Here is a 57,671-nt window from a genome sequence, read left to right as displayed (position 1 = left end):
AGTAACTTTGAACTCTCTTCGGTGTCTTTGGTATGTTCGTCTAGTTTTTGTATGCTTTGAAAGCCTAAACCTTTAGCTAATTCATTACTCAACTTTTGCGCTTCAACAGCCTGTGCTTTATCAAGTTTGAGAGTGCTTAATTTTAACTTTTTCCGTTTTTCAGCTAAATCAGAGAATATTGCATATAGTTTTTTATATGTTTGAGCTACGGCCAGAGGAGCTCCCAAATATATACCTAAAACCTTTGCAAACTGTAATGCCACATCAACATTCAATGCTAAGTCTAGCCAACCGGGTGATGCGTAATGAATTGATTTAATTTGTGGGAAGTCATCTTTGGCTATATTGCTTCTGAAAACATCATAAATATTTACGTAACTAAGGCCGTGCCTTAATTCATACTGCCTTAAAACATTTTCGACATGGTCATTTGCAACTGGAACTGCGTCAGACTCTAAGCAATACAAAAACGAATAATTTTGAAAATAGATCCTTGAGAAGTTCATTAAATCCTCTAATGACCATTTACCATCAAGTAAAATTCTATATGTTTGATTGCTCATTGATACTCCATGTGAAAGCTAACAGCGTAATTAAAAGGCCTAAGTCTCTCTATCACCAGACTTAAGTCTTCAAACATTTGTTTTAATACTATCCCTGAAACTTATAACTTTCAATGACTTATTTCTGTTGAGTCTCGCTTTCTAAGGGGATAGCGAGATCAAGTCTCTATTTCTTGTAGAAAGCGAGAACAAATTCGAACAATAGCTATAGACAATTATTATTGGGGGGGGCAAGTCGAACTTTGGGCTTGGAGAAATCGTTTACCAGATTTGTTTAATAGGAGTATCTTCTGACATCAATTTTAATTGGGGTACAGCTTTGCACTGTACCCTTTTTGCTTAACTTACGTCGGTGATGGACGATATTTTATCTTTACCAAATTTAAAAATGGAACGGCCTTTTAGCTTTAGCTCTTCACCCGCTTTTAAGCCATTGGGTAAATCGGTACCAACAATGGCATAGTAGTCGAGTTCAATAATAGATTTATCATCAAAATGTTCAATATCTGTAATGATCTGCTGGCGCTGAGTAAAATACTGCGCGCCTTGTTCTGCTAATATTTTAAATTCGTCTTTTCCTTTAGTTGCAAACGTTTGCTCATCACCAGAAAAGTTTTTAAACAATACTTCTTGTGTTAGCACATCTAACATGCCTTGAATATCGAAATCGTTATAGGCATTAAGGTATTGGTTTATTAATCGCTCTTTGGTGGTGATGTCCATATATACTCCTGTTTTATATTGATGGTGTTTATTTAAGTGGTAACGATTTTTTTAAGGTTAACAGCGCCCTGTCGTCAGCTTTATCACTGCCTTGCCGTCTAGTTTTAGTGCTGGCGTTATTAGGAGTAGATAAACTAACTAAATTTATTTGAAAATCAACAAGTAAAACATATTAATTTATGTTCAATATGTAAGAAGATGATGCTATTTGTAATTCAGCACTTAACTTAAATGAGTTACTACTTTTTTAACGGTAACACCCAAACGTTTTAATAAGCGGTTTAAGTTTGCTCGGTCAAGCTGTAAACGTTTTGCAGCAGCGCTAATATTCCCTTGTTCTTCTTCTAACGTTGCAAGCAATATTTGTTTTTGAAAGTGTTCAACTTGCTCTTTTAAACTGGCATTTAATAGAGGTTCAACCTCTGGAGCATCCTGATTAACTTTAACTTGTGTCGCGTTATCGAGGGAGTCGCAATCGTTTATCTCGATTGACACAATATTTAACTTTCCTTGTGTTTTAGCTCGATGGCTCGCTTTTAATGCGGCACGGCTAATACTGTGTTCCAATTCTCTAACGTTGCCAGGCCATTGATATTGATTAAAATACTTAAGCGCCGCTTTGCTTATGGTTAACTGCGGTATTCCCAATTTACGTTTAAGTTTCTCAACAAAATAACCACACAATAGCGAAACGTCGTCTACTCTGTCTCTTAAAGGTGGAATGGTAATTTGCATCACATGTAGGCGGTGATATAAATCGGATCGAAAAGTGCCTTGTTCTACTTCTGTTGCAAGTTCTCGGTTAGTAGCAGCAATCACTCTAACATCAACCGTTAGTGTTTGATCGCTACCCAATACTTGTATTTCATTGCTTTGTATTACGCGTAATAGTTTACTTTGAACAGCTAGGGGTAATTCACCTATTTCGTCTAAAAATATCGTACCTTTGTCAGCCAGCAAAAACTTACCTGAACGGCTTTTATCAGCGCCAGTAAACGCGCCTTTTACGTGGCCAAACAGCTCACTTTCAATTAAGTTATCTGGTAAAGCAGCACAATTAACATAAACTAATGCGTTATGACTGCGTTGTGAGGCCAAATGTAGTTGATGTGCAACAAGCTCTTTCCCTACGCCACTTTCACCTTGGATCAACACGTTAAAATTTGCTGGTGCAATTAAGCTAATTTCTTGTTTAAGCTTTTTAATTGCCGGACTTTCACCAATAATTTCAAAACGTCCAGACTCTGCCTGCTGATGACTTAAAGCAAATACAACTTGTTGATTGTGAGAAATATCCGATTCTAGTTGCCGCATTAGCAACATGTTATGAAAAACAGGTCCAATAATGCTATTAACCAACTGTAAACTTCTATCATCGTAATGATCAAACGCATCAGGCTCTAAACTATCAAAGGTAACAACCCCAAGAAGTATTCCCTCGCTAATTATTGGCATTCCCATACAGGCGTGTACCGGTAGGTTTTCATTGCTATTAATTAAAAGGCCATCGTAAGGATCAGGTAAGGTGCAATCTTTACTGAATTTAACTACTTTCTCAGTGCCACATATTTTTAGCAGCCTTGGGTGCTCTTTGATAACAAACCGTCGCCCTAACGTATCTTTGCTGAGCCCTTGCAGCGCTAGTGGAACTAATGTGCCCTGCTGATGAACAAGTAAGGCAACAGATTCACAGTTAATTGCAGTTCTAATTGCACTGACCATAGCATCAAAGCGCGTATTACTATTTGTTGCATTCGCAAGGTTTATGGCTAATTCTATTAAAGAAGTGTTAGATATCGACATACCAGTAAGACTCACACGTGTCATTATGACTACATTCGATTGTGTGTCATATTGACTCAATACTCAAGCGAATTTTTCCATTTTATTGATATTTATCATTTTATTCTATTGGCACTAAATTTGATTAGTCATTGTATCCTTTATTGATAGTAATCAAATTATGTACACGCAGTTATTTTTAAAGAACTCACCCTTTGTTAATGATAGCCAGCTAAATTTTCAACTTTGTATTATTGCGGGGAATTGGCTATTGATCACTTGTGGCCTTATAACCGCGGCCCTTATTACGATGAATTTTGCGCTAGACCAATATGTTAGCCTTTCAACTCAGATAGCTGGCCATGTTGGTACTATTTTATCAGCCAGCTTGTTTAAAATAGGCTATGTTATTCGCTGTGTTGGCGTACACGGATTAGGTTATAAGGTGTTTTAGCATGTTAACAATTAATGAACCGCAACAATCTGCCAGCCAGAACAAACATCAATACGTTTGGCAACATCCAGTTTTTGATTTACTTTTTCGCAGCCATTTTATACTTGCTTCTTTGGCTAGCATCATTAGTTTAACTATTTGGCTTAGTTACATGACTCACGGCTTAGCACTTTCCCATGGCGGATTGTCACCGTTAGTTTGGCATATCCATGAAATGATATTTACTTTTGCTTCAACTGTTGCGGTCGGTTTTATTTTAACTGCCGTACAAACCTGGACGGGCAAATCGAGTATTAAAGGCTTAAAGGCGTTTCTACTTGTTGTTATGTGGGTGTTTAGCCACACGTTATTTTGGGCAAATACCCAAATGACAGTTACCATAGCGCTAGTATTAAAAGCATTTTGGTGGTTAGCTGTCATCGGCTTTTATGCAGAAATTGTCATTAGCACGAACAATAGACGAAACTTTATATTTATTCCGCTGTTGACCGTTATGGCGACATTAAACTTATCAATAGTAATTTTAGATTTAGCTGACAGTTCATCACTAGCGCTGCATTTAGCAAAAACTATGGTGTTAGTTTTTGTGGTTTTAATTACCATTTTAGGCGGCCGTGTTATTCCGTTTTTTACCGTCAATGGCGCAAAAACCCCTCCTATTCCACCCATTAGCTGGCTTGAAAACTTAGTTTTTGTTTTAGCCATAGGTAGTGCCATTTTATACTTTTTAAATGCTTGGTTTAACTTAAACACTGTTTTGTCAGCGACTTTGTTGATCTCTGGAGCTTGTCAATTGTTAAGAGTGTCGAAATGGCGAAGCCTAAACACATTTCATGTGCCTCTTCTATGGTCGTTACATCTTGCCTACTTGTTTATGGCCGCTGGCTTAATTGGTATGGGGTTAAGTTTTATATCTGTATTTAATGAATTGCCAACAACTTACGGGTTTCATTTAATAACCATTGGTTCCATAGGTTTTATGATCTTGTCAATGATGAGCCGAGTATCATTGGGCCACACAGGAAGAATGTTAAAAATTCCACGTATTGTTGTTATCGCTTTTATCTTGATGATTGCCGCAACATTAACGCGCGTTGTTTTGCCTGCTTTGGGTATGGTGACTTGGGGATGGACAATCAGTGCTTTATGTTGGGTAATCGCTTTTACAATATTTCTTTTCTACTACACGCCAATCTTAACAAAAACGAGGTTGTAGACTTTACTTTTATCGAGTAACTCGCGTTGCACGAGTTACTCATCTTTAAGATCTAGTTGTACTCTGCAAAGTCTCCAATGTCTTTATCTAACTTTGCTTTATCCATAAATCTTTCTATTTTTTGTCTTGCTGTTAAAGGCTTACGACGTTTTGATTTCATCGGCGCAGGTTTTCCTGAGGTATAAGCCACTTGATAACCCATTTCCCATTCTTCAGCATAGTTATCGTCAAATGTTTCAATGTTCATTTTCAATGTCCACATCTATATACGTCACCAGTCATTTTGGTGGTGACAACATGTTCTACATTGGTTTGACTGTCCAACGTAGAACTTACTTTTACCTTTGAACTCGGTATTCAACGGTGTTTATTAGTTAAACACCATCAATTTACTTAAGTTCTAACTGGCAAATTCTATATCGTCTTCTAACACGTCGTCTTCGTCATCATTAGCGGCACTAGGAATATAGTCTTGAATAAACCTACTGCTCATAGAAAACCCATGAAACGTGCGTCGTTTATTTACCGCGTATAGGAACTTTTTCCACAATTTTACGCTGTAAAGTGTACTTTCTTCTTCACTATTGAGCTGGTCGATAAACATCTGCTCTTCTTCGTTTTCTGGCGAAATAATGCCATTTTGAAGTTGAAGGAAAGTATGACCATATTTAGTTAGCTCTTCAGATTCTCGTTTATTAAAATAACTACTTCTTGAAAGCCCATATGGAAATATGTCAATTGCATGAAAAGGCACTTTACCTTGTCTGATTGCAGTTTCCATTACTCGTCTCCTGTTTTAATATGAGCGATAATATCTCGATATGTTTTAAACAAATCGAAACCTGATTCTTTTAACTGAGTATTTACGCAGCCTAAAATATGCGGCTCTAGTTCGTCTTCTTCAGCTTTAATTTCAATACAGTATTCATAGTAATTCTTAACAACTTCTGGTTCTGCCATTCCTAACTTTTCACTTTCATCTGCGTACAAGTACCCAGAAGTAAACAAAGTAACGAACAACAAACTAACCTTTTTCATCCCATTACCTTAACTTGGTGTAATTGGTGCAAATTTAGGATGAAGTTTTAAAAAAGAAAAACTAATAATTATTATCTTTAAGATAAAAAAACTTTGATGATAGAAATTGGAATTTTCACGACAAAATAGTTGTCCTATCAACAATAAATTTTAGTTATATTATTGATATCAGCATGATTAAAATATCACAGTATTTCAGTGTATTACGCAAAGAGAGAAATGTGTCGAAATGACTAAGGCAACAAAACATCGTGGTGTTGATCCCACGTTACAACAAATTGATGAACAATTGTATGTTAGCGTACAACACATTGATATTTTAACGGCAATTGCACCTACTAATTACTTAGACCAAAAAAAACAGTTTTTTGAAAGTAACTTTAGTAAAGCGCCCCAATTTACTTATAACCAAAACAATATTGCTTTGTTTGAAAAGAAACGTCAGTTATTTAACTTGCCTATTGAGCAGTTAAACAATAAAGCGCTTTATACACTATACAGTGAAGTCATTCAGTCTTATGTTGATAAACTCGACCAGTTTCAACACATCGGCAGCCCTGAGTTTTTGTATGACTCTCTCCGTTACTACGGTGAGCCTGCCAATAGTGAACTTAAAAACGCTCATTATTTATTGCATGTAACGTCAGATTTAGAAAAGACGGAAACTGACACCGTTTCTATTGAAGAAATACAGCACTTTTTTGAGAACTTTGCACAAGCAAACCACTACCCTTTAAAACTTGAAATAGTTGATAGCATGATTGCTAACGCGCTTGTTTCAGGTGACGTAGTTAAAATCAATCGCAAAGCAAAAATTAACCGTCAGCAGCTAAAAGCATTAGCTCACCATGAACTTGGTGTGCATTTAGCGACTTCGTTGAACGCAAAAGCACAACCATTAAAAATATTGGCTTTAGGCTCGCCAGTAAACACAACCAGTCAAGAAGGTTTAGCTATGTTATGTGAATACTTAGCAGGCTTTATGTCGTTAGATCGATTACGCATGTTGGCGCTTCGAGTCGTGTCGGTTGATTCTATGATAAAAGAAAAAGATTTTCGCCGGACTTTTTCAATGTTAGTTGAAGAATTTAAACTCTCAGAAGAAAAAGCATTTGCCATGTGCTCTAGAGTCTATCGTGGTGGTGGCTTTACTAAAGACTACTTGTACCTTAAAGGGTTTAAACAAATTATTACCGCATACAACAGCAAAACCAATATCAATAACTTATTGTGCGGAAAAATATCAATGGAGCAATTGCCATTGATTAACAAGCTTGTTGATCAAGGCGTGTTTATAGCGCCTAACTTTATTAGCCCTGCCATTAGACGCCCAATGGAAACCGACCCAGTATTGAAGTTTGTGGTCGATAGTTTGAAATAAGTGTTTTATAGCGGATCGTTATTGATCCGCTTTTTGTTCACTTTGCTGTTTAAGTGGGTTAGTTAACTTGGCTGGTTCGTTAGGCTTGTTAATTTTCACACTGGGCAGTTGCAGTACCACCCAATAACCGATACTTAACGCAACGATTAAAATACCTAGGCCGTAAATCTGTTCTGCTGTTACCACTTTTAAATCTAAAATAATCACTTTACGCGATACTGCCATAAGCGCAGTTGCAATCACTATTTTTACGTGAATGATCTCCTCTTTTAAATAAATAGTGATATTCACAAATATCTCGATGGCGATCAATACTGCCATAAACGAGCCAAAAGTGGCCAACATATCATTTACCGTTAAGATAAATAGCGGCTTATTGCCTAACTTTTGATAAATAGTCCAAGCTACATCAACCACCCCCATAAAAATAACAAAGGTCATCAATACGGCAAGAACCTTAACCGATACATAAATAGTTGATTGTAGTCTAGCTATTAATTTATTGTCAGAATCGTACATTAAAAATCCACTTTACAAAAATTTAAGTCGTCTAAACAAGACAACCTCAAATACTCCAATACCCGTTAAGATGCCACAAAACCAATAAAACGCATCACTGTTTTCTACACCAGGCATACCACCAATATTTATACCAAAAAGCCCTGTTAAAAAGCCTAAAGGTAAAAAGATACCTGCAATAATTGATAATAAATACGTATTACGATTAATCACTTCATTATGGATTTGCACAATGCGACTGTTAATAACGTCAATTTGTGCGATGTCAAAATCTATGGTGTCAACAATACGCTGAAGGTTGTCCAACTGGTTTGCTAGCCCGACTAAATGTTGTTCAAAAACTGGCATTTCGATCTTAGACAACGCGGTCAATGCATGCGTTTGTGGTTTAAGAAAACGATTTAAACGTAATAGCTTTTTGTGCATCGCGTTAATTTCATTCACTTGGTTAACATCGTAAGATTCAACATCCTGCGCATCTATAAACTCTTCAATTGGCTCAAGAACAGATTCAATTTTTAGATTAACTTGAGTCAATATTGCGACAATTAGCATTTCAATGCTTTTAGGACCTTGTCCGTTTTTAAAATCACTTATAACCGATTGAATCGCTCGAGAACGTTGTAAATTACAAGAGATCAACCTATTGGGTGTATACAACAAGCGAATCGTTAACATGTCATCAGGTTGTTTACCTGAGTTTAAGTTCACACCGCGCAGTATTAGGAAAAAGCTTTCTTCGTCTATTTGCTGGAATCTAGGGCGTGTATCCGTCGCCAACAACGATTTAACAATCGCTTCTGAAAAGCCTTCGTTACCCAGCCATTGTTCAAATTCAGCCGACGAGCGATTACAGTGCATCCACACACCGTCGTAGTTGTCTAATTCGGCGGGATTGACCTGAGTTCCTTGGCCTTGTTCGTTAATTTGCCAAGCATCAATTAAAAATTCATAGTTCATGTCTTTATTCCTAACGCATAATTACCCAAGAGGTAACTATTCATCCTCTGCCATACTTTTAATTAACAGCATATCTGATGGTGGATTTTGCAATAATGCAACGGTTGTACTGCCAACCAAATGAGAAATCCAATTATTTCTTGCCACAATACCCATGACAGTAATATCAACCTCATTGGTTTTTACCCATTTATTGATTGCATCTTCAGGCAAACCATTTAAAAAAACAACACGCCTTCTATTAACACCAATACTGTCGACAAAAGCATTAACTCCGTCATGGTGAACTTTATCAAACTCTTTTTTATATTTTAAAAATGCTGCTTGTACATAGCTTGCGTGGCCCAAATACCACTGAGCTTCCAAGTGTTTTGCTAATGCTCGAACATGATTAACAATTAAATGGTCGAGATCAAAAGGTCTGGCATTCTCATGTAGTGGGTCAATTGCCCCCATCACTTTAGGTTGCTCGTTCCACTTATCTTTTTTAGCAATGTAAACATGGCAAGGAATACTGGCTAGCTGTTGAAAAATAGGATGGCGCTGCTCGGTAGTTTCATCTTGTAAAATCAACAGGCTATCTTCATTTAGTATTTTAAATAGCTCGCGATAATTGCCTTTATCCAAACATTTTGTTTGATAGTCAATATTACTTTTTGCTAACAGCTTAACAATGTTGTTTTTGCTTTTCTCAACGCTATTATGCCATTCTTTTTCTAGGGCTTCTGATTCTGCAAAATTAAACCAATACTTTTTTTCAATCGCTCTTAGTCTTTGATCAAACACTATGGTTAAATCACTCTGATAGGTTTTTACAAACCGAACGACTTTTTGCAGTACCAGCTTGTTAGTTTCATGTTTACAGTCAACTAACCATATTGCATTTTTTACTGTTAAAGATTCCATGTTTACCCCTTTTGCTAGTTAGCTATTGCGTTTAATCTTCGCGCTTTGCTCTAACGATTTTCACTTCACCATCAATATGAACATCTCGCTGTGGGAATGCGACAACGATGCCGGCTCTATTAAACTCAGCGTCTAAATCAAAACGTATATTACTAGCAACCAAACGTAAGCCACCTTCTACCTGCGAATTGATCCAAAAATACAACTCAAATACCAGTGCGTTATCACCAAAGTCTTGAAAAAACACTATAGGATCGCGCAGACCGTCTACTAGTACTTCGCTTTGTTCCTTAGCCACTTTAAGCATAATGTCTCTCACTTTTTGGCAATCACTGCCATAAGCAACACCTACACCAACAACACCACGAATTAACTTGTCACGTAACGTCCAGTTAATAACAGTATTTTCTAAAAGCTTGCTGTTTGGGATCAACATATGAACGCCATCAACACGCCTAACACGAGTCGATCGGGTGTTAATTTCTTCTACTACGCCTTTAACCCCTTCAACTTCAAGGAAGTCACCAATTCGAATAGGTTTTTCACCCATTAAAATCCAGCCACTGATAAAGTTGTTAATAATATTTTGAGCACCAAAACCAAAACCAATCGCTATGGCACCCGATAAAAACGCAAATGCAGTAATAGGAACATTCAATAACGACAACGTTGTTAAAAAGATTATCGCCAGTGCAATAACATATAAAATACGTTGCACTAAATGAATGATATTAGGATCTTTGTTTCTAGCTTTTAGCTTTTTACCGATAAATTTAATCAGCAAATGTGCGATATAAAAACTCAACAGGATCCAAGCGGGTACCGTGAGTACTTCTAAAAGTGTGATTTTTGTATCATTTACGGTAAACAGCGTGTAGTTCAGCCAATAAGTGATTTTTTCTAACATTATTTTACCTTTAAGTTACTGACTTAATGATGCGACAAAGGCATTCGCGGCATCGATGTAAAAACGATCTGACATCGCTTGACGTCCTAGTAGCATTAGATATGTCATATCAGAACGATCGGTTAACGTTATCTCAATATCCCAAGCGTGATCGCCTAACAGCGCTGCGGTTTTTATGACATAACGTTGCTCAGTTTGTCCGTTTGAAGACTTTATGTTTCTAACGTCATGCAACATAGCTTGGCAGCGTACCGTTTTATCCACGTTGTGAATTTCTGGGTGTATATCAAACGAAACTGCTGGTTTCCCTTTAACGGCAATACGTTGAATATTATCAACATGCAACGAAGACGTTTGTGCGCCAGTATCTACCCTCACGGTTAACTGAAATATACCTAATTCAGGTAAATCAATATTTTCTACGTGACCTATGATCGTTCTATCGTTCATAACAATTCCTCATTAGTTTTAGTCTCGTGGACTAATGCGGTCTCGACACTTTCAATGTGTTCTGCTATTTGCTCATCATCTTCTTTAAAATACGCAATGTGATACATGGCTTCACCTTCCTGCACTAGCGGAATGTTTTGTTTACCAATAATCACGCCGCCTTTATTAGCTACAACCGTTCCTAAAGATTCGCCATACGGACTGCCAATATCAGCTAATACTTCGCCCTTTTTAACTTGGTCACCCAATTTAAAATGATGTGTCACAATACCACTGCTGGTTGCCCTAACCCAGCCACTATTATTGGCAATAAAATAATTCACTTGGCTTTTTGCCGTTCGTCCTTTTGGCATCATTTTTAAATAACGCAATACGTTGATAATGCCCTTGATGCCAGCACGAATCGAAAACTCATCAAAGCGTAATGCTTCTCCCGCTTCGTAAAGTAATACCTTGGTATTACCCTCTACTGCGGCATCTCTTAATGATCCTTCGATAATACTAGAGTTCAAAATTACAGGAACACCAAATGCTTTGGCCAACTCAAGTGTGCCTTCATCAGACAGTTGCGCTCTAATTTGCGGTAAGTTTGAGCGATGAATAGCACCTGTGTGTAAATCAATACCATAATCACAATGGCTGACAATTTCTTTTAAAAAGATATTGGCAACACGCGCAGCTAGTGAACCTTTGGCTGAACCTGGAAAACTTCGGTTCAAATCTCTTCGGTCTGGCATATAACGCGTTTGGTTGACAACACCATAAACATTTACCATAGGCACCGCGATAAGTGTACCAGAAGAAATGCGCATTTTTTTTAAGTTTATCAGTCTTCTAATAATCTCAATGCCATTTAATTCATCACCATGCACTGCCGCACTAACAAAGATAGTTGGGCCTGGTTTTTTACCTCTAATGATATAAACCGGTAAATTGACCTCTGAATCTGTGTATAGCCTTGCAACTGGGAGATCAACCTTTCGTGTTTCTCCCGGGTAAATAGCATGTTCGCCAATTTTTAGAGCATCCATTGAATTACTTTTCTTCATTCACCTGTTCCCTGAACTAATAGTTAACCTTTACCACGAGTTTTGTTCGCGTTTTCTTTTGCATTTTTTTCGATAAATTCGATTAATTTACCTGCTACATCCAAACCAGTTGCCTTTTCGATACCTTCTAAACCTGGTGAAGAGTTAACTTCCATTACCATAGGGCCGTTATGCGAACGCAATAAATCAACACCACAACAATTTAAGCCCATTGCTTTTGCCGCAGCGATTGCCGTTGCTCGTTCTTCTTTGCTTAGTCTAACAACTTCAGCACTGCCACCACGGTGTAAGTTAGAACGAAATTCACCTTCAGCACCTTGACGTTTCATCGCAGCAACTACTCGTCCACCGATCACTAAACATCTAATGTCAGCACCACCAGCTTCTTTGATAAACTCTTGTACTAAAATATTAGCCTTTAAACCCATAAAAGCTTCAATAATACTTTCAGCGGCTTTTGCTGTATCAGCTAATACCACACCTATGCCTTGCGTGCCTTCAAGTAACTTAATTACCACTGGCGCACCACCAACGTTTTTAATCAAATCTTTAATGTTGTCTGGCTTACTGGCAAAACCAGTGCGTGGCAAACCTATGCCTTTGCGAGATAACAACTGCAACGAACGTAATTTATCGCGTGAACGGCTGATCGCAACCGACTCGTTTACGTTAAAGGTTCCCATCATTTCAAATTGACGTGCTACCGCTGTGCCATAAAAAGTTACAGATGCTCCAATTCTTGGAATGATTGCATCATATTTAGGTAATTCTTTACCGTGATATCGTACGGCTGGACGCGCACTAGTGATGTCCATGTAACAATGTAAGGTATCAATAATATCAACCTCATGTCCGCGCAATAAACACGCTTCCTTTAATCGTTTTGTTGAATATAAATTTTCGTTTCTAGATAAAATAGCAATTTTCATTTTTGGCTCCTGTTTAACAATTGCAAATTTAGTTGAAAATTTTAAAAAACAAAATCAAAATAAATGCCACTAGTTAATAGATTTTATTTATTAAAATGAAGATAGAACTACTCTCTACTTTTATCGAAGTAAGTCAAACACTACATGTAAGAATAGCAGCTGACAACCTGTACCTGACACAAGCAGCCGTAAGTAGCAGAATAAAACAATTAGAAGACGAATTAGGTGTTTTACTTTTTGATCGTTCACAAAAACGATTAAAACTAACCGCTGAGGGGTATAAGTTGGTAAAACATGCCAATGAAATGTTGATGATGTGGCAAAAAGTAAAACAGGATGTTGGTATTGCACAAGGTAGTTCACATCAGTTGTTTGTTGGTGCCATGATGTCTATTTGGGATATTGTTTTACAAGAGTGGCTGCAAAAAATTCACCGTAACCTTGATGACGTACACTTATTTACCCACACATTCTCGCCGTTAGAATTGAGAAAACAGTTACTTACTCGCCTTATCGATATCGCGTTTTTATTTGAACCGCCGCATGTGGAGGACATAGTTGCCGAAAAAGTGGCGTCTGTTCCCTTACAATTAGTGAGTACAGATGCAGAAGCTTCATTAGATACCATAGAAAACATGGTCATGGTGGATTATGGTGAGTCGGTGAATAGCCAGTTTATGCGTGATTTTGGAGACAATACTGCTATTAGGCATAACATGAGCCAACCTAGGATAGCACTTAATTTTATTATGGAAGCGACGGGTTGCGCATATTTACCTAAGCAAATGTGTTTTCAGCATGTGCGCAAGAAAAAACTTTATTTAGTTGAAAACGCACCTGAATATCATCGAGATATATACGCAATATATTTAAATAAAAGTGATAAAACATCTTTGATAAAAGATGCATTAATGTTGTTCCCGTTTATTCGGGGCTGATCAGTAAAAAATTTTATTAAGTTGATAAATTATTTTTTTCAAACAGCATATATCGATTAATTTTCATTCTACTAGCTATTGTTTTTTATCAACTTAATTTTTATTTTATTTTATTTTCGTGCTGGCGATTACGCTCTTTACTTGAAGAAATTTTGAATAACAACAAACGTTTTTATTCAACACAATAATGCCATAGCTTTATTTATTGATTACTACTTATTGGTTTTTAAAAAATAGTTAGTTGTGTTCCAAAACGCCTGCTAGGTTAACTAAACACAACTTCAACATCAGATAAAAGCGCTATTACTCAGACAAAATTAAAGTCAATTATCACGTAAACAGATCAAACACGTTTCCTAGAGTACTTGTTGATCCTCGGTAAAATTCTGTATAAGTACAGTTTTTGCAGATAACAGCTGTAAATTTTCTATTTTGCATATCAAATATCTTCGACCAGCCACTACCTGTAGTTGCAATAGTGTCAGTATCAAATTTTGTGGATTCGCATTTTGGGCACTTCCATTTTGAAGTCATATTTTTTCCTCAACGTTAGGACGTAAAACACAACCAATTGGAGTTTTAATCCATTATTGGTTAGTCGTAATAAGTATTGATAATAGGCTAATAAACACGGTAAATAGACATAAATACTGATCGCGTTTTTGTTTATTTAGACGTGCATTATAGTGTGCAGATATTTGGGTAATGTCACCTTTACCGTCACCATGACGGTTAATAGTGTATAACTGACTATTAGGAATTTTCACAAAATAGTTTTGGTGTTTATTTAAATATTTTCTTAATGTCGCTGGTTCAAGGTCAGTTTGCTCAGCAAGAGTAAAAACGCCTAAACCTCTGCGTTTGTTTGGGGCCAAGACTGTTAAAATAGATTTCAACTCGTGTACTTTCATTGTAGTTAGCTACTTTCCAACATTTAATGCACACCAAGTCTCAATAGCGTTTAAAAAATTACACTCAAAAGAAAAAATAACTAACTTGGTGGTTCACACAGATAAAAGCCACCAGTTAAATCTTAAGATAAAGTTATATTGCTGTCTTATCTAATAGTACCGATCTAATAGTACCGAGTGCTATACCCGATACTATTAGGTGCAGTCATTTTTTAAGGTAAAAGGGATAAAGCACTATTGGTTTAAGCACCAAACAAGGTTTCTTTAGTGATCAACTCTATTGAGTTTAAAATATCCGCCACACGGCTGTCTAAAGACTTGTTTAGCAGCAATGACTTACGATGTTTTTCGAACATTTTGTTGTACTTTTCAATTTTTTTACCAAGTACTTGCCACGCTTGTTGTTTAGCGCTTAGCGGCCATGACTCTAACTCAATTTTGCTGGTAGCGAGTTTATCAAAAAACATCTGCATGCCTGTAGCAGCCATATCTTTATACTGTTGGTTAGAATTTGACATAGAAATGGTTGCCAAACCACTAGCCATCTCATTTACACTTTTAAGTGAGCGATAATAATCATTCATTGCATCTTCATCATACTCATCGACCTCAAACTCATAGCTTCGATTTCTAACCACATTGTTGGTTTTGATACTGGTTTTATGTACGACAACTGGCACTGGTTTTGGAGCTGCAACAATGTGTGCGGTATTCGTTGCAATTGGAGTTTGATCAGAAGCACCGCCTACAGTAAGTTGCCCTCCTTTACCAAGTCCTCCTTCAACTTCCTGAGCTTTGTATTGGCGTAATGCTTTCACCATTTGATTGTAAGAATCTGCAAAAGCTGCAGTAATAATTTTTCCTTCTGGTGAATTACTAAAACCACTTGCTCCAGCAAAACCACCTGAAAATAAACCGCCAAATAAGCTAAAGTCATAATTGCCCGCACTACCAATCGCTGCTGACACTTGTACGCCAGAGCGGTTATCAATTAGCAACAAGGTAGTAGATGCTTCATTTTTGCTTAGACCACCACCAATAATGGAACCAAAAGATCCTAATAATGATGCCCCGACTGCTTTTAATCCTTGAGTTCCTTTTGCTGCAAACTGAATTTCAGGACTAATGGTGTAATCTGCTGCCACCATTTGAGCACCTCCTAAATTACTGCCTTGGCGAAGCTGACCTGACTGCATCAGCTGTCTTTCCCTATTCATTGCATTCATTGCCTGACCCCTTTCTACCACAACAAAACAGTTAGATTGCTGCAACATTAAGCGGATCACTGGAATTGTACTGCCTAAGTTAGGATAGCGTTTGCGATAGTCGACCCACCAAGTGAGCGATGTATCTTCAAAAACAGATAAAGTGCCAAGCGGTGTAGTACATTTTTCTAGACCACTGTTATGGTTAGCGGTATTGCTGCCACCCGCTCCACCAGTAACAACATTACCGCTTGAACCGCCCATTGTAGGACTAGTAGACATGCACGCGGTTAACATCGTGAGAATAGCTGGAAACAGTGTGATCTTTCCCCACTTTGCATAGTTAGTTTTTTTAGCTTTCTGATTAAGTAACATGACACTTCTCCATTCCGTTAATTGGTCAATTAATAAACTTCTGTTCACTGGAGCAACAAAGTAAAACGGTAAATTCTTTGCTTTTATTCCAGGTCGCTAAGTCGCCTGCACAACCTAGCACTGGCTTTAAAAACTTACATCTTTAGTTAGCGTAGTTTATCGACAATTAACGCTATTTAAGGTAAATTGCCCCAACACCAATCGATCATTATTTAACCACTCGGTTATAGCTGTTTTTGATTCTGTAAACTTCTTATGCATTGAACTTTGGATACAATTTAAGATTTGGATGATCGGCATATGGATAAAAAAGCACAACGCAAAAGAGGCGTTAGGGCTGACAGAAAAAAACTTGAACACGCACTTTTTGAAGCTGGCTTTAGAACTCAAGCTGCGTTAGCTGAAGAAATTGCAACTGCTGAAAATCTAGAAAGCGCGCCCAAGGATATGGTCAATCGAGTTTTTCGAGAGATCGCTGTATCACCTTCATCAATTGAGCGCATCGCTGCCGTGTTGGGCGTTGAAGCTTACACCCTATATCTTACCAGCGATACACGCCCCAATATTCAACCGCAACCTGCTGAATTTTCCCCGCCAAATAACAACAAAAAGCTAAAATATTTGTTATTACTCAGTCTCATTGTCATTTTATTGGTTTTAGCCTTAACAACCGCCGATACAATCGATTCAACTAATATTCGTAATACGCCTAATACAGCATTATCCAGCGATGAACTATTGAATCAGCAATATCAAAATGTAATATCAAAAGGAATTAAACCTGCCATTGCATTGTATGGAGCTAAAGATCAGCGACATATACTAGCTGAAGTACGAGAGAGCTTAAAAAACCAATTTAATGTAGTACCCAACACGCTAACCAATACACCTGAAAGTATTTTATTTTCACAAGAAATTGCCCGAAAACAGATAGATTTTATCTATGTATTAAATTCTAGAGGATACGGCAGGCATACTTTGCAACATGGCCATGTCTATGGAAAAAAATTAAGTTTATTAGTCACCCAAGATATTTATCTTACCAAAGAGCTAAAAAATAACGTAAATGAAATATCGGCAGTTATCACCAATGATATAAAAAGCATTTTTGTTGCCAACCTACCATCTCGTCGTCATAACTTTATTGGTTTAACAGCGGCAAAGTTTTATGTTGAAGGGTTGGATTTATTAGAGAAATCATACAATTTAGAATACGTAAAAACAGCACAAAGCCGCTTTTTAAATGCTCTGCAAATAGCACCCAAGTTTGCGGATGCGCATGCTGGTTTGTGTCAGGCTTATATTTATGAGAGTTGGTCATCAGATGAACGTTATTTACTAGAACAAGCCACAAAACACTGTTTAGCAGCGAAACAACTTGCGCCATCAAAACCCTTTGTGGTGGCCTCAAATGCTTTATTAATGCGCCGAACCGGTAATACAGAACAAGCGATTAGCCTACTTGACTCTTTCGCCAATAAAAATGCTGCTATTTATTATCAGTTATCTTATGCACAATTAGAGGGTTATCAAAAAAACGTCCCACAATTAACCTCTTTGAACGTTGCCAAAGAGAATATAAAAAAAGCGATAGCGTTAGACACATCAAACTGGAAATATCACTTTTTCTTGGGCGTTATCGAATGGAATGATGGCAAGAGAGACTTAGCCATTGCAGCAACTGAAAAGGCAAACACCTTGGATGTAAATGATATTGTTTTAACAAATTTGGGCACCCTTCATTATTGTGCAGGTAACATTGAACAAGCAAAGCAACATTATCAAACGATAATTAACTACAATCCAAATTCATATTTGCCCGTTGAGCAATTAAGCACACTTTATTACTTCTCTGAAAACTACAACAAAGCGATCGAATTGCGGGAAAAAGCCATTGAGCTCGCTGGTGATGCTGGTATTCACCAAATGTGGGGCGTTTTAGCAGATATGTACGCTACCAATGAGCAGCAACAACAAGCAATTAATACCTACCAACAAGCATTGGCAGTGTTAGACCGTGATTATGCTCGAGGTAATCAATCGGAAATAGATCATGCGTTTCGGTTTTACTACACATCAAGGATTGAGCTATTAACGGCATCAGAACAAATCAAGCCCGCGAATAAACTTAAAACAATTGAACAGCTGTCTCAAAGTGAGCGATTAGATTTAGCTGCGACAGTTCGGTTAGGCTTACTTTTTCAATATTTTTCACCGAGTTCAGATTCAGATAACAAGTATTTAAACCGAGCGATAGCTAAATGCCCTATTTATAAATACACTCCCGCCATTACGGCTAAAAATACAAATATCTGATTTATAGCGATTTCAGTTAAAACAGCTCACGTTTTTAAAGTTGATCTGGTTTAGCGGCATTTATTTTGACTAAGCTATTGGTTGCAATGATCCCGCCTGAATAGCCTGATTCAGTTAACAAAAGATCAAATTCAAAAAAGGTACTAGGAATGGCTAAAATAAGGGCTATTTCCGCTCTCAGTTCAGCATATTCACTATTAACATCTGCAAATTGATGTATTTCGTTAAATTCGGTTTCTGAACAGTACATGGCATAAGCGTATACAACAGCATTTATTGCTTTAGGTGTTGAGCTGCTAAGGCGCATTCTTTCAATGCCTGCATCAACTTGCTCTTTAGAATAGTATTGGTGTAAACCGTAATTGGCTTTTAAGTCTTGAGGTAACTTTCTAGCGTACTTTTTTATTAATCGTTTTTTTAGATATTGCTCAAACATGTTCAATCCTTGACCTATAAACAACAACATTCTTTATAGTTAAGGCTAGTTGGTTGAGCAATAAAATCAATTTTTAAATTGTAATCTTTCGTCATTGTTATCGGCCAACACCGAGTTACTTATTGTTTTAGTTTTTAATCAACTTCTTTAGGATTATGCATTGCCGTTAAAACATGATCTCGCCATTGGCCATTTATTTTCAAATAACGTTTTGCATACCCTTCTTCTTCAAAGCCAAGAGATGTTAACAACTTCTTAGAACGAGTATTTTCCGGCATATAATTTGCCATCACACGATTTAAACATAAGTTGTTAAACGCTATGTCTACTACATAACGGCATAAACTTGTCATTACGCCTTGCCCTTCATGATCTTCGTCTACTCCAAATCCGAGATAGCAAGCTTTAAATGGCCCTTGAATGACGTTAGTTAATGAACAACATGCAATAATATTGTGATCGGTCGCATTAAAAGCGGCAAAATGTGCACTTGTTTTAAGTTGATGTTCTTTATCATATTCGACAAGGCGTTTTTGCCAAGCTGCAATAGTATGATAATCATCACTTCGGCTAGGTTCCCAAGGTTTAAAGTGCGTTTGATTTTTAAAATAAAATTGCGAGAGTTTTGTTGCATCATCAATGACAATTCTTCTCACAATAACGTTAGGTGAATTTGTTTGGTTCATAACGATATTAATGCCCAGCAAATCATATTGCTGAGCACTGTAAGAATTTTGGTGTTAATAAATACGCGTATTGTAATACCAACTTATGTTATGCCAAGTTAAATCGACGCTAAGTTATTTGCCAATTCCTTTACTTGAGTTAGCGCGGACAATTTTGACGCTCTATGACGATCATCTGAAAATTCCTGATATTCAGACGCTATTTCAAAAAATTGTTCAGCCCCTAGATAAGGCGCAAGTTGTTCGATATGACTCGACAAATGATTTAAGTGGTATTTGTTTTCACCTTTTCTAAAGTTAAACTCTCCCCAAGAAGCCAGTAAAACTAAAGACTTTCCAGATAATATCGGCTCTAGTGGCTCGTCACCACGGGCTAAGTCAAAACTGAAAGTTTTATTAACTCGGATCACTTTATCAAACCATGCTTTTAGAACAGCTGGCATACCATAGTTGTACATAGGGCTGGCAATCACAATGATGTTAGCTTGTTTAATTTCTTCGATGTATTGGTCTGACATTTTTAGTACTGCTTTTTGTTCAGGTGTCAGCTCTGCTTTTTCAAATGCAGCGGCAATAAACTCCTGAGTAAGGAAACTTGGCGGATCAATTGATAAATTGCGATGAATAATCTCTACGTCGTGATAGCGCGACCTGAATTGTTCAAGAAAGCGCTCCCCTAATAAACGTGTGATTGATTGATGTTGTGTTTCCTCTTCTTTGAAGCTTCGAACACTCGACGTTATGTATAAAATGGTTTTCATGTGTTTTTCCCGATGAAGTAAAGGCACTTATTATCAGTGCTTGCTTATCAGTTCGACAATTGAGATATTACCTTTCATAGATAACTTAAACTTATTCATTGGTGCACAAGTGCTCTTTCACATTTCTTCCTTAAATTATTTAAGAACTTTTACGCTAGCGGCAAAACACTTAAGTTTCAAAACAGCCGCAACCATCTTAAATATAAGTCCTACAGCAGTTTCTCACCAAATAAAAGCGCTCGAAGAACAGTTACGCGTTACACTTTTTGAGCGACAAGTTAGGTCTATCACTTTAACATTAGCAGGACAAAAACTAGCAGATGCTTGTCACGTCAACTTAGCTGAGATTGATTATGTAGTTAAGCATTTAACACAAGATAAAAATGAGGTAAGCATTTCCTGTTGTCATTCTTTTGCCGCCCTTTGGCTCACGCCAAAATCTAGCCAATTTAACGTTAACATGCCCGAATATAGCTTAAATATATTTGCCAGCGATTCGCTAGTAGATATCGATAAAGAAAAACATCTCGATATTGCTATTCGATATGGAAGCACGGAACATGACAATAACGAAGATTTTTTATACACAGAAACCATTAGTTTATATCAAAGTGTGCAACACCCTGTTGTTAACTCAAGCCTGAAGAAAACGAATCAACAACTTTTCGTGACCTATTGGCCAGAAAATGAAATGCTTAACAATATTCCGTGGCAGCAGCATTTTGATGCAAGTGCCTATACAGTTAAAACCTTTCCTCAGGAATTTTTTGTATTGCAAGCTGTTATGACAGGCCAAGGCGTTGGTTTATTAAGCGATGTATTAGCAACAAGTGCTGTTGAACATGGCTGGATTACTAAAGTAGATAATACAAATTCTTTTAAGGGATACAGTTATTGGTTGCGAATAAGCCGCGAGCATCAAGAAAGTTTAAGGGTAAAACGCGCTACACAATGGATTAAACATGAATTTAGCAAACTAATACCAATTGAAATAACCAAGTAAATTGTTATTTATAACAAATAATTATTGATAACTGTTTGCTACAGTCGCGTATTAATATGTTATGTTTGATAAAAATACAAAAGGAATGTGTTATGTCTAGTCAGGGAACGTCCATTTTAAAGTCTGTCGCTGTTGGTTTGTTATGTATTATAGGTGGCTTAGCAGTTGGCTCCGGTAGCCATATGGCCTATTTATGGTTAACAGCGCCGCCACAAATCATTCAAATTGATAGTGCAAAACATTTCGTCAACACCAACGAAAAAGTCGTCATTTATGTGACACAATGGTGCCCTTACTGTAAAGAGCTCAAATCGTACTTAAATCAAAACAACATTGCCTATGTAGAAAGAGATATTGAAAGTGGTGATGACAACATTGTTGCTTTATATGATTCTATTGGTGCTAAAGGCATCCCTAAAATAGTTATTGGCAACATTGCCATTAATGGCTTTAACAAAGCTAAACTTGATGAAGAGCTAACTAAACTAAACCTACTTTAATCTTATTGGTAGTTGCTCATATCTGATCTTACCGTTTCAATGGATAAGTTTGGACTTTATCTGACAGGCAGCTATGAGCGAAAAACGAACGTTTAAGTTTTATAAATTCTTTTTTATTTCTTATCATAACTAGCAACTTGCCCCTATAGTCATGGAAACGACCCATTGGGTTGTTTTTATGTCTTGTGGAAAACACCACAGTTATAAATATACGATATGTAGCAACACCTTATAATTTATGATAAAACTGGTTCAATCAGATAAACGACTCAACCAATGGTAGAAAAACGCCCCGTGGGGTCGATATTAAGTTGTTAGGCCAAGTTTAAAAATTAGAGAATTTTCTTTTTATGAATGCATTTCCTACAGCACTGTTGATAGAGAGGCCGCTCATATATGCGTCGATATACGAGCTTTCAACAATTGTATTCGGTAGTGAAGGCTTAGCTAAGCTCTCTACAGGAGATGATAAGGATGAGTTTGATAAATTGCGTGTGCGTCATGAAATTGCACAAGCAAGCAAGTTGCTCATTGAAGTTGCAGTTGTTCTTAGAAATTTAATTGATAGTGATTCATGGCCAATGGATCCGATACATGAAATACGAGTCGAGCGGAGGCCTGAGATTAATGTTGGTGTAGTACGAAAAGGCTCAAAAAATGAAAAGGTACTAACTTTTAGGCAGGCATGTAACAAAATAATCCATGCAGAACATATTTCTTTTGGTATGAAAGAAATGCCAGGGAAAATGAAATGCCTAAATGGCTCCGTCGAGCTTCATGGTAAACGTAATAAAGATACTTGGGTTGCAGATATTCAAGTAGCTGATTTTATTAGAATGGCTGTCCGTCAACTATAGCCAGTAATGCAATTTAGCCGGGAAGGGCTAACAAGTGGCTGCAACCGACCGCAAAAACTGGCGTTATAACCCTAAAAAGGAATTTTCATGAAGCTTGTATCTGTAGAAATCGAAAACATACGCTGCTACAAAGACCGTGTTAAGGTTCAGATTGATGACCTTACTACGTTTATTGGCAAAAACGATATAGGAAAGTCTACAGTATTAGAAGCGTTAGAGATCTTCTTCAACAATGATACAGTGAAGATTAGCCAAGATGATGCAAACATCTCTAACGAGAATAAAGTGGTTTGTATCACCTGTGAATTCACGAATCTGCCAGACAGAATAATTCTTGATAGTGGGCATGAAACCACCCTAGGAAATGAATATTTATTGACGTCTGAGTCAACCTTAAAAATTAAAAAGACTTTTGATTGTGGAAAGAAAACACCAAGTTGTGATGTTTTTATTATTGCCCACCACCCGACAGCTGCTGGTGTAAGTAACTTACTTGAACTTAAAGAAAAAGATCTTCAGAAAATAATAAAAGATCAAGGCATTGATAGCGCCCTGAAAGGCAACCCTCTAATGCGAAAAGCTATATGGGATAATGCTAAAAACCTCGAACTTCAAGAAATAGAAATACCGGTAACAAAACCCAAGGAAGATAGCAAAAGGATCTGGGAACAACTTGATAAGTATTTGCCTTTGTTTGCTCTGTTTCAAAGTGACAGAAGTAGCAAAGATTCAGATGGAGAGGTTCAAGATCCTATGAAGGCTGCTGTTGCTACTGCAATAGCTGAAGTTAAGGATGATATCGAACGGATTCAGCAAAGAGTAAAAGCAAGGACGGAGGAGATTGCGAATAATACTCATAAAGCACTTGAAACCATTGATAAAACTCTTGCATCAGAACTAGTGCCAGATTTTATTCCGCCGACTCCAGCGAAATGGACAGGCTTATTTTCCGTAAGCCTTAGTACAGATGGTATACCATTAAATAAGCGTGGAAGCGGTGTGCGCCGATTGGTCTTAGTTAGTTTCTTTAAAGCTGAAGCAGAAAGGCTCCTCACACAAGGTAGCAAAAAAGGAATTATATACGCTGTAGAGGAACCTGAAACCGCACAGCATCCCAACAATCAAAAGATACTTCAACAAGCATTTTCAGATCTTGCGAGTGAACATAATTGTCAGGTAATACTTACGACTCATAGCCCTGGGTTTGCTAGTGATCTTCCAATAGAGGGTATTCGTTTCGTTACACGAGATGAAAATGAAAAACCTTGCATTGAAAGTGGTGTAGATGTACTCGGAAAAGTAGCTGAAGCTCTTGGCGTGACGCCAGATAGTCGAGTTAAGCTAATTTGTTGTGTTGAAGGTCCAACAGACGTCAAAGCATTAAAAGCTCTAAGCCGTGCATTACATCTGGAAGACAATTCGATTCCTGATTTAACTAATGATGATAGAGTCGCTTTCGTTGTTCTAGGTGGTGGTAATTTAAAACATTGGGTGAACGATAATTATCTAAAAGGTTTTGGACGCCCTGAATTGCACATCTACGATGCTGATGTGCCTAGCTATGTTGGTGTGATTGAGCAAGTTAATGCTCGTGGCGATGGTTCAATTGGTTTCATTACGCAAAAACATGAAATCGAGAGTTACCTGCACTCGGATGTAATAAAAGCGGCTTTTGATGTGGACGTTGTTGTAACAGATCACCCTAATGAAGATGGAAAAGCAACGCCTAAGGTTTTCGCAGAAGTATATTCTGTTGCACAGGGATATGATGGTGTTATGAAAGACAACAATGCCAAAATACGCCTCGCTGAAAGAGCTTTTCCACTTATGACTGCGGATATGATTCATGAGAGAGACCCTAATGGCGAAGTGAAAGAGTGGTTTACAACAATGGCTTGTTTTCTAAACTAGTGCAACGGGTTATAACAAATCAAATCACGCGGACGTAGCGTTGCTGCACCGGTGTTTGAAGCGTTAGTTCAATAAGGAAAGTCAACCTTGTCACTAATGACTATTTTGCTATTCATACCAGCATGCTTTGCTTTGAATATGGCGCCTGGTCCCAATAACCTTCTTTCGATGGCAAATGCAAAACGTTATGGCATCAGGACTGCTTGCTATGCTGGTATTGGTCGACTGGTTGCATTTGCAGGTATGATCACGCTGGCTGCTACAGGGCTGGCAACAGTGCTGTTTACGTCAGAAATATTGTTTCTTGTCATTAAAGTAGCCGGAGGAGTCTATCTACTTTGGCTTGCCTACCAGCTGTGGAGTGCAGCTCCAACTGAGGGCGATAGCGAGGCACAGGGAGGAAAAAGCTTCTTTCAACTTGCGAGACAGGAGTTTTTACTTGCTGCAGGAAACCCCAAAGCCATTTTGATTTTTACGGCTTTTCTGCCTCAGTTTGTTGATCCAGCGGGGTCTGTTGGATATCAGTTTTTGATTCTTGGCGTGCTATTTTTAATGCTTGAGTGGGTGGCAATAGCTGGGTACGCATTCTTTGGTAAAGCATTGCGCCATTGGTTCTCCCGACCATCTATGCGCCGGCTTTTTAATAGAGTTTGTGCTGGACTGCTTGGTAGTGCAGGAGTTGGGCTTTTGCTTGCTCGCCGAGAATAAACTAACAAAACAATTGAATTCTATCTCTGCGGGTGCCGGACGCTCGTTCCTCGCGCCGTTTATTGGTTACGTTAGCACCTTCCGTTTATGGCACAAAACAGCTCTTCACCGTCAGATTTGATTAAACTCTAAAAATCAAATCTGACAAATAAAGTTAAGACTTATTCATCTTATTCAATTTAATCAAGGGCTAAACCGCCCCATTGATTAATAAGACAGTTTAGCACACCACTTTTTTCAAGTTCTACAATAGCTAAGTTAATTTTTTTTAACGTTTCTTTAGATTGACTATTTTTACTTAGCATAAAATAAATTTCGCTCTCATAAACTGGCGTGCTTAAACGAGCTAGTTGCCCTTGTAAATTGTACTTTTTTTCAAACGCTTTAACGGTGACGGGATCTGCAACAATGACATCAATTTGCCTATTCATTAATTTCTCTATGTTCGTTTCTAAAGACAACGTTTTATAGAGGCGTTTTTTAACAGCAGGATGACGAGTAAGGCTTTCAAACTTTTCACCATAAAAATAACCTTCCTCAATGGCGATTTTGTATTGGTTTTTCGTAAAGTCTGTTAAATCAATTATCTGCTGGTTTATTTCTTGATAACGTCCGGTTTGAACAAACAAAGCTGCAACTTCTTTACGGTAAGGTTTTGAGTACAATACATAGTTAGCCCGCTCTTTGGTGAACGATGAACCGGCAGATAAATCAATGCCGCCCGTTTTGAGCAACTTTAAATGGCGCTTCCATGGTATTTTTGAAAATTGAATGTCATAGCCTGCGGCTTTAGCAACGGCTTTAGTAATATCAACGTCTAGACCAACGACGCCTTTATCTTTGTCAAAATACTGGTATGGATACCACATGTTCCATCCAATGCTTAAAGATTTGCTATTTTGATCTGGAAGCGCATTTGCTGTTACTTGATTACATAACATCGTCAATAGGACAAGTAATAAACAACGCTTCATAACTAATGCTTCCTATAGGCCAAACATTATGTTGTTATTTACCTGATGCTCTTTAATTTAAGCTAACTAAGTAAACAACAACATCTATTAAGCTTAGGAAAAATCTGTCGCTAGTCAACGCTTGGGGTAAAAATCCAGTTTGAGATCTCTTGATTGACTTGTTTTTGATACTTTCTCAAGCCGTGATCGCCACCTTTATACACCACTAATTTATGCTCACGGTCTAATTGGGTAAGTTTTTTATCCATGTCTGTTGCATGAACTACATTTACCCTTTTATCTTTATCACCGTGCAACAATAGAATTCGAATATTTTTATCAAGCGAATCGACCCACTTTATCGCAGAGCGATTAAACAATTGCTGCGCTTTGTCATTTTCATAATTGGGAATGCGTTGTTGATAAACGTTTTCCATCTCAGGGCGAATAGTTAGTCCTTTTTCTAGGTCTGAATTTCCCGCCCATATAACCAAAGAATCAATATCGTTTCTTTCTTTTGCTACCATATAACTTGTCATGCCACCACGACTAACACCTATCATATCTATGTTGCCTGGTTTGACTTGAGGTAATGTTTTGGCAATATCTATCAGTTGATGTACGTCTTGAATATCTTTGCCACCAAATTCATCTTGCTTTCTGTATTGGCTACCCACCACGATTGCCCCCTGCTTTACTAAAGGCATTTGTCGTAGCATTTGTAAAATAGACTGTTTACCAAAGTCACCATTTCCCCCACGATTAAAAACAACCAATGGTTGAGGTTCTTTGATGTTTTTCGCTGCGACTAAAAACCCTTCGACTTGTGCGTCAAATGATTGGTAAGTGATAAGTAAACAAGTCACATTCTTTTTAGTTGCTTGATATTTTTTTTCAGGGAACATGCGCGACAGTTTTTCTACGGTTAGATGATTTGCCATACGCCCATAATTTTGTTTTTGCTCAACAACGATAGAATCTAAAAATCCTTGGTAGGTACTACGATGATCATCAAAGCATGATTTAACACTTTTAACATTGCCGTTTTCAGCCAGCGACTGCGCAATATTGTTAGATTCAGCTGATGATGCTGTTGCAACAAGTAATGATGATAACAACATTCCATTTAATAAAGTTTTCATTATATAATTCCTAATCTTATGTGCCGATTTATGTATTCATCATAAAAATATTTAATCGTTTATGGTTGAACAAATCTACCAAAGTAAATAAATACTCGATGAAGGCATGGCAACGAGTCGACAAATGGATTGCAATGAAAACCCCAAATACAGTACTTAATCAGCATTATGCTTTGCTTATACATGTGTCGGTATTATTGTTGTTAACTGTTTTATCTTTATTTGTAAGTCACGCCATATCTGGAAAAATGGTTCCTGCTAACTTTTTTGCTAACCAAGTTTGGCAAGGGTTGGCTATCAATATGGCTAGTTATAGCCTAGTTTATTTCCTAGTTAACTTAAACAATTCCAAGCGATGGTTAAAAACTTTATTAATTACATTTAGTTGGTTAGTTGCTGTCAGCTTTACCGTTTGGCTAGATACCGTTCAACTAAAGCAATATAACGAACCTTTGTTATCACACCATGTGTTTTATTTTTTATTGGTAAATACCGTAGTAAAAAGTGTATTTGGTTTAGCGGCTTTATTTGCTTGGATGATTATCAACTTGATCCGTCAAAAACTAAATTTTGATGAGTTGCAACTAAACACCCTTCAAACACAAATGAGTTTGCTAACGAGTCAAACCAATCCTCATTTTCTTTTTAACACCTTAAACGCGCTATACGCAAAAGCTTATAAAACACAGCAGCATGAATTGGCTACCGATATTGGTCAACTGTCTGCACTAATGCACTACAGTTTTACTCAAACTCAAAAACCATTAGTACAGCTAGAAGATGAAATCGATCATATCGAAGCATTTATAGCAATGCAGAAACTACGATTAAATGGCAAAGTTGACGTAAGTTTCCACTATGGTCCTTTAGCGTGCGATATTAAAATTCCACCTATGTTATTAAATCCAATAATTGAAAATGCCTTCAAATATGGTGTTAACAACCAAGATAAATCCTCGATCGATATCTCATTAAATTTTGCTGACAATTTATTAACTCTAAACGTGACCAATGTCGATTTTAGTGAGCAAATAAAAGCGAGTACGGCGTTTATTCAAAGCGGAACGGGTTTAACAACGCTAACTCGACGTTTGTCATTACTTTTTGATGATAATTACACGTTTAAAACACATAAAGACACAGGTCTATTTAACGCGAGTTTAACCATACCATGCCAATAAAAGTTGTATTGCTAGACGACGAATCACACGTCACCGAATTATTAACCCAATACTGTAATAGTATTGAAGCCATTGAGCTAAAGGCATGTTTTTCTAATCCAGCTGACGCGTTACATTACATTAATACACATGATATCGATTTACTTGTTTCCGACATCAACATGCCGCTTATTTCAGGGCTTGATGTCGTTAAATCTTTAACTAAACAAATAAAAGTTATTTTTATCACAGCCCACAGTGAATATGCTGTTGACGCTTACGAAGTAGATGTTGTTGACTACATTGTTAAACCTGTTTTGTTACCAAGGTTTGTAAAAGCTATTGGTAAAGTACAACAAGCCCTTAATGCACAAACTCCAACACAAAATACTGTTAACCAACCCCGATATATCTTTGTAAAAGATTCAGGTATCAAAAAGCGTATTTTGTTAGATGACATTCTTTATTTACACGCACAAGGAGACTACACCGAGATATTCCTAAACTCTGGCAAGTTGTTCCTACTTGGAAATTTATCATCTTTTGAACAAAGTTTACCTTCGCAAGAATTCATTCGAATTCACCGTTCTATCATTGTAAATATTGCCAAAGTAGATGCGATAGACAAAGATCATTTAATGATTGGTAACATCGACTTAACGATTGGAAAAACTTATCGTTCGACAATTGAAGCGATGTTTTAGCACAGAAAGAATAGCAAATTGTTTCTCAGTTGAGATTAATCTTAAATGACGAACAAAGGTTAAGTCCCCCTGCCTTATTCATATAAAATGCACCACGAGCTTTCTTACACTTTCGCTTTAAAAAATTCGAGCTTGTGAACAAGCATAGCCAATAATTAAATTGAAATTAAACGGTACTTTTTACGTTCTATTAGCAATTGTGTTCTACAATTCTTTAAAAGAACTAACGGGTAATATTTATGTCGTTTTTTGCCACATTGTTAGTAAGTTCAGCGTTAAATACTGCACACACCATAACACCGGTAACTTTCTGTTATGAAAACAGAGAGTTGTTGCCGCATTATGCCAAACCTGCCCTACAATCTGATGTTGTGCCTGCAGTAAAACCCGGCGCCGCCATCGAAATATTACAGCTGTTAGACAAAGATACGCCTTCGGTAACATTTACCTACGTTCGAATGCCGTGGAAACGCTGTTTGAAAGAAATTAAACAAGGTAAAGTTGACGCTGTTATTGGCCGATTCACCCCTGAAAGGCAAAAGTTTTCGGTATTTCCTATTGCAGACGAACAGCCTGATCCTAAGCGTGCATTTTCTGTCGCCTCAGGATGTTTGGTATATAACAATAGCCATAATATAAAGTGGGATGGCACAACCATTACACTGCCAAAATTACTGACTATGGCGCTACCACGAGGTTACAGCAGTATTGAGCGATACAAAAACATGGGCTTTGACGTATACACTGTTGATTCGTTACAAAAAGCTCAGGAGTTGTTGCTTAACGACAAAGTTGACGCTTCAATAGCCCATTGTGGTCGTAAAGATTTTCCTAAGCACATTACACTCAACCCACTACCAATTAATAGTAGTTATGGTTATTTAGTGTTTAGCAAACAATTCTACGCTGCTGAAAAAGAAAAAATCGATATACTCTGGAAAAATTTATCAAAAATAGATAAACAATCCTTTTATGATAAGTACCTTTAAACAAAATAACTTATACAGATTTTAAAGATAAAATCTCGCTGCAAGCATTGCCAAACAAGACTTTCTTCTTATAACGTTACTGTACTAACCCAATTTCCAGTACTATATTTTAGATTACGCCACCTGTTTGACGTTTTTAGGAGCGTAAGCGATGCATCTGTTAATTAAGTTAGCTTTGGCTGTCACTTTTGTCCTCAACTTCAGTTTGTTGATTAAGGCGACAGCAAATGACAATACTCTTTTACCTACTCGCAGCATGTCATTACATGTTAGCAAGGTTGAATATTCCTCTAATACCGTATTGGTTAAATATAAACCTCATGCCAATGTGCAAGATAAGACCAGAGCACACCAACTAGTTAACGCTAGTAAGGCCAAGGCTTATGGCGTAGTCAAAGTGCTAGAAAAACTAACGCTCAGCTCAAACAGCTCGGTTGAACAAGCGATAGAAAAACTTCAGCATTTACCTTTTATTGAATATGCAGAGCCAGATTATAAAGTTAGCACTACAACCAACGACTCTCACTACAGTTTACTTTGGGGGCTAGAAAACATCGGCCAAACAATACAAGGAAGTGTGGGTACACCCAATGCGGATATTGATGCCGACCTTGCCTGGGGTATCTATTCAAACAACGGCACGGTAATAGTTGCAGTGATAGACACAGGGGTTAACTATTTGCATCCAGATCTTGATAACAATATTTGGGTTAACGCAAATGAAATTCCCAACAATAACATTGATGATGATAACAACGGTTATATTGACGATGTACACGGGGTCGACTTTTTTGCCAATGACGGAGATCCGATGGATGAAGATGGCCATGGTACCCATGTGTCAGGAACCATTTGTGCTGAAGCTGAAAATGCTCAAGGTGTTGTTGGTGTTGCACGAAACTGTCAAATAATGGCGCTACGTTTTATCGGCCCTAATGGCGGTTATACAAGCGATGCTATTGAAGCGCTCAATTATGCAGTAATGATGGGCGCAAAAATTTCCAATAATAGCTGGGGTGGTGGTGGATATTCTCAAAGTTTAGTAGCCGCCATTCAAAATGCCGCAAATCAAGGCCACCTTTTTATCGCTGCTGCAGGTAACGACGGGGTTAACACAGACAGTGCGCCACATTACCCTTCAAGTTACTCACTTGACAACATTATATCTGTTGCTGCGACTGATAATAAAAATCAACTGGCTGGCTTTTCAAACTATGGTATTAACAGTGTGGATGTTGGTGCTCCAGGCGTTAACATTGCAAGCACTATGTTAAACAGCTATTACTGGAGTAGCGGCACTTCTATGGCTGCGCCTCACGTGTCTGGGCTTGCCGCTCTGCTATTAAGTCAACATCCTACTTGGTCTTATGGAGAAATTCGTGATCATATACTTAGCACCGGCGTTAGTATTCCATCGTTAACAAATAAAACATTAACAGGTAAGTTAGTGAATGCCTTTAATGCGTTAAATCAACAAGTATTACCACCTGTTGCCCCCACTAATTTACAGGCTCAAACCGTTAGCCATGAAGAGATACAGCTTAGTTGGTTGGATAACGCTGATAATGAAGCCAGCTATACCATAGAGCGAAGCATCAATTCAGGTGCAACTTGGTCAACACTGGTATCCTTACCTGCGAACACTACCAATCATAGCGACTTAGGGCTAGCAGCGGATACGCGCTACGATTACAGAGTTTTTGCAAGCAATAGCGCTGACAACTCACCATATTCAAATGAAACCAGTGCCACAACGGACATAATGCCAACAAATATCACTGCGTTAGCAAGTGGAGAAATTTTTACTTTTGGCACAATCAATGGAACTTATATCAACACATGGCAACTGGATAACTCGACTCAAACGCTCACTGAAAGAGAGTCTGGTGGTAAACCTGCCAATCGATATAGTCACTTGCAACATACTTGGACGTTTTCAACTGCGCCAGGTTTAATGACCTTCATCGTAAACGCAGCAACGAGTAACTCACTTGATAATGACAACTTCGTCTTTAGTTATTCATTTGATGGTAATGAATTTACCGACATGCTGACATTAAACTCTGGGGATAGCGGCCAATTTAGTTACGCATTTTCACCTAGCACTAGTAGCCAACTTTGGATACGAGTAGAAGATACTAACCGCTCTCCCGGTAACAAGTCACTTGACGAATTAGTCATTGATCATATGTATGTTTTAATTGAAACTAACCAAGGCACCCCGCCAGTCGCGCCCTCTAATTTACAGGTTAGCAGTATTGAAGGGACAAACATTGATCTAATTTGGACTGACAATGCCCTTGATGAAACAGGCTTTTCTGTTGAACGTACTCTAAACGGTGAAAACAATTGGCTTGAAATAGCAAACTTACCTACTGATAGCAACAGCTATCAAGACTCTGCTCTATCACCGACCACACAATATCAATATAGAGTTAGAGCATATAATTTTGGCGGTAATTCGCCATATTCAAACACAGTTAATGTCACAACAGGAAGTTCTAGCGAATTACAGCTAACCGCAAATGGCTATAAAATTAAAGGGTGGCAGTATGTTGACCTTTCCTGGTCAGGTTTACCCGGAGCCGTTGATATTTATCGCAACGGGCAAATCATATTCACGACAACAAATAGCCAATTTACTGATGAACAAATAGCAAAAGGTTCAAATTCTTACGAATATTTAGTTTGTTATCAAGCGACGCAAAACTGCTCTACGACAACATTCGTAACATTCTGATGATACGCTATAATCAAAAAGGCACTTTAAGTGCCTTTTTTGTATAACTTAAAAAACTAAGAGAGTAATATGTTGAAACAACACCCCCTTAAAATTCACGAAACTCACTCCTCTTGTTCTTGCAAGCATTGCGCTATACGGCTGCGGTGGCGGCTCTTCTTCAGGAGATAGTTCTTCTCCAGTGTTAGAACAACCATCTAATGCTGTAGTTTTCTCTTTAGGTGTCAGTGATGACGCTGTTGACGACGCCATTGTCGTCTCAATTGAGATAGATAGCATTACTTTAAAGCCTGTAGATTCATCTCAAGGTACGACAGAAGTTGTAATTGACCAGTTTACTGATGAGTCTGACCAAACAGTGGATACCATCAAAGTTAACTTGCTAGACTACCAAGGCGCAAGCCAGCTCAAAATTATTGACGAGCTACAAAACATTGAGGTTATGCCAGGTGATTACACTATGGAGCTTACCGTAATAGACGAAGGCTCTTATGTCATGTTAGATAATGATACAAACGAATATGCAATAAAAGTTCCTAGCTCTAGATTGAGATTAGGCGAGTTTGTTGTCATTGAAGGTGCTGAGCAATCGGGAGAAATTCCAGCATATACCTTAGAATTCGACCTAAAAAAATCGTTAGTTCAACGTGGTAAAGATCCTGCCAAAAATGGTTTTATTATTAAGCCTCACGGCGTTCGTGTGGTAAGTGATGCTGGTACTATTTCTGGCACTATTTCCGCTGATAATACAAACCTTGGTCAATGTGCAGTATATGCTTATGAAGGTCAGCCAACACTCTTAGGTGACCTGTACGACACCGATGATGAAGAGTTTGAAGGTGAAGGACCTGACGCAACAGCGCCTTTTGCTGCTGCTAGTGTTCTTGCTGATGGTACTTATGAAATTGGATTTGTTCCTGTCGGAAGTTACACCGTTGCGTTATTTTGTGACCAAGCGACAGACGACAACATTCAGTTTGATGGTCTAACAATCCCAACTCCAGATGGCAATCAAACAACAGTTGACGTAACGGCTAATCAAGTCACAACTGTTGATTTTTAACAGTCCTATAAACCTATAACATGATGGCTTAAAACATTATTTTATAGTACGCCTTGGTTGGTAGTATGGGGCTAAAGGTCCTTTTCTGCCAACCATTTATACATGATATAACTGTCTACTAATCCCTTGGTTTTATGTTGATATGCTTTGGGGATTGTACCAATAATGTCAAAACCTAACTTTTGCCATAATCTAATGGCGACCTCATTTGTTGAAACAACAGAATTAAACTGCATCGCCTTAAAACCAAGTGTTAAAGCCCTTTGCTGCGAATGTAAACATAGTTGACGAGCAACACCTTGACCACGTGCATGTTTGGAAACCATATATCCACAATTAGCAATGTGATTACTTGGTCCCATGGCATTGGCTTTTAAATAATAACTGCCTAATACAATATCATTTTCAACTAAGACGTAACTTTCCAATGGTTGTTCTACCCAAATTGAATATGCTTGTTGTTGACTCATATCGGGATCAAACGCATAGGTTTCTTGAGCTGAAACTATTTCTTTAAATTCTGGCCAAAATGATAAGAATAAATTTTTGTTTGTTTTTTCAAAGTTCATCATGTTGTTACATTGACGCTAACGTCTGTTTGTCTCTAGTTATAGCTTTGCTTTCATGCTGTTCAAGCTCAATAAGCCGAATAGCTGAAACCGCATTAATCGCTGGCTCAGGTGTTATTGTATAGGTTGGAAATATATGGTTAAAAATGGCTAAAGCACGGTTCATATGAAAACCAGAAGTGACCAATAGCAAGTTATCAACCTTTAGGTTACTAAGTATAGGAGCAGATAAAGTGGCATCTTCTATGGTGAATCGGCTAAGAGCAGAAGGTAAAAAGCGTTCTTTACTAATTCCTTTACGCTGTAAGTAAGATTGTGTTAATTCGCTGTGATTAAAAGCAGACTGATTAAAGTGTTCACTATGGCCACCAGTACAGAGGATTTTTGCCGTTGGAAACTGTTCAGCTAATTGTGTCGTTTTTTCACACCTTGCGATGGCAATGTCTGACAAGTTGCCTTGCTCATCATTTGGCCCGCCTAGTTGAATAATCACCGTTAATCCGACCGACTGTTTGTTATTTTCCATATCCACACGTTGTCCATTTGACCTAACATGGGTTAAACAGATATTTGTTTATGCCCTACTTTTAGCTATTATGCCGTGATCTTTGTTAAAGTCTAAAGCATTAACGTTACTTTTTTCACTAGAGTTTGAATATTACTTCAAACTCAATACACACTATTGGCATTTCGGTTGTAGGTTCCATATCAAAGGGGGCTAACTCCCTTTGATAATAAAGCCAATGCACTTCTTTCCAATACGTTAAAGATTTGTCACCTTCACCTTCTTTAAATGCATAGGCCTGACTAATCTTGTTAAACGCAACTAGCTTTACCGACTTTGTTTGAATAATTGCTAAGGCTTCACCCTGCCAATTAGTGATCAAATCAAGATCGCCAACTTGCGGCATCGGTTCTTTTCGTCGCTCAATACCCCACAAAGAAGGTGAAGTTGCTTGTTTATCGCCAGATAACACCAATTCACCACAATCATTTGCATCGATTTCATTATCACAAAAATGCCAAACAGGTATGTCTTGAACGACCTCAGGATTTTCTAATCGAAAAGCATTAAGCATATTAATGACAGAAGTAGATTGAGATTGCATATTTCTCTTTTTATCAGTTAAGCCTATGTTTTATTAAACCATAAAAAAACCCAGCTCATGCTGGGTTTTTCTATATTTTGTCTAAATTAGCTATTTACATGCTTTAGGGCTTGTACTGCTAAATCAGTTATTTTGGACCAGTTTTTCTGAGCAATAATCTCGTCAGAAACCAACCAAGAACCACCACAACATAAAACATTTTTTAATGCTAAGTAGTTGTTAATATTGTCAAGGTTAATACCACCCGTTGGACAAAAGCGAATATCAGGGAATGGACCACCAATAGATTGTATCGCTTTTACACCACCAGATGCTTCTGCCGGAAAAAACTTAAAATGATCATAGCCACAATCTATTCCGTCCATCAGTTCTGAAATAGATGATATACCAGGGATTAAAGCGACATCACCTTCTTTACCTGCTTGCAATAGATCTTTTGTTAAGCCTGGGCTAATAGCAAATTTTGAACCTGCATCAGCTGCACGTTGCAACAAATCACGATTTGTCACTGTACCTGCCCCAACAACAGCTTCTGGTAATTCTTTGGCTATTTTTGCAATGACATCTAATGCCGCAGGAGTACGAAGCGTCACTTCCAAGACTTTGATATCTGCTGCTAATAACGCTTCTGCAATAGGTAAAGCATCTTCAACATCTTTAATCACTAACACAGGAACGATTGGTCCTAGTGCAAACAGTTCTTTTGGCTGGATCTGCCATGTATTAGCTAACGTCATAATTCCTCTTTATTATGTTGTCGAAGATAGGCCGATGCACCCAAGATGCCTGGTTGCGATTCTGTGATCACAAACGTTGGAATATTTTGGTTAAATTGAGCAAGGCGACCTTTGCTCTCAAACCGACTTCTAAATTCACTTTGATTAAAAAATTCAATAAATCTTGGCACTATGCCACCAGCAATATAAACGCCACCAAAACTTGCTAAAGTTAGCGCTAAATTACCAGCGAAACTGCCCAATATTTTGCAAAATTGTTCGAGTGTCTCAAGGCAAACAGAGCATTCATTGCTTAATGCTTTTTCAGAAATTTCACTTGCTGAAAGTTCAGGCAAGTCAACGCCTTTAATCGACACTAAAGCTTGGTAAATTTGTTCAATCCCTAAGCCAGAAAGTAACTGTTCATAAGAAACATGTGCATATTTTTGACTTAAATATTCAAATATTTTTACTTCAGTTTCATCAATAGGAGCAAAATCGACATGACCACCTTCACCGCTCAAGGCAATCCATTTACCAGCAACAGAAACAACGTTGGCAACACCTAACCCAGTACCTGGGCCACAAATAGAAATTGGTTTGCCCGATTGTGCTTCGCCAGCACCAATTTGTACTTTTTGTTGTTCAGTTAAAAACGGCACCGCATAAGCAATTGCGGTGTAGTCATTAATAACAAGCAGTTTATTGAGATTAAGCTGTTCTTTTAATTCGCTTTTGGAAAACTGCCAAGGCAAATTAGTCATTTGGATCAAGTCATTCTCAACAGGACAAGCAATTGCAAAACATGCGTTTATTTTGCTGTCACTAATATGGTTATCAGCCAAATAGTGCTCTACTACCGCTTGTAAACTGTCAAAGTCTCTGCATTGATAAACCGTGATTTCATTTACTTCACCATTGGCTCTAGCGATACCCAAACGGATATTTGTACCACCAATATCAGCAACTAAATTAAATACTGATTGACTCATGCTTCAAGCCCTTCATCAAACAATGAACAAGCTCCTGTATCAGCAGTGCTTAGGTTTCTGCGCATAAAACCAAATATTTCACGCCCCATTCCTTCATGATGACCATTTACTTGGAACATGGAGTTTTCACGTTGCGCTAATTCAGCTTCATCAACTAATAAGGTTAATTCACCTGTTTCACCATCAACTAATATTTCATCGCCATTTCGTACTTTTGCGATTAAGCCACCGTCTAGCGCTTCTGGGCAAAGGTGAATAGCCGCTGGCACTTTACCTGAAGCTCCAGACATACGACCGTCTGTAACTAGCGCAACTTTGTAGCCCTTGTCTTGTAACACGCCTAATGGTGGTGTCAGTTTATGAAGTTCTGGCATGCCTCGAGCTTTTGGACCTTGAAACCTAACAACAGCAACAAAATCTTTTTCTAGCTCACCTGCTTTAAACGCAGCTTCTAATTCATGTTGATCTTCAAAAACAACGGCTGGTGCTTTAATAACAAAACTGCCATCTCTTAAAGAAGACGTTTTTAATACCGAGGTACCTAAGTTACCTTTTAATACTTTTAAGCCACCATCTGGTTTAAATGGAGCTGCTGGTGTTGCAATGACTTCTGGATCGCCAGAAACTTCAACACAGTCAACCCATTCAAGCTTACCGTCTATTAACTCTGGCGTTTTGGTATAACGCTCAAGGCCAGAACCACAAATAGTTTCAACATCTGGATGTAATAAACCAGCGTTCAGTAATTCTTTGATTAACAACGCCATACCACCTGCTTGGTGGAAATGGTTTACATCGGCGTGACCGTTTGGATAAATACGTGTTAACAGAGGTACTGCATCTGATAAATCATTAAAGTCTTGGAAATTAATGATGATGCCAGCCGCTTTTGCAAAAGCAATAATGTGCATGGTTAAGTTTGTTGAACCCCCCGTCGCTAAAAGTGCAACTATTGCATTAACAATCGACTTTTCATTGATCATTCGTCCAACTGGCTGATAGTTACCTGATTGCAACGTTAGACGTGTAACTTGTCTAGCCGCCGCTTTAGTTAATTCATCACGTAACTGAGTGTTTGGTGGCACAAATGATGCTCCCGGCAAATGCAAGCCCATCACTTCTACCACTAACTGGTTAGAGTTAGCTGTACCATAAAACGTACAAGTACCTGCTGAGTGATAAGAAGCTGACTCAGCTTCTAATAGCTTATCTTCGCCAATTTCACCTTTAGCAAATTGTTGTCTAACTCGCGCCTTTTCCTTGTTTGGAATACCTGAAGGCATAGGGCCAGCCGGCACAAAAACAGTTGGTAAATGGCCAAATGTCATTGACGCTATCAGTAGTCCAGGAACAATTTTGTCACAGATTCCAAGCATTAAAGCGCCATCAAACATATTGTGTGACAAAGCTACAGCTGTTGACATAGCAATGACGTCACGGCTCATCAAACTCAAATCCATACCTGGTTGACCTTGAGTAACACCATCACACATTGCAGGCACGCCGCCAGCAAACTGGGCAACGCCTCCAGTTTCACGAACAGCTTCTTTAATGATTACTGGATACGTTTCGTAAGGCTGATGTGCCGAAAGCATATCGTTGTATGCAGATACAATGGCAATATCAGAGTGATTAATGCCACGCAAAATGTCTTTGTCTTGTTTGCTACAAGCAGCAAATCCGTGTGCAAGATTACCGCAAGATAAACTTGCACGATGCACTGTTCCTGTTTTAGCTCTTTCGATCTTGTCAAGGTATGCTTGACGTGTATCTTTACTTCTCGCAATGATGCGTTCAGTAATTTCAACTATTTGCTGATTCATAATTTACTCCGCCCAAAATACTTGCGTATTGATTTCTGGGTCGTGTAGGAATGCTCTTATTGGCATTTCTCTTTTATCGTCATTGGCCAACGCTTTATTTAACACATCCATTTTAGCTTGCCCGCTAATGTGCAATATCACGTTTTTACTTGGTTTTAGGTACGAATAACTGAATGAAATTCTGTCGTGCGGCGCAGTTTTTGGCACTACTTTTAAAAGTGGTGCTGTCGTTGCTGATAAACATTCATCGATCTGGTCACTGCACGGGAATAATGAGGCTGTATGGCCGTCTTCACCCATACCTAGAATTAAAACATCCAAAGGTAGTATGGAAGACTTTGCTGCTAAATTAAGGTCTGCCAAAGTCTCATGCGTTAACTGTTCACCTTGTTTTAGATGAAAAAACTTCGCGTTAGTTGCCTTATTTTGAATAAGATTTTCGTAGACCAGTTTAGTATTACTGGCATCACTATCAATATTGACCCAACGCTCGTCTGCAAGTGTTACCGTGATTTCACTCCACGGTAGATCTTTATTTGAAAGCGCTTGAAAAAAGCCTTTTGGCGTAGAACCACCCGACACGGCAATACTAGCTCTACCATGTTGTGCAACTGCTTTTGCAAGAATATCGGCAACTTTATCTGCAAGTGTATTGTCTAGTTCAGCTCTCGTCGTAAATTCATTAATTTCGTACATGTTTTACTCCACCCACTGTCTATCGTCACGTGCAATTAAAGAAATAGAGGAGACAGGTCCCCATGACCCTGCCGCATATGGCTTAGGTGCTTCGTTTGTTGATTGCCATGCTTCAATAATACCGTCTGCCCATGTCCATGCGGCTTCAACTTCATCGCGACGAACAAACAGAGATTGATTACCGTTGATCACTTCAAGCATTAAACGCTCGTAAGCATCAATAACACGTTGATCTTGATAAATGTCAGAGAAACTTAAATCCAATTTGTTTTCATGAATGTTAAGTTGCGACGCGATCCCTGGGATCTTATTCATCATTTGTAACTCAACACCTTCATCTGGTTGTAAGCGTATCGTTAGCTTATTGCACGGTAATTCAGCAAAGCTTTCTTTAAAAATGTTGTGAGGCTGTGGCTTAAAGTGCACAACAATTTCACTGTGTTTTGCTGGCATACGTTTACCCGTACGCAAGTAAAATGGCACGCCTGACCAACGCCAGTTGTCAATTTCAGCTTTAATAGCAACAAAGGTTTCAGTATTACTCGCTTTGTTAGCGCCTTCCTCATTTAAATAACCAGGTACTGGGCCACCATTTAAAAAGCCATCAGTGTACTGACCACGCACGGTCGTATCTTTAATGTTATGGCGATTAATTGGCACAAGTGCTTTAATTACTTTAAGCTTTTCATCACGAATGCTATCTGCACTTAAATCTGCCGGTGGTTCCATTGCAAGCAGCGAAAGTATTTGCAATAAGTGGTTTTGAACCATGTCTCGCATTTGACCTGCTTCATCGTAAAAACCCCAGCGCCCTTCTATACCCACACTTTCTGCTACAGTAATTTGCACATGATCGATACAGTTTCTGTCCCAGTTAGTCGTGAATAACGAATTAGCAAAACGTAACACTAATAGGTTTAATACAGTTTCTTTACCTAAATAATGATCGATACGGTAAATCTGATTTTCTTTGAAATAACGAGATACTTGGTCGTTAATTACTTTAGACGATTCTAGGCAGTGGCCAATTGGCTTTTCCATCACTACGCGGTCAGCATCAGTTACTAAGCCGGCATTTTTAAGACCATCAGTAATATCACCGTAAATAGCTGGTGGCGTAGAGAAGTAATAAATACGAGTTTCATGCCCACCTGCTAACGTGTCAGCAAGCGCGCTGTAGCTATCTGTTTCTTTAAAGTCTAGTTGTTGGTAAACCAAACGAGCGGTAAATCGATCTAACGTTTCCTTGTTTAATCCTTCTTTGACAAAAGATTCTAAATTCTCAACAACAAATGCGGTAAATTCTTCTAGGGATTGTTCTTGACGAGCAACACCAAGGATACGACTTTCGTCATTTAACAAACCAACGTTATCTAGTTGATACAGTGCAGGTAAAAGTTTGCGGCGCGACAAGTCGCCAAGGGCACCAAAGAGGACAATTTCACTAGCCGACTGTTGTTCAGTATTTTTCATATGGAGAGTTCTCTCGATTTATCGTTTTCTTTGTAACTAAACTACATTTATTCATAATTTAGCGCTTGTTGAGCGCTCAGTAAAGAACTTTTTGTAATTTTACTACATATTTAGTAAAGGTTTAGGTATTTTAACATAGGAAGCAATTTTAGCTGCTTTATATTATTAAACATTTGCAAATTTTTGCCATTTTGATTTATATTGAGTGGCAAAATGAAATAAATTTTCATTATTTCTGTTCTTTGCGCAGAAATTTAATTACAGTGAATAAAAAGATCTAGGATACTAATGCATGAATATTTTAGAAAAAATTGCGAATGAACTAGACAGTTTTAGCAAATCAGAGCGTAAAGTTGCTGAAGTTATTTTGTCTTCACCCAATACAGTTATCCATGCAAGTATCGCAGCACTTGCTAAGCAAGCTAATATAAGCGAACCCACAGTAAACAGGTTTTGCCGTCGATTAGATACTAAAGGATACCCTGACTTCAAACTGCATTTAGCGCAAAGTTTGGCTAACGGCACTCCTTATGTCAACCGACACGTTGATGAAAATGATACGGCGGATGAATACACTGCTAAGATATTTGAATCAACCATGGCTAGTTTAGAATTAGCACGTAAAAGTTTAAATACTGGCACTATTAATCGCGCAGTTGATTTATTAACTCAAGCGCACAAAATTTCATTTTTTGGTTTAGGCGCATCTGCTGTTGTCGCACATGACGCACTAAATAAGTTTTTCAGATTTAACGTACCCGTTGTTTACTTCGATGACATATTAATGCAACGAATGAGTGCCATTAATAGTCAACAAGGTGATGTCGTTGTACTGATTTCACATACCGGCAGAACAAAATCATTAGTTGAAGTTGCAAGTCTGGCTAAAGAAAATGATGCAACGGTTATTGGTATCACTACAGAAGGTACGCCTTTGGCAAAGGAATGTAATATTGTCCTTTCAGTTGATGTTGCCGAAGACACAGATTTGTATATGCCTATGTCATCAAGGATCGCACAACTTGCGCTCATTGATATTTTAGCAACTGGCTTTACATTACGACGCGGAACGAAATTTAGAGATAACCTTAAAAAGGTTAAAGACAGCCTAAGAAGCTCACGTTTCGAGCGCAAAGAATAATAACAAAGGTAACGTAACACGTTGCCTTTTTCACTATATATACCCGATTTTAAAGAAGGATAAAAATGCCTAGACGAACTAAAATTGTTGCCACGTTAGGGCCGGCAACAGAAGACAGAGAAATGTTGAAAAAAGTGTTAGCGGCTGGTGTTAACGTTGTTCGCTTAAATTTTTCACATGGTAGCGCCGAAGATCATATTCAGCGCGCAAATTTAGTTAGAGAACTTGCTGCAGAACTTGGCATTTACGTCGGCATTTTAGGTGATTTGCAAGGACCAAAAATTCGTGTTTCTACGTTTAAAGATGGCCCTATTCAGTTAATTGTAGGCGATCACTTTGAACTTGATGCTTCATTACCTAAAGGTGAAGGTTGCCAAGAAAAAGTCGGTATTGACTATAAAAACTTACCTAATGACGTTAAAGCCGGCGATATCTTGCTACTTGACGATGGCCGCGTTCAACTTAAAGTGTTAAGTACAAATGGCACTTCTGTACATACTGAAGTGACTGTTGGTGGTCCGCTGTCAAATAACAAAGGTATTAACCGCCAAGGCGGTGGATTAACAGCACCTGCGTTAACAGATAAAGATAAAGAAGATATTAAAACAGCAGCTAAAATTGATGTTGATTTTCTTGCGGTATCCTTCCCAAGAGATGCAGCAGATATGCGTGAAGCACGTTTGTTGGCTCAAGAAGCAAACTGTAACGCACGTTTAGTTGCTAAAATCGAACGAGCGGAAGCTGTAAATGACGACAAAGTGCTTGATGACATTATTTTAGCCTCTGACGTTGTTATGGTTGCTCGTGGTGATTTAGGTGTTGAAATCGGTGACCCTGCCCTAGTTGGCAAACAAAAACATATTATTGCCAGATCTCGCCAATTAAACCGTGTAGTGATCACAGCAACTCAAATGATGGAAACTATGATTTCTCAGCCTATGCCGACACGCGCTGAAGTCATGGACGTTTCTAATGCCGTATTAGATGGTACTGACGCGGTAATGTTGTCAGCTGAAACAGCGGCAGGTAAATACCCTGTTGAAACTGTTACTGCAATGTCTAATGTATGTTTAGGTGCTGAGCAACATCGCTCAGTCAATACGTCAAAACATCGTTTAGAGCTAATGTTTAACGAAGTATCAGAAACCATCGCTCTATCTGCTATGTACGCTGCAAACCATTTAAATGGCACTAAAGCAATTATCGCTTTAACAGAATCAGGTAAAACAGCCAAATTAATGTCTCGTATTACTTCTGGTCTGCCGATTTACGCGCTATCTCGTCACCAAAAGACATTAAATAAATGTGCTATATATCGCGGTGTTTACCCGGTAGAGTTTGATTCAACTCATAGCAGCAATGACAGTCTTTCGATGGATGTATTAAAAGCAGTGATCGCCAAATCACAACTTGTTGAAGGTGATAAAGTCATTTTCACTCATGGTGATTTAATGGAGACGGTTGGTGCTACCAATACGGTTAAAATTTTAACCATCAGTAAAGCGCACTTAGCCTAGTGCTATAAGCGAATTAAAAAAAGCCAGCACGTAAAAATGCTGGTTTTTTGTTTTATGCCCTCTAATTAGGCAACATTTGTTCTATTATTGAACTTTGTACAGAAAAACGTGCGATTTAGGAAAAATTCAAAAATAAATAATCGAAAAGTTATTTTACCCGCTTGAGTTCTTTCCATAGAATCCCAATAAAAGAAACCATTAGATAATATCAAATTGGAGTTATTCATGAGCGAAGCAAGACATTGCCCTCTACTCATCTTGGGCTCAGGCCCTGCCGGTTATACTGCTGCTGTATATGCTGCACGTGCAAATTTAAACCCTGTCATGATCACAGGTATGCAACAAGGTGGTCAATTAACCACTACAACTGAAGTTGAAAACTGGCCAGGTGATGCTGATGACCTAACAGGTCCAGCGCTTATGGAACGTATGCAAAAGCATGCAGAAAAATTTGATACTGAGATTATTTTTGATCATATCGAATCTGTAGACTTAAACACTCGTCCTTTTAAACTAAAAGGTAATAGTGAATATACTTGTGATGCGCTAATCATTTGTACTGGTGCATCAGCACAATACTTAGGTTTACCTTCAGAAGAAGCCTTCATGGGTAAAGGTGTTTCTGCTTGTGCAACATGTGACGGCTTTTTCTATCGCAATCAAAAAGTTGCCGTAGTTGGTGGTGGTAACACAGCAGTTGAAGAAGCACTATATCTCTCTAACATTGCTTCAGAAGTTCATTTGATTCACCGCCGTGACACATTCCGTTCTGAAAAAATCTTAACAGATCGTTTAATGGATAAAGTGGCTAACGGTAATATCGTATTGCACTTAGACCGCACTTTAGACGAAGTGTTGGGTGACAACATGGGTGTAACAGGTGTACGTGTTAAAGATACTAACTCAGATGCCACAGAAGAATTTGACGTTGCAGGTGTGTTTATTGCCATTGGTCATAAACCAAATACTGATATTTTCAAAGGCCAGCTTGAGATGAAAGACGGTTACTTGAAAATCCAAAGTGGAACTGAAGGTAATGCGACTCAAACTAGCATTGAAGGTGTTTTTGCCGCTGGTGACGTAGCTGACCATATTTATCGTCAAGCAATCACATCAGCTGGTGCTGGCTGTATGGCTGCATTAGATGCAGAAAAATACTTAGACGCGAAATAATCTATGACCGAGACTCTCCAATGGTTAGACACGGAAAGTCTCGCTTTTCCTCCTCTTAATAGTGCATTAAAAGAGCCTAACGGCTTACTTGCACTGGGAGGAGATCTTAGCGTCGAACGCCTCGTTTCCGCTTACAGCAACGGTATTTTCCCATGGTATAACCAAGGCGAGCCAGTACTGTGGTGGAGTCCAAATCCCCGCGCAATTATTCCAACAGACCAATTAAGAATTAACCGTACTTTGCGTAAATTCTTAAAAAGTTGTCCTTATCATGTCACCTTAAATCATGCTTTTGAAGAAGTCATAGAATATTGTGCAGATGCCCCGTTTCGTCGAGAAGGTACTTGGATCATCGACGAGATGATTGACGCATACAAAGAGCTGCATAAGCAAGGTTATGCTCATTCTGTTGAAGTATGGCAAGAAAACACGCTTGTTGGCGGTTTATACGGCATTGCTGTGGGCGGTTTTTTCTCTGGCGAGTCAATGTTTTACTCTCAAAAAAATGCGTCAAAAGTTGCACTGGTGGCACTTGCTAACCTGTTACAAACACAAGGCATTAAATTTATCGATTGTCAGATAGCCAACCCATTTTTGGTGGATATGGGCTGTATCGAAGTTTCTAGGCAAGCGTTTATCGATCAACAGTCATTGCTTGTTAATAAACAGCTACCTGAACAATTCTGGCTTCCAAGACCGCTTGATTTAGCTATACTTTAGTTTATGAACAACAGTTTTCAGCTTGGTGTCAGCCAAACTTTTCCATGTAATTACTTGCCTTCGCAGCAAGAACGGTTGCTTATTGCCGTCGACGAACGCTTACAAAACCCTGATAGTTATTCTTGGTTGATGCATCAGGGTTTTCGTCGCAGTGGCGACCAAATCTATCGACCGTATTGTGAAAACTGCCAAGCCTGCCAATCGTTGCGTGTCATGGCACAACTTTTTAAACCGTCGAAAAGCCAAAAGCGTATTATCAGTAAAAATAAACACTTGGTTATTGCATCAAACTATAAGTTGCAAGACTACTATTACCCGCTATACGAAAAGTATATCAACCAAGTCCATAGCGACGGCTCTATGTTTCCACCAAGCTATGAACAATACCGTAACTTTCTTTCGTCCCGTTTATGCCAGCAGCTTTTTATCGAATTATGGGATGAAGATAAATTAGTATCAGTAGCAGTTACTGACCAATTATTAGATGGCTTATCGGCAGTGTATACGTTTTATGATCCTGACTATCGAGAGCGTGGAATTGGCGTTTATTCAATTTTGAACCAAATACAAATGGCTGCGCAGTTACACAAACCATACCTGTATTTAGGTTACCAAATTGACGCTTGTCAGAAGATGAATTACAAAAATCGGTACTACCCACACCAGATTTTAAAAGAAAATCGATGGCAAGCAGTAAATAAATAACACTATAGCTTTACTTTAGTCGATCATTTGGGCATGATCTGCGCAGCTTTTTTATCACTGCACAAATTAGAGGTTTAACGCCCAATGGCGAAAGAAGAAAATATTGAAATGCAAGGTACGGTATTAGACACCCTACCAAACACTATGTTCCGTGTTGAATTAGAAAATGGGCACGTAGTTACAGCACACATTTCAGGCAAAATGCGTAAAAACTACATTCGTATTTTAACTGGCGATAAAGTAACGGTTGAGCTTACACCTTACGACTTATCAAAAGGCCGTATTATTTTCCGTGCAAGATAATTTAAACAGTTATTTGTAAATAAAGCTCCTAGTAAGGAGCTTTATTTTTTTGCGAGAAAGTTAGGGTGTTTTGTTTATTTGCCTTACTGCTTGACGCATTTTAATAATATCCTGTTTACTGACCTTCATGTGTTGATAAAACGCCTTGTTAAAACAGCGTATCACTAACGCCACATGCATAGCTATATTTGTATCTATCTCTTTAAGTTTACGAATAAACTCAGCATCAGTCTCTTCGTTGGTTTTATAAATACCTTTTTTGGCTAACCCTTTTAACATCAACTCATAATATTTGACATGAGGATTACTCTCTCTTGTTTTAACACTTTGCAGCCACTTAACAGCAAAATATAAAAAGACAACCACGAGTAAAGTTACAAAAATACTCAAGGTAGCCATTAACTTAAATTGCTGACCAAACCAGCTTGTTAACAAGTTAAACTGAGCAAGACTCGAATAATTAATAACGGCTTTTGTCCATTGGTAATCAAGCATATCAACGTAATACCTTAATTGATCAAACATTTGACCAGACATCCACTGACTAAAGCTAAAACTAGCTAATGCCGTTTGTTCTTGCAGTAACTGTGAAGAAAACCCTTGTGATACCCTACTTGGGTCAACCGCAGCTGTAGGGTCTACACGCACCCAACCTCGCTGATCAAACCAAACTTCTACCCAAGCATGAGCCTCGCGCTGTAATACCCTAAAATATTGTCCTTGGCTGTTGTAACTGCCCCCCATATAACCAAGTACAACCCGTGCAGGGATCCCAGCAGCGCGCATTAAGTAAGTAAAACTACTAGCATAATGTTCACAAAATCCTGCTTTGGTATCAAAGAAGAAGCTGTCTAATGAATGATCAGGGATAGGCGGCGGCTCTAGTGTATACCTATAGTTTTGTCGGCGAATGGTTTGCAACACTTGCGCAATTAATTCGCTTTGTCCTTTAAAGTTTTCTTTGAGCGTTTGACCATATTCGTACAATCTAGGGTTGCTGCTCGCATCAATTGATGTGTTAAAACGCAAATCTACATTTGATTCGTATAAATTTAACCTTGCATTTAAATCGCTAGCCAATTTGTATGCTACCGGCTTATTGACACCGTCTTTTAACACCAAACTGTAATCATTTAACACTATTACGTCTTTTAGCGGATTGTCTCTATCTGGCTGACCCAAATCTAAAACCAAAAGCCAAGGCTTAAAACTCGTCTCCTGGATTATCTGATATCGCACAAGTTTTTCTGCGCTAGTGGATATGTTGTGTCTATTTGCAGGTACTTGCGCATAGTTTATAACATCATCGATACGAGCTCTTTTACGCTGCCAAGTTTTGCCATCAAATTTTTCTAACACCATAGCGCGCCAATAAAGTTGTTGGTAGCTAGGCGTTGTGCCTTCAAATTCAACACGAAATGCTAACTCATTAGATAACGCGAGTTTTGATAAATCGCCTATGGTTAAACTATCAGACAATCCCGTTTGAGAACTCTTAGCTTGAGGTACCTGCCAAAATGGTGAAATTTTGGGAAACAATACAAACAATGCGATGGCGATTGGCATACTTTGCAGCAGCAGTTTTGTCGAATACGTTGCCAAAGGCTGCAAACGACTTTCACGATAAAAGTAGCTAAGTAACAACATGATATTAAGCAGTAAAATAGCACCAACCAACATTGCAAAATAGATGGACTGCTCAAAAATAAACGCCGTTGTCGTTACTAAAAAACTTAATACCACAAATTGATAAAAATCAGCCCTGCGACGCAATTCAAGTGGTTTTAATATAAAAGACAAACATAACAGGTGGATCATACCCGCCAAAAGGCCAAGTGACTTTCCAAATGCTATTAGCAAAACACAGCCACAAAGCGCGATTAGCGCCTTCATCCAAGCTCTAGGCGCACCAACTAATTGTTTGAAGATGGCCCATTGCCACAAAACAACAATGGCACAAATAGCTAAAAACCATAAAGATAAGGTAGACAGTAAAGGTAATAAATTAACCGACAATACTGTGAGTATTAACACTTGCGTGGATTTTGGCAAAAGAAACAGTTGTTTATTCATTTCTCGCCTCACAATCGCTTCCCCAGCGTGCTAACGCCTCTAAACAAGTTGTTAAATGTTGCTCGCCTATGTTGCTGTCAATTATTTGCTCGGCTAAGTCCAAACCAAATGGTATTTGAGCTTGGTGATATTCCAAAACAAGGAAACACAAATGGCTGAGTTTGTTTTCTATGTTATTACCTGGCATATCGTAAAGTTTTAATACGTTATGATTAGGTTTAACGTGATTTGCATAGCGTTTAACCTGCCATGCCTGTCCTTTAGCCACTTGCTTCCAAGCAACTTGCGATAATGGTTCACCTAGCTGGTATTGAGCTAATTCGTAAAAGTCGTCTCCTTTAACCCTTTTATCATTGGGCTCTGTATCCCCTTCTTCGTCAATTAAGGTGTGTTGAATTTGTGCAACTTTACAAGGTTTAGGTTCAGGGTAAACAATAAAGGTGATCGGGAACTTTAAATACGTCCAAGTACGAAAAATCCCTAACGGAAACTCTGACAGTAACTGTAAACGCTCGATGGTAAATACACCTCGGCGTGGTAAAGTAACCGATAATTTTGCCTTATCAGCGACAATGTCAATCACAGTTTTGCTGGAAACAGGCTGCTTTAGGGTGAAAACAAAAGAACGTCTTTTTTCAGTATTGTAAAGCGCTATTGAAACATCAATAGGCTCTGCGACAAAGCCTGTTAATGTGCCGTTTGAGCGAATTTCTAAACCGGCTAAATTACTGTAACTGTGTAACATCACTACGGTAAACAAACCTACAATAAAAAAGCTCACCAAAATGATCAGATTGTTTTGATAATTTGTTCCCAATACAAATAGCAAAACAGCAAAGCTTAAAAAAGCAAAGCCAAACCAAGTAGGGAAAATAAAGATGTTTTTATGACTGAGCTTGTGAATACCTGTGGTTGGCATTCGACGATCAATAAAGGCATTAAACTTTGTTTTGAAACGCTGTACGATTGATTTAAACACGACACACAATCATCACATTAATTAAACGGATCGTGACTAACGACTTGTTCTAATATTTTGCTAGAAAGCCCCGCGTGTTGATAATCCACTGCGCCAACATGTCTAGAGCCGAGCAATCGATGCTCACAAACAGCGCTAAAGACCGATTTAACATCGTCAGGTTGTACATGATCGCGCTGATGAATAAAAGCCCACGATTTAGCAGCTGCCACAATAGCTTTACCTGCTCTTGGTGATAATGGGTTAACTTGTAACTCCCCAAGACGAGATTTTTCGCATAAAGCAATAACGTAATCGAGTAAGGAGTCTGAAACAAAAACCTGCGAACTCTGCTGTTGCATACTTTTTAACGTATCAGTATCAATACAAGCAGAAATGCGTTCAAACATCGCGTTATTGCTATCGTTTTGTAATATCTTGCGTTCCGCCACTCTATCGGGAAAACCAAGTGAAATTTTCATCATAAAACGGTCAAGTTGCGACTCTGGCAAAGGATAAGTACCGGCATGAAACATAGGGTTTTGGGTTGCAATAACAAAAAATGGGTCGGGTAACGAATAAGTTTGCCCATCAACACTCACTCTATGCTCTTCCATCGCTTCTAATAATGCACTTTGCGTTTTAGGGCTTGCCCTGTTGATTTCATCCGCTAAAACAACTTGATTAAACAGAGGACCTTGGTGAAAAGTAAATGAATGCTCATTTTGATTAAAAATAGACACACCTATAACATCAGCTGGCAATAAATCACTGGTAAATTGCACACGTTGATAAGAAAGGCCCAACGTGCTGGCGAGTACATGTGCTAAAGTTGTTTTTCCCATGCCAGGCAAATCTTCAATAAGTAAATGCCCTTTTGCTAATATACAAGCTAACGCCAGTTTGACTTGCTGGTGTTTTCCAATAACGACCTGTTCAATTTGTTCAATTATTTTCTCAGTAACTTGCTGCATTTGTTACTCGTTTTTTAGATGAGATATCTACAGCATAGATGAGGATGTTATTGAGCTGCAACGATAATTTTCCTTTTTAATTGCTGATACATAGCAAAACAGCCATTATTTGGCTGTTTTTTCCTCATTGTATTGATCAAGTTTTATTGACAAAGTTATTCGACACTTGATTAACCTCAATATTTTAACAAGAAGTTTCTTTTATCATGTCCTCGGTTGTTCACAACTGCATTTGTTAATCTAAACATCGGACTTAAAAAATGGACATTGATTTTACAGATATTGAATATTTAAAAAATCCAGATTCGATAACCTTAAAAGCTGATTTTCAACAATTTTTGTTGTCTTTAGATGTACCAACAATCATTGATATCACCGGAATAAACACACATAAAACTCGTGTAATTACCACGTTGTTGCATGGAAACGAACCTTCCGGGTTAATCGCTATTCACCGTTGGTTGACACAAGACAGTGAACTGCCAACACCAGAAACCAATATAAGGATCATTATTGTTTCTGTAGAGGCTGCAAACGCAAGTCCGAGACTAAGCCGTCGATATCTTACCAATGGCTTAGATATAAATCGTTGTTTTGGCAGTCACCTTGATCACGGTTACTTTAAGCGAGCAAATTTAATTGCTAAAGCAATTGCCGATGTGAAACCTGAAGCTGTTGTCGACCTACACAATGCGTCAGGCTCTGCTCCAGCCTTTGCCGTATCAACATTAATTTCAACTAGGTGTTTAAGCTTAGCCTCCTTCTTTTGCGATACTATTATTTTATCTAGCCTGTCTTTAGGTACGTTAACAGAGCAAAACTTTGATTGTCCGACAGTAACAATCGAATGTGGTGGCGCAAAAGATGAACAAGCGCATACTGTTGCTTTTCAAGGCATTAAAGCGTTAGCAGACTGTCCGGATTTAGATTTATATCAGCAGAAAAATCCTGTAGATATTGTCTATAAACCACTGCGCATGAAACTAAAAAGTCATGTCGAACTAACATACGCTGACCAAGATGAAGGCAACAGTGGTGTTACCCTGTCAAATAAGATCGAACAATTTAATTTTGGCAGTGCAAGAAAAGGCCAAATGTTTGGCTGGTTAGATGAACAAGGACTAGATAACCTTGAACTTATTAACGAGGCGGGCGCAAATGTCATAAACGACTTTTTCACAACCAGAGAAAATCAGTTAGTTTGTGCCACACATTTACGTATATTTATGGCGACAACCAATATTGAGATTGCGACAAAAGATTGCTTATTTTTTGTCGTCAATATGCCGTCAACTGACTCAATCTAGCGCAAGAGTCATAAAAGTACTGTGTTTATCTAATTTATACTGAGCAAATGGCTGCGTCTCGACAAAACCATTTTTGAAATACAGGGTTCGAGCAGGCAAGAAAAAATCTTGTGTGCCGGTTTCAAGTTTTAAATGTTGTAAATGGTTTTCTTTAGCATGTTCAATAACCGTATTGAGCAGTTTTTGTGCTACACCAAAACCACGTTTAGCCGGCACTGTGCGCATTGATTTAATTTCAGCATAGTGTTTGTTTTGATATTTTAACGCAATACAGCCAACCACTTGATGATTAACTTTTGCTGCCCAAAATTGAATATCAGGCTGTTTTAACTCGTCAATTTTTAGTGCATGCACACTCTCAGCTGGTGAGGTTGCATACATGTCTTTTAAATGATCTTTTAATAACTCAATGATTTGGCCATCTAGCAAATCATCTTTTTCAATGGTTAATAACATACGTCTTTATCTGTTTAATCAAACATACCTAAAATCTAGCAACAAAAAAGGTGAACACTCTTTATAAATGTTCACCTTCTAAATCTTATTACATTGATTTAGTCTGAGTAAACTTCTAACTCATCAATCTCAATGTATTTATCACCATGGTTCGAATTGACTTTCAGTCTAAACACTTTGGCTTCTATTTTAGTTGGCAAGTTAGCTCTTTGGTCAATAGATTGACTCAATGAATATTGCCCTACATCTTCAAAGTCTTCACCATCCATTGACGTAAGTACAGTGACATGACGAGGACCACGCCCTAATTCAGCAGATTTTGCATTAACCATAACTCTAAAGCCCGAAATATCAATTGCTTGTTCAAATTCTACTTGCAACCAGTATTCGGTTTCTTTGTTGTCTAAGTCTTTCTTAACTAACCATATTCCGCGACTAATTTGTGCACCTTCACCGTCAACAATTTGGTCATTAAATACATAACCATCAAAAGCTGCTGCTGGCACATCACCACTGTAATAGCTGCTCGCGTGATAATTCGACTCGGTTAAACCATTGGTATAAATTTGAGCAACGTTACCGTATTGACCAGTACGTACTAAAGAGTCACTAATTTGATCGTCATCGTCAGCGTTACCATCACCCTTTAATAACGCCAAATATTCGATACTACAAATGCTATTACTATTTTCTACATAACCAATGCGAACCGTTTCTTGAGTACGTCTTACTAAATTCAATAAATCGAACCATTCGGTGGAATAGTCTTGACCACGTTCGAATGATAACAACCAAGGTTCATTTTCATTTTTTTGACAAAGTAGCGGGTTTGCTTCATCAACTGCAACACCTACTTTAATAACTTGAGATTTGCCAAGGAGAATATCGGTTACCTTCCCTTTGTACTCGGCAACATCCGCAAAAGCTAAGCTGGGAAATAACATGAGTGATACAAGCGCTTTTTTGTACATAGTAAACATCCATAAAATAAAGTCACTATGCCCAATCAAGATGAGTGCCAACATTTACGACAAAATTCTGACAGCTATCAACAGAGCTATATTCAACAAAATCTTACACTTATTAATAAATGCGATAACGAAAAATTCATATCCAAGATATAAAATTTATGGACTTTATAACACGGAGCAAATGAACGAATGAAAGTATGGATTACTGGTGTCATGTTAAGCCTAGGAGTAACGGCAAACACATTGGCGACTGAATACACCAATAAAACAATTGAATTGTATGGAGGAGCCGGTATTTATTTAGGCTCTAGTAGCGACTCAGATGGCTTAGCCTCATTAATTGGTGCTAGGTACACTGTCACAAATAATATCAAAGTTGATTTAAGCTATATGGCATCGGGGTCACTCAATGTATTCAACATCAATTCGGAAGATGACAAAGTAAGTATTGAAGATCATGATGCTTATAGTTTAACTATTGGATATTTTTATCCAATAAACAAACGTCATGAATTATTTATCGCCGCAGGTTATCTAAACGCTGACGTTGATTTTATTGATGAGTCAGGAATTTTTAGACAAACCAACAATAAAAACGAAGGCAGTTATCATTTAAAAGCTGGCTGGCAAATGTCCTTAAGCAATAACTGGATTTTTGGTGCTCAAGTTGGCTCGTACGAGCTTATTGATAAAAGCATCACTAATCTTTACGCCACTATTGGCTATCAGTTTTAACATTTACTGGGGTGAACGCATAGCGCTTCACCCCAGTAAAAATAAATTACGACTTTTTAAGCCAATTAATTTGGTAAAGATCTCTGCGCCTATCAACATAATTTTGCACCGAACCTTCATAGCGCAGTTTTTCCAACTTAGTTAAATCTAAATCAACTATGATGGTCATTTCGGTATTGGGTGTTGACTCCGCCATGATAGCGTCATGTGGAAATGAAAAATCGGAGGGTGAAAACACCGCTGACTGTGCATACTGAATATCTGCTGACTCAACCTTTGGCAGATTACCTACACTTCCGGCGATTACCACATAACATTCATTTTCAATGGCTCGAGCTTGTGCACAACATCTAACACGTAAATAAGCATTTTTTGTATCTGTCCAAAATGGCACTAGTAACATTTGCATGCCCTTTTCATTTTGCAAACGTGACAATTCTGGAAACTCCACATCATAACAAATCAAAATGCCAATTTTGCCAAAGTCAGTATCAAATACTTGTACCTGATCACCACCTTGCATTATCCAAGCTCGTTTTTCATGTGGCGTTGGATGGATTTTAAATTGTGTCTCCATTGTACCGTCGCGACGACATAAATAAGACACATTATAAAGCTGCCCTTCTTTAATCACTGGGAGTGATCCCGCAATGATATTAATGTTATAGCTAACCGCTAGTTTGGAAATATTTTCGATAATTTCGTCGGAAAAAAGCGCGAGTGCTTTTATCGCATCTAATGACGTTTTATGATCTTCCAGCCCCATCAAAGGTGCGTTAAAAAACTCGGGTAACAGTGCTAAATCACATTGATAGTCAGATAATGCATCGATAAAGAACTCTACTTGTTGGATCAACTCTTCTACCGATTTTAAGCGCCTCATTTGCCACTGAACACAGCCAATACGAGCATGGGTTTTTACTGCGCCAAAAAGTGGTGATTGCTTTTTCTCATAATACAGGTTTGTCCACTCTAACAAAGTAGCATAACCTTTAGATTCTTGGTCTTCCGGTAAATAGTCTTTTAAAACACGCTTTACTTCAAAGTCGTTCGACAATTGGAAAGTTAATATAGGATCAAAAATAAGCCTTTTTCGTACCTGTTCAATATACTGTTGTGGCGACATGGTGTTGGCATAATTTTGATAGTTTGGGATCCTGCCACCAGCTACTATCGACTTTAAATTAAGGTTTCGGCACAGCTCTTTTCTTGCTTCATACAAACGTCGCCCTAAGCGCATTCCTTGGTAATCAGGCAGAACCACAACTTCAATCCCGTATAACACGTCACCACTGGGGTCATGCGTTGTTAAATAGGCATTACCAGATATTTCATCATAAGTGTGTTGATCGCCAAATTTATCGTAATCAACAACCAATGAAAATGCCGCTGCGACCACTTTACCGTGATCTTCTATACATATCTGACCTTCAGGAAACACTTGTAGTTGCGCTAAAAATTTATCTTTTGGCCAAGCTCCGCCCATGTCAGGATATAAAGTATCCATGACATGTTTGAGATCGTCATAATCATTGACGGTTAAATTTCTAAGATTAAGTAAATGCTCTGATGTTTCTTTGTCATAGTCTGTTGTCATTTATAAGATCCTTGAAAAAAGAAAAAACAACAATGGATATGGAATAAACGTTAGCTACTGTGCAATTTACAGCTAATTATGCATTGAGGTTATACTAAATATTACCAGCAGATAGTCGTTCTAATCCCTTTAGAAACTAAGGCCGAGATAAAACCTAGTTCGACCTTGAGTATCTATTGAGTATGTATACTTAGCAAGTATTATCATATGCTAGGTCAGAATAACTGTTTTGTTTATTTGAAAAGTATTACACCATTACAAATTAAAATATGCGGTAATGCCTGCCAATGTATTCGAAGTAGCAGCTGCCGCTAAAATTAACCCCATAACGCGGCTTATCACGCTGGCACCTGCATTACCGATAATACGATGAATACCTCCAGCCATTAACATCAACAAAAAGGCTAAAAACACAACACCTAACATCACCCCTGCCGTTTGAGCCTGTTGCCATAAATCCAGTTTGGCGTTTTCTGTCATTAGCACCGCAGCTAACATCGCACCAGGCCCAGCAATTGAGGGCACAGCAAGCGGAAAAATTGCAGTTTCATGGTATTTCTCAACCAGCTTGGTTTCCTCTTCTGGTTTACTCTCACCAAAAATCATCGATAATGCAAACAAGAATAAAATGATACCGCCAGAAATTTGAAACGCAGACAAAGGTATAGCGAGATGCGTTAATATCAATTCACCTGCGATGACAAAAAACAGTAAAATAAGCGCAGCGACACCGCTAGAAATTAGTGCGATTTTACGTTTAGCTTTAACATCATATCCTCTGGTAACCGCAATAAAAACGGGCACAGTTCCGATAGGATCAATTACTGCAAAAAAGACGATAAACACCGCCAGAAAATCTATCATTCTACCTCTATAACCTGAACAGTATCAGATAAAGTAATTTTAAATTTATAAACTATTTACTAAAGACAATGGTGTACTAAAAATAAAAGGTACAGAGCATTGAACTGCTACTTTTAGCTTTTTTTAAACTGACTTTTATTTGTGTAACTTCACTCAACTATTGGTTTTTGCACAATCTATTGCCGCTTTTATCGCTGCTTTTGCTTGAGGACTGTTCTTCCAACATGTTGTTCTCAGCATAGAGGCAACCATTTCAGCAATATCGTTAACTTCGTATTTGGCTAAATCGCGAAACGAGCAAATACCAATTTCTTCAAAACGTTTTACCACCGTAGGTCCAACGCCTTTTACCGACAAAAGCTGCTCCTTCTCCAATGTAGAAAAGTGCATAAAAGCTCCTTTTTCAAGACTAATTAATATCTGAAATGTAACCTTATTGCAGCAATTTAAACAAGCTAAAATAGTTATCAATTTATTACGGTAAAAGCCAACTTGAATGGCTTTTTAATCTAATTAACTTGGCCTTTGTTAGATAAAGAAAATTTTAGTAATAATATTGAATTG

The 57,671-nt window shown here is 38.2% G+C and carries 59 protein-coding genes (1 of these 59 only partly in view); 22 read left to right on the top strand and 37 right to left on the bottom strand.

The features are described from left to right. The 3 genes from IE199_RS09740 to norR form a co-directional block, all read right to left on the bottom strand. Nucleotides 1-563: the 5' portion of a hypothetical protein gene (locus IE199_RS09740; RefSeq protein ID WP_189769783.1), read on the bottom strand. 85 nt of this gene lie to the left of the window's left edge; the window shows 563 of its 648 coding nt (coding positions 1-563); it begins with the start codon at nucleotides 561-563; its stop codon lies beyond the left edge, outside the window. A gap of 339 nt (nucleotides 564-902) precedes the next feature. Continuing rightward, complete coding sequence (locus IE199_RS09735; protein WP_189769781.1) at nucleotides 903-1,286, bottom strand: nuclear transport factor 2 family protein; 384 nt, start codon at nucleotides 1,284-1,286, stop codon at nucleotides 903-905. A gap of 222 nt (nucleotides 1,287-1,508) precedes the next feature. Then, nucleotides 1,509-3,113 (bottom strand): nitric oxide reductase transcriptional regulator NorR, encoded by a 1,605-nt coding sequence (norR, locus tag IE199_RS09730; RefSeq protein WP_229854642.1) that lies wholly within the window; start codon nucleotides 3,111-3,113, stop codon nucleotides 1,509-1,511. A gap of 410 nt (nucleotides 3,114-3,523) precedes the next feature. On the opposite strand from norR, the gene IE199_RS09725 reads away from it, so the two are divergent. Continuing rightward, nucleotides 3,524-4,738: an NnrS family protein gene (locus IE199_RS09725; RefSeq protein WP_189769779.1), complete on the top strand. Its 1,215-nt coding sequence runs from the start codon at nucleotides 3,524-3,526 to the stop codon at nucleotides 4,736-4,738. Between the two features lie 52 nt (nucleotides 4,739-4,790). Here the strand turns inward: IE199_RS09725 and IE199_RS09720 are convergent, their stop codons facing one another. The 3 genes from IE199_RS09720 to IE199_RS09710 form a co-directional block, all read right to left on the bottom strand. Then, on the bottom strand, nucleotides 4,791-4,985 hold the full coding sequence (locus IE199_RS09720) for a hypothetical protein (protein ID WP_189769777.1): 195 nt from the start codon (nucleotides 4,983-4,985) through the stop codon (nucleotides 4,791-4,793). A gap of 153 nt (nucleotides 4,986-5,138) precedes the next feature. Next, nucleotides 5,139-5,519, bottom strand: a complete 381-nt coding sequence (maoP, locus tag IE199_RS09715; RefSeq protein ID WP_189769775.1) for a DUF413 domain-containing protein — start codon at nucleotides 5,517-5,519, stop codon at nucleotides 5,139-5,141. Next, nucleotides 5,519-5,776 (bottom strand): hypothetical protein, encoded by a 258-nt coding sequence (locus IE199_RS09710; protein ID WP_189769774.1) that lies wholly within the window; start codon nucleotides 5,774-5,776, stop codon nucleotides 5,519-5,521. The genes maoP and IE199_RS09710 overlap by 1 nt, the downstream gene beginning before the upstream one ends. A 229-nt stretch (nucleotides 5,777-6,005) precedes the next feature. Here IE199_RS09710 and IE199_RS09705 point away from each other — a divergent pair, with 229 nt between their 5' ends. Continuing rightward, the gene (locus tag IE199_RS09705; RefSeq protein WP_189769772.1) at nucleotides 6,006-7,157 is read left to right on the top strand and encodes a flavohemoglobin expression-modulating QEGLA motif protein; all 1,152 of its coding nucleotides are present in this window, start codon (nucleotides 6,006-6,008) and stop codon (nucleotides 7,155-7,157) included. 18 nt (nucleotides 7,158-7,175) lie between these two features. On the opposite strand, the gene IE199_RS09700 is transcribed toward IE199_RS09705, so the two are convergent. The 7 genes from IE199_RS09700 to rimK are packed head-to-tail and all read right to left on the bottom strand — an operon-like array spanning nucleotide 7,176 to nucleotide 12,877. Then, nucleotides 7,176-7,676, bottom strand: a complete 501-nt coding sequence (locus tag IE199_RS09700) for a phosphate-starvation-inducible PsiE family protein (protein WP_189769770.1) — start codon at nucleotides 7,674-7,676, stop codon at nucleotides 7,176-7,178. Nucleotides 7,677-7,688: 12 nt separating this feature from the next. Next, a complete protein-coding gene (locus IE199_RS09695; protein WP_189769768.1) occupies nucleotides 7,689-8,636 on the bottom strand; it encodes a zinc transporter ZntB in 948 nt (315 codons plus the stop codon). A 36-nt stretch (nucleotides 8,637-8,672) separates the two neighbouring features. Beyond that, a complete protein-coding gene (locus tag IE199_RS09690) occupies nucleotides 8,673-9,542 on the bottom strand; it encodes a universal stress protein (protein ID WP_189769766.1) in 870 nt (289 codons plus the stop codon). Nucleotides 9,543-9,573: 31 nt separating this feature from the next. After that, entirely contained in the window at nucleotides 9,574-10,449 is an 876-nt protein-coding gene (locus tag IE199_RS09685) for a mechanosensitive ion channel family protein (RefSeq protein ID WP_189769764.1), read from the bottom strand. A gap of 15 nt (nucleotides 10,450-10,464) precedes the next feature. Beyond that, the gene (locus tag IE199_RS09680) at nucleotides 10,465-10,899 is read right to left on the bottom strand and encodes an ATP-dependent zinc protease family protein (RefSeq protein WP_189769755.1); all 435 of its coding nucleotides are present in this window, start codon (nucleotides 10,897-10,899) and stop codon (nucleotides 10,465-10,467) included. Then, nucleotides 10,896-11,930 (bottom strand): succinylglutamate desuccinylase/aspartoacylase family protein, encoded by a 1,035-nt coding sequence (locus IE199_RS09675; protein WP_189770578.1) that lies wholly within the window; start codon nucleotides 11,928-11,930, stop codon nucleotides 10,896-10,898. The genes IE199_RS09680 and IE199_RS09675 overlap by 4 nt, the downstream gene beginning before the upstream one ends. A 41-nt stretch (nucleotides 11,931-11,971) precedes the next feature. After that, nucleotides 11,972-12,877 (bottom strand): 30S ribosomal protein S6--L-glutamate ligase, encoded by a 906-nt coding sequence (gene rimK / locus IE199_RS09670; RefSeq protein WP_189769753.1) that lies wholly within the window; start codon nucleotides 12,875-12,877, stop codon nucleotides 11,972-11,974. A gap of 95 nt (nucleotides 12,878-12,972) precedes the next feature. Here rimK and IE199_RS09665 point away from each other — a divergent pair, with 95 nt between their 5' ends. Next, complete coding sequence (locus IE199_RS09665; RefSeq protein WP_189769751.1) at nucleotides 12,973-13,815, top strand: LysR family transcriptional regulator; 843 nt, start codon at nucleotides 12,973-12,975, stop codon at nucleotides 13,813-13,815. A 330-nt stretch (nucleotides 13,816-14,145) separates the two neighbouring features. On the opposite strand, the gene IE199_RS09660 is transcribed toward IE199_RS09665, so the two are convergent. The 3 genes from IE199_RS09660 to IE199_RS09650 all read right to left on the bottom strand — a co-directional run bounded on the left by IE199_RS09660 (nucleotide 14,146) and on the right by IE199_RS09650 (nucleotide 16,306). Continuing rightward, the gene (locus IE199_RS09660; protein ID WP_189769749.1) at nucleotides 14,146-14,349 is read right to left on the bottom strand and encodes a zinc ribbon domain-containing protein; all 204 of its coding nucleotides are present in this window, start codon (nucleotides 14,347-14,349) and stop codon (nucleotides 14,146-14,148) included. A 53-nt stretch (nucleotides 14,350-14,402) separates the two neighbouring features. Beyond that, the gene (locus IE199_RS09655; protein ID WP_189769747.1) at nucleotides 14,403-14,726 is read right to left on the bottom strand and encodes a hypothetical protein; all 324 of its coding nucleotides are present in this window, start codon (nucleotides 14,724-14,726) and stop codon (nucleotides 14,403-14,405) included. 242 nt (nucleotides 14,727-14,968) lie between these two features. Further along, complete coding sequence (locus tag IE199_RS09650) at nucleotides 14,969-16,306, bottom strand: CsgG/HfaB family protein (protein WP_189769745.1); 1,338 nt, start codon at nucleotides 16,304-16,306, stop codon at nucleotides 14,969-14,971. Nucleotides 16,307-16,606: 300 nt separating this feature from the next. Between IE199_RS09650 and IE199_RS09645 the strand changes: the two genes are divergently transcribed. Then, a complete protein-coding gene (locus IE199_RS09645) occupies nucleotides 16,607-18,622 on the top strand; it encodes a tetratricopeptide repeat protein (protein WP_189769743.1) in 2,016 nt (671 codons plus the stop codon). A 34-nt stretch (nucleotides 18,623-18,656) separates the two neighbouring features. On the opposite strand, the gene IE199_RS09640 is transcribed toward IE199_RS09645, so the two are convergent. The 3 genes from IE199_RS09640 to IE199_RS09630 all read right to left on the bottom strand — a co-directional run bounded on the left by IE199_RS09640 (nucleotide 18,657) and on the right by IE199_RS09630 (nucleotide 20,505). Continuing rightward, entirely contained in the window at nucleotides 18,657-19,058 is a 402-nt protein-coding gene (locus IE199_RS09640) for a DUF6559 family protein (protein WP_189769741.1), read from the bottom strand. Nucleotides 19,059-19,192: 134 nt separating this feature from the next. After that, on the bottom strand, nucleotides 19,193-19,744 hold the full coding sequence (locus tag IE199_RS09635; protein WP_189769739.1) for a GNAT family N-acetyltransferase: 552 nt from the start codon (nucleotides 19,742-19,744) through the stop codon (nucleotides 19,193-19,195). A gap of 98 nt (nucleotides 19,745-19,842) precedes the next feature. After that, nucleotides 19,843-20,505, bottom strand: a complete 663-nt coding sequence (locus tag IE199_RS09630; protein ID WP_189769737.1) for an FMN-dependent NADH-azoreductase — start codon at nucleotides 20,503-20,505, stop codon at nucleotides 19,843-19,845. A 109-nt stretch (nucleotides 20,506-20,614) separates the two neighbouring features. Here IE199_RS09630 and IE199_RS09625 point away from each other — a divergent pair, with 109 nt between their 5' ends. The 5 genes from IE199_RS09625 (at nucleotide 20,615) to IE199_RS09605 (ending at nucleotide 25,484) form a co-directional block, all read left to right on the top strand. Further along, nucleotides 20,615-21,508: a LysR family transcriptional regulator gene (locus tag IE199_RS09625; protein ID WP_189769735.1), complete on the top strand. Its 894-nt coding sequence runs from the start codon at nucleotides 20,615-20,617 to the stop codon at nucleotides 21,506-21,508. Nucleotides 21,509-21,600: 92 nt separating this feature from the next. Then, nucleotides 21,601-22,008, top strand: coding sequence for a glutaredoxin domain-containing protein (locus tag IE199_RS09620; RefSeq protein WP_189769733.1), 408 nt, complete (start codon nucleotides 21,601-21,603; stop codon nucleotides 22,006-22,008). A 350-nt stretch (nucleotides 22,009-22,358) separates the two neighbouring features. Beyond that, complete coding sequence (locus IE199_RS09615) at nucleotides 22,359-22,865, top strand: hypothetical protein (RefSeq protein WP_189769732.1); 507 nt, start codon at nucleotides 22,359-22,361, stop codon at nucleotides 22,863-22,865. Between the two features lie 87 nt (nucleotides 22,866-22,952). After that, complete coding sequence (locus IE199_RS09610; protein ID WP_189769730.1) at nucleotides 22,953-24,776, top strand: ATP-binding protein; 1,824 nt, start codon at nucleotides 22,953-22,955, stop codon at nucleotides 24,774-24,776. Nucleotides 24,777-24,872: 96 nt separating this feature from the next. Further along, entirely contained in the window at nucleotides 24,873-25,484 is a 612-nt protein-coding gene (locus IE199_RS09605) for a LysE family translocator (RefSeq protein WP_229854667.1), read from the top strand. 179 nt (nucleotides 25,485-25,663) lie between these two features. Here IE199_RS09605 and IE199_RS09600 read toward each other — a convergent pair whose 3' ends face one another. Then, entirely contained in the window at nucleotides 25,664-26,458 is a 795-nt protein-coding gene (locus IE199_RS09600) for a substrate-binding periplasmic protein (protein WP_189769727.1), read from the bottom strand. 110 nt (nucleotides 26,459-26,568) lie between these two features. Next, a complete protein-coding gene (locus tag IE199_RS09595; RefSeq protein WP_189769725.1) occupies nucleotides 26,569-27,579 on the bottom strand; it encodes an alpha/beta hydrolase family protein in 1,011 nt (336 codons plus the stop codon). A 134-nt stretch (nucleotides 27,580-27,713) separates the two neighbouring features. Here IE199_RS09595 and IE199_RS09590 point away from each other — a divergent pair, with 134 nt between their 5' ends. The 5 genes from IE199_RS09590 to IE199_RS09570 all read left to right on the top strand — a co-directional run bounded on the left by IE199_RS09590 (nucleotide 27,714) and on the right by IE199_RS09570 (nucleotide 34,235). Beyond that, complete coding sequence (locus IE199_RS09590; RefSeq protein WP_189769723.1) at nucleotides 27,714-28,760, top strand: sensor histidine kinase; 1,047 nt, start codon at nucleotides 27,714-27,716, stop codon at nucleotides 28,758-28,760. Further along, nucleotides 28,751-29,443 (top strand): LytR/AlgR family response regulator transcription factor, encoded by a 693-nt coding sequence (locus tag IE199_RS09585; RefSeq protein WP_189769722.1) that lies wholly within the window; start codon nucleotides 28,751-28,753, stop codon nucleotides 29,441-29,443. Before IE199_RS09590 ends, IE199_RS09585 begins: the two co-directional genes overlap by 10 nt. A gap of 239 nt (nucleotides 29,444-29,682) precedes the next feature. Continuing rightward, nucleotides 29,683-30,432: a substrate-binding periplasmic protein gene (locus tag IE199_RS09580; protein WP_189769720.1), complete on the top strand. Its 750-nt coding sequence runs from the start codon at nucleotides 29,683-29,685 to the stop codon at nucleotides 30,430-30,432. Between the two features lie 151 nt (nucleotides 30,433-30,583). After that, nucleotides 30,584-33,172, top strand: a complete 2,589-nt coding sequence (locus IE199_RS09575; protein WP_189769718.1) for a S8 family serine peptidase — start codon at nucleotides 30,584-30,586, stop codon at nucleotides 33,170-33,172. 181 nt (nucleotides 33,173-33,353) lie between these two features. Next, entirely contained in the window at nucleotides 33,354-34,235 is an 882-nt protein-coding gene (locus tag IE199_RS09570) for a DUF4382 domain-containing protein (protein WP_229854641.1), read from the top strand. A gap of 71 nt (nucleotides 34,236-34,306) precedes the next feature. Here IE199_RS09570 and IE199_RS09565 read toward each other — a convergent pair whose 3' ends face one another. The 8 genes from IE199_RS09565 to zwf all read right to left on the bottom strand — a co-directional run bounded on the left by IE199_RS09565 (nucleotide 34,307) and on the right by zwf (nucleotide 41,613). Then, nucleotides 34,307-34,804: a GNAT family N-acetyltransferase gene (locus IE199_RS09565; RefSeq protein WP_189770576.1), complete on the bottom strand. Its 498-nt coding sequence runs from the start codon at nucleotides 34,802-34,804 to the stop codon at nucleotides 34,307-34,309. Nucleotides 34,805-34,811: 7 nt separating this feature from the next. Further along, nucleotides 34,812-35,330 carry a YdcF family protein gene (locus tag IE199_RS09560; protein ID WP_189769716.1) on the bottom strand — a complete coding sequence of 173 codons (519 nt, stop codon included), beginning with the start codon at nucleotides 35,328-35,330 and terminating at the stop codon, nucleotides 34,812-34,814. A 118-nt stretch (nucleotides 35,331-35,448) separates the two neighbouring features. Beyond that, nucleotides 35,449-35,913 (bottom strand): ASCH domain-containing protein, encoded by a 465-nt coding sequence (locus tag IE199_RS09555; RefSeq protein ID WP_189769715.1) that lies wholly within the window; start codon nucleotides 35,911-35,913, stop codon nucleotides 35,449-35,451. A gap of 86 nt (nucleotides 35,914-35,999) precedes the next feature. Next, nucleotides 36,000-36,650, bottom strand: coding sequence for a bifunctional 4-hydroxy-2-oxoglutarate aldolase/2-dehydro-3-deoxy-phosphogluconate aldolase (locus tag IE199_RS09550; RefSeq protein WP_189769713.1), 651 nt, complete (start codon nucleotides 36,648-36,650; stop codon nucleotides 36,000-36,002). Further along, a complete protein-coding gene (locus IE199_RS09545) occupies nucleotides 36,647-37,621 on the bottom strand; it encodes a glucokinase (RefSeq protein ID WP_189769711.1) in 975 nt (324 codons plus the stop codon). Before IE199_RS09545 ends, IE199_RS09550 begins: the two co-directional genes overlap by 4 nt. After that, the gene (gene edd / locus IE199_RS09540; RefSeq protein WP_189769709.1) at nucleotides 37,618-39,444 is read right to left on the bottom strand and encodes a phosphogluconate dehydratase; all 1,827 of its coding nucleotides are present in this window, start codon (nucleotides 39,442-39,444) and stop codon (nucleotides 37,618-37,620) included. The genes IE199_RS09545 and edd overlap by 4 nt, the downstream gene beginning before the upstream one ends. Before the next feature lie 3 nt (nucleotides 39,445-39,447). Next, entirely contained in the window at nucleotides 39,448-40,140 is a 693-nt protein-coding gene (pgl, locus tag IE199_RS09535; RefSeq protein ID WP_189769707.1) for a 6-phosphogluconolactonase, read from the bottom strand. Between the two features lie 3 nt (nucleotides 40,141-40,143). Beyond that, nucleotides 40,144-41,613 (bottom strand): glucose-6-phosphate dehydrogenase, encoded by a 1,470-nt coding sequence (gene zwf / locus IE199_RS09530; protein WP_189769705.1) that lies wholly within the window; start codon nucleotides 41,611-41,613, stop codon nucleotides 40,144-40,146. A 292-nt stretch (nucleotides 41,614-41,905) separates the two neighbouring features. Between zwf and IE199_RS09525 the strand changes: the two genes are divergently transcribed. The 6 genes from IE199_RS09525 (at nucleotide 41,906) to infA (ending at nucleotide 47,172) form a co-directional block, all read left to right on the top strand. Then, a complete protein-coding gene (locus IE199_RS09525; RefSeq protein WP_189769703.1) occupies nucleotides 41,906-42,754 on the top strand; it encodes a MurR/RpiR family transcriptional regulator in 849 nt (282 codons plus the stop codon). A 65-nt stretch (nucleotides 42,755-42,819) separates the two neighbouring features. Continuing rightward, on the top strand, nucleotides 42,820-44,271 hold the full coding sequence (pyk, locus tag IE199_RS09520) for a pyruvate kinase (protein WP_189769701.1): 1,452 nt from the start codon (nucleotides 42,820-42,822) through the stop codon (nucleotides 44,269-44,271). A gap of 225 nt (nucleotides 44,272-44,496) precedes the next feature. Continuing rightward, nucleotides 44,497-45,444: a thioredoxin-disulfide reductase gene (gene trxB / locus IE199_RS09515; RefSeq protein WP_189769699.1), complete on the top strand. Its 948-nt coding sequence runs from the start codon at nucleotides 44,497-44,499 to the stop codon at nucleotides 45,442-45,444. A 3-nt stretch (nucleotides 45,445-45,447) separates the two neighbouring features. Beyond that, complete coding sequence (gene aat / locus IE199_RS09510; RefSeq protein WP_189769697.1) at nucleotides 45,448-46,164, top strand: leucyl/phenylalanyl-tRNA--protein transferase; 717 nt, start codon at nucleotides 45,448-45,450, stop codon at nucleotides 46,162-46,164. A 3-nt stretch (nucleotides 46,165-46,167) separates the two neighbouring features. Next, entirely contained in the window at nucleotides 46,168-46,869 is a 702-nt protein-coding gene (locus tag IE199_RS09505) for an arginyltransferase (RefSeq protein ID WP_189769695.1), read from the top strand. Between the two features lie 84 nt (nucleotides 46,870-46,953). Then, the gene (gene infA, locus IE199_RS09500) at nucleotides 46,954-47,172 is read left to right on the top strand and encodes a translation initiation factor IF-1 (RefSeq protein ID WP_011043571.1); all 219 of its coding nucleotides are present in this window, start codon (nucleotides 46,954-46,956) and stop codon (nucleotides 47,170-47,172) included. A gap of 60 nt (nucleotides 47,173-47,232) precedes the next feature. Here the strand turns inward: infA and IE199_RS09495 are convergent, their stop codons facing one another. Genes IE199_RS09495 through IE199_RS09485 form a run of 3 tightly spaced genes read right to left on the bottom strand, consistent with a single transcriptional unit; the run spans nucleotide 47,233 to nucleotide 51,177 of the window. After that, complete coding sequence (locus tag IE199_RS09495; RefSeq protein ID WP_189769693.1) at nucleotides 47,233-49,245, bottom strand: transglutaminase TgpA family protein; 2,013 nt, start codon at nucleotides 49,243-49,245, stop codon at nucleotides 47,233-47,235. Then, nucleotides 49,238-50,224, bottom strand: coding sequence for a DUF58 domain-containing protein (locus IE199_RS09490; RefSeq protein ID WP_189769692.1), 987 nt, complete (start codon nucleotides 50,222-50,224; stop codon nucleotides 49,238-49,240). The genes IE199_RS09495 and IE199_RS09490 overlap by 8 nt, the downstream gene beginning before the upstream one ends. Nucleotides 50,225-50,241: 17 nt before the next feature. Continuing rightward, nucleotides 50,242-51,177: an AAA family ATPase gene (locus tag IE199_RS09485; RefSeq protein ID WP_189769691.1), complete on the bottom strand. Its 936-nt coding sequence runs from the start codon at nucleotides 51,175-51,177 to the stop codon at nucleotides 50,242-50,244. Nucleotides 51,178-51,437: 260 nt separating this feature from the next. On the opposite strand from IE199_RS09485, the gene IE199_RS09480 reads away from it, so the two are divergent. After that, nucleotides 51,438-52,484 (top strand): M14 family metallopeptidase, encoded by a 1,047-nt coding sequence (locus IE199_RS09480; RefSeq protein ID WP_189769690.1) that lies wholly within the window; start codon nucleotides 51,438-51,440, stop codon nucleotides 52,482-52,484. On the opposite strand, the gene IE199_RS09475 is transcribed toward IE199_RS09480, so the two are convergent. Continuing rightward, nucleotides 52,476-52,940: a GNAT family N-acetyltransferase gene (locus tag IE199_RS09475; RefSeq protein ID WP_189769689.1), complete on the bottom strand. Its 465-nt coding sequence runs from the start codon at nucleotides 52,938-52,940 to the stop codon at nucleotides 52,476-52,478. The two genes, IE199_RS09480 and IE199_RS09475, sit on opposite strands and share 9 nt — an antisense overlap. A gap of 98 nt (nucleotides 52,941-53,038) precedes the next feature. Next, nucleotides 53,039-53,911, bottom strand: a complete 873-nt coding sequence (locus IE199_RS09470; RefSeq protein WP_189769688.1) for a discoidin domain-containing protein — start codon at nucleotides 53,909-53,911, stop codon at nucleotides 53,039-53,041. Nucleotides 53,912-54,100: 189 nt separating this feature from the next. Here IE199_RS09470 and IE199_RS09465 point away from each other — a divergent pair, with 189 nt between their 5' ends. Next, nucleotides 54,101-54,646 carry an outer membrane beta-barrel protein gene (locus IE199_RS09465; protein ID WP_189769687.1) on the top strand — a complete coding sequence of 182 codons (546 nt, stop codon included), beginning with the start codon at nucleotides 54,101-54,103 and terminating at the stop codon, nucleotides 54,644-54,646. A gap of 46 nt (nucleotides 54,647-54,692) precedes the next feature. Here IE199_RS09465 and IE199_RS09460 read toward each other — a convergent pair whose 3' ends face one another. The 3 genes from IE199_RS09460 to IE199_RS09450 form a co-directional block, all read right to left on the bottom strand. Continuing rightward, the gene (locus IE199_RS09460) at nucleotides 54,693-56,243 is read right to left on the bottom strand and encodes a bifunctional GNAT family N-acetyltransferase/carbon-nitrogen hydrolase family protein (protein WP_189769686.1); all 1,551 of its coding nucleotides are present in this window, start codon (nucleotides 56,241-56,243) and stop codon (nucleotides 54,693-54,695) included. A 255-nt stretch (nucleotides 56,244-56,498) separates the two neighbouring features. Beyond that, on the bottom strand, nucleotides 56,499-57,107 hold the full coding sequence (locus tag IE199_RS09455) for a MarC family protein (RefSeq protein WP_189769684.1): 609 nt from the start codon (nucleotides 57,105-57,107) through the stop codon (nucleotides 56,499-56,501). 153 nt (nucleotides 57,108-57,260) lie between these two features. After that, nucleotides 57,261-57,497 carry a helix-hairpin-helix domain-containing protein gene (locus IE199_RS09450; protein ID WP_189769682.1) on the bottom strand — a complete coding sequence of 79 codons (237 nt, stop codon included), beginning with the start codon at nucleotides 57,495-57,497 and terminating at the stop codon, nucleotides 57,261-57,263. Nucleotides 57,498-57,671: the final 174 nt, after the last annotated feature.

Origin of the sequence: Thalassotalea marina (genome assembly GCF_014656435.1) — a bacterium.
Taxonomy (GTDB): Bacteria; Pseudomonadota; Gammaproteobacteria; order Enterobacterales; family Alteromonadaceae; genus Thalassotalea_C; species Thalassotalea_C marina.
This window is presented reverse-complemented; position numbering and strand designations above follow the sequence as displayed.

Coding starts and splice junctions, on each gene's coding strand:
- IE199_RS09735 (WP_189769781.1), bottom strand. CDS start 1,286: ATGGACATCACCACCAAAGAGCGATTAATAAACCAATACCTTAATGCC.
- norR (WP_229854642.1), bottom strand. CDS start 3,113: ATGACACGTGTGAGTCTTACTGGTATGTCGATATCTAACACTTCTTTA.
- IE199_RS09725 (WP_189769779.1), top strand. CDS start 3,524: ATGTTAACAATTAATGAACCGCAACAATCTGCCAGCCAGAACAAACAT.
- IE199_RS09720 (WP_189769777.1), bottom strand. CDS start 4,985: ATGAACATTGAAACATTTGACGATAACTATGCTGAAGAATGGGAAATG.
- maoP (WP_189769775.1), bottom strand. CDS start 5,519: ATGGAAACTGCAATCAGACAAGGTAAAGTGCCTTTTCATGCAATTGAC.
- IE199_RS09710 (WP_189769774.1), bottom strand. CDS start 5,776: ATGAAAAAGGTTAGTTTGTTGTTCGTTACTTTGTTTACTTCTGGGTAC.
- IE199_RS09705 (WP_189769772.1), top strand. CDS start 6,006: ATGACTAAGGCAACAAAACATCGTGGTGTTGATCCCACGTTACAACAA.
- IE199_RS09700 (WP_189769770.1), bottom strand. CDS start 7,676: ATGTACGATTCTGACAATAAATTAATAGCTAGACTACAATCAACTATT.
- IE199_RS09695 (WP_189769768.1), bottom strand. CDS start 8,636: ATGAACTATGAATTTTTAATTGATGCTTGGCAAATTAACGAACAAGGC.
- IE199_RS09690 (WP_189769766.1), bottom strand. CDS start 9,542: ATGGAATCTTTAACAGTAAAAAATGCAATATGGTTAGTTGACTGTAAA.
- IE199_RS09685 (WP_189769764.1), bottom strand. CDS start 10,449: ATGTTAGAAAAAATCACTTATTGGCTGAACTACACGCTGTTTACCGTA.
- IE199_RS09680 (WP_189769755.1), bottom strand. CDS start 10,899: ATGAACGATAGAACGATCATAGGTCACGTAGAAAATATTGATTTACCT.
- IE199_RS09675 (WP_189770578.1), bottom strand. CDS start 11,930: ATGGATGCTCTAAAAATTGGCGAACATGCTATTTACCCGGGAGAAACA.
- rimK (WP_189769753.1), bottom strand. CDS start 12,877: ATGAAAATTGCTATTTTATCTAGAAACGAAAATTTATATTCAACAAAA.
- IE199_RS09665 (WP_189769751.1), top strand. CDS start 12,973: ATGAAGATAGAACTACTCTCTACTTTTATCGAAGTAAGTCAAACACTA.
- IE199_RS09660 (WP_189769749.1), bottom strand. CDS start 14,349: ATGACTTCAAAATGGAAGTGCCCAAAATGCGAATCCACAAAATTTGAT.
- IE199_RS09655 (WP_189769747.1), bottom strand. CDS start 14,726: ATGAAAGTACACGAGTTGAAATCTATTTTAACAGTCTTGGCCCCAAAC.
- IE199_RS09650 (WP_189769745.1), bottom strand. CDS start 16,306: ATGTTACTTAATCAGAAAGCTAAAAAAACTAACTATGCAAAGTGGGGA.
- IE199_RS09645 (WP_189769743.1), top strand. CDS start 16,607: ATGGATAAAAAAGCACAACGCAAAAGAGGCGTTAGGGCTGACAGAAAA.
- IE199_RS09640 (WP_189769741.1), bottom strand. CDS start 19,058: ATGTTTGAGCAATATCTAAAAAAACGATTAATAAAAAAGTACGCTAGA.
- IE199_RS09635 (WP_189769739.1), bottom strand. CDS start 19,744: ATGAACCAAACAAATTCACCTAACGTTATTGTGAGAAGAATTGTCATT.
- IE199_RS09630 (WP_189769737.1), bottom strand. CDS start 20,505: ATGAAAACCATTTTATACATAACGTCGAGTGTTCGAAGCTTCAAAGAA.
- IE199_RS09620 (WP_189769733.1), top strand. CDS start 21,601: ATGTCTAGTCAGGGAACGTCCATTTTAAAGTCTGTCGCTGTTGGTTTG.
- IE199_RS09615 (WP_189769732.1), top strand. CDS start 22,359: ATGAATGCATTTCCTACAGCACTGTTGATAGAGAGGCCGCTCATATAT.
- IE199_RS09610 (WP_189769730.1), top strand. CDS start 22,953: ATGAAGCTTGTATCTGTAGAAATCGAAAACATACGCTGCTACAAAGAC.
- IE199_RS09605 (WP_229854667.1), top strand. CDS start 24,873: ATGACTATTTTGCTATTCATACCAGCATGCTTTGCTTTGAATATGGCG.
- IE199_RS09600 (WP_189769727.1), bottom strand. CDS start 26,458: ATGAAGCGTTGTTTATTACTTGTCCTATTGACGATGTTATGTAATCAA.
- IE199_RS09595 (WP_189769725.1), bottom strand. CDS start 27,579: ATGAAAACTTTATTAAATGGAATGTTGTTATCATCATTACTTGTTGCA.
- IE199_RS09590 (WP_189769723.1), top strand. CDS start 27,714: ATGAAAACCCCAAATACAGTACTTAATCAGCATTATGCTTTGCTTATA.
- IE199_RS09585 (WP_189769722.1), top strand. CDS start 28,751: ATGCCAATAAAAGTTGTATTGCTAGACGACGAATCACACGTCACCGAA.
- IE199_RS09580 (WP_189769720.1), top strand. CDS start 29,683: ATGTCGTTTTTTGCCACATTGTTAGTAAGTTCAGCGTTAAATACTGCA.
- IE199_RS09575 (WP_189769718.1), top strand. CDS start 30,584: ATGCATCTGTTAATTAAGTTAGCTTTGGCTGTCACTTTTGTCCTCAAC.
- IE199_RS09565 (WP_189770576.1), bottom strand. CDS start 34,804: ATGAACTTTGAAAAAACAAACAAAAATTTATTCTTATCATTTTGGCCA.
- IE199_RS09560 (WP_189769716.1), bottom strand. CDS start 35,330: ATGGAAAATAACAAACAGTCGGTCGGATTAACGGTGATTATTCAACTA.
- IE199_RS09555 (WP_189769715.1), bottom strand. CDS start 35,913: ATGCAATCTCAATCTACTTCTGTCATTAATATGCTTAATGCTTTTCGA.
- IE199_RS09550 (WP_189769713.1), bottom strand. CDS start 36,650: ATGACGTTAGCTAATACATGGCAGATCCAGCCAAAAGAACTGTTTGCA.
- IE199_RS09545 (WP_189769711.1), bottom strand. CDS start 37,621: ATGAGTCAATCAGTATTTAATTTAGTTGCTGATATTGGTGGTACAAAT.
- edd (WP_189769709.1), bottom strand. CDS start 39,444: ATGAATCAGCAAATAGTTGAAATTACTGAACGCATCATTGCGAGAAGT.
- pgl (WP_189769707.1), bottom strand. CDS start 40,140: ATGTACGAAATTAATGAATTTACGACGAGAGCTGAACTAGACAATACA.
- zwf (WP_189769705.1), bottom strand. CDS start 41,613: ATGAAAAATACTGAACAACAGTCGGCTAGTGAAATTGTCCTCTTTGGT.
- IE199_RS09525 (WP_189769703.1), top strand. CDS start 41,906: ATGAATATTTTAGAAAAAATTGCGAATGAACTAGACAGTTTTAGCAAA.
- pyk (WP_189769701.1), top strand. CDS start 42,820: ATGCCTAGACGAACTAAAATTGTTGCCACGTTAGGGCCGGCAACAGAA.
- trxB (WP_189769699.1), top strand. CDS start 44,497: ATGAGCGAAGCAAGACATTGCCCTCTACTCATCTTGGGCTCAGGCCCT.
- aat (WP_189769697.1), top strand. CDS start 45,448: ATGACCGAGACTCTCCAATGGTTAGACACGGAAAGTCTCGCTTTTCCT.
- IE199_RS09505 (WP_189769695.1), top strand. CDS start 46,168: ATGAACAACAGTTTTCAGCTTGGTGTCAGCCAAACTTTTCCATGTAAT.
- infA (WP_011043571.1), top strand. CDS start 46,954: ATGGCGAAAGAAGAAAATATTGAAATGCAAGGTACGGTATTAGACACC.
- IE199_RS09495 (WP_189769693.1), bottom strand. CDS start 49,245: ATGAATAAACAACTGTTTCTTTTGCCAAAATCCACGCAAGTGTTAATA.
- IE199_RS09485 (WP_189769691.1), bottom strand. CDS start 51,177: ATGCAGCAAGTTACTGAGAAAATAATTGAACAAATTGAACAGGTCGTT.
- IE199_RS09480 (WP_189769690.1), top strand. CDS start 51,438: ATGGACATTGATTTTACAGATATTGAATATTTAAAAAATCCAGATTCG.
- IE199_RS09475 (WP_189769689.1), bottom strand. CDS start 52,940: ATGTTATTAACCATTGAAAAAGATGATTTGCTAGATGGCCAAATCATT.
- IE199_RS09470 (WP_189769688.1), bottom strand. CDS start 53,911: ATGTACAAAAAAGCGCTTGTATCACTCATGTTATTTCCCAGCTTAGCT.
- IE199_RS09465 (WP_189769687.1), top strand. CDS start 54,101: ATGAAAGTATGGATTACTGGTGTCATGTTAAGCCTAGGAGTAACGGCA.
- IE199_RS09460 (WP_189769686.1), bottom strand. CDS start 56,243: ATGACAACAGACTATGACAAAGAAACATCAGAGCATTTACTTAATCTT.
- IE199_RS09455 (WP_189769684.1), bottom strand. CDS start 57,107: ATGATAGATTTTCTGGCGGTGTTTATCGTCTTTTTTGCAGTAATTGAT.
- IE199_RS09450 (WP_189769682.1), bottom strand. CDS start 57,497: ATGCACTTTTCTACATTGGAGAAGGAGCAGCTTTTGTCGGTAAAAGGC.